Origin of the sequence: Janthinobacterium sp. PC23-8 (assembly GCF_002250505.1) — a bacterium.
Lineage (GTDB): Bacteria > Pseudomonadota > Gammaproteobacteria > Burkholderiales > Burkholderiaceae_D > Janthinobacterium.
Genome location: NZ_NJGY01000002.1, coordinates 56,844 through 114,514 on the forward strand (window position 1 = coordinate 56,844; position 57,671 = coordinate 114,514).

Sequence of the window (57,671 nt, forward strand, 5' to 3'; positions counted from 1 at the left end):
ATCATGTCGTCCAGATTCTTGGTTCTCAATAAGCTCACTGTCACTCCCGTGCGTTTTTTTATAGTGGTGTTGTCATCGTGACCGCCTCATGGGTGGCCAGGCGAAGGCAGATTCTAGCGCAGGCGAGGGAAGTTATTGAAGGAAATGCGGGAAATGACGTGTGGGTTGTTAATTTTTGCCGTGAGTGTGAAACTTCAAAAAACAGCGGGCCGGAGACGCGGGCCTGAGAAAATGCCGATGGCGGCGTTGCGGCTTCCTTGCCGTACATGCGTACTGTCTGCGTCGCCGCGCCTTGCCCTCGACATTTTTCAGGCCCGCTTGGCCCGGAGCACCTTGGCTGGCGCCTTGGGCCATGGACTATTTCGCTGGTTGGCTTGGAGGGAGGAAAAACTGAATCCATTCTGCCGCATGGCGGCTTTCGCCCCAAAGCCGACTCACGCCTTACGGCAAACTAATTGTTCGAAAACACGATCAAAGCTTTGCATCCTTGCCGTGAGGCTCCGGCTTTAAATTTTGAACGCTTTATGCTGAATAACGAGCTTTGATCGAAAACTTGCTCCGGGACGGCGCGATAGACAGCAGCATTTTGAGCCCGTCCACTCCCATCCAGGTCGTACCGAACTACTGTCCACCCCGTAGTGCCCGAACGAAGAGCACTTTTAGGCCACAAAGGCATTGCCAAGTCTATTATCGCTTCCGTACATTTAGCGGCCTCGTCAATGGTAGGCGGCAGCTCACGATTAATCTCGGCACTCTCTCCTACTTGTCCAGCATTTGCAGTCATGCAAACGAGATATAAAAAACATGAACATAACTTCTGGCGCATTTTCCACGCTCCTAAATTGACTTCACGTTGATAGTCCGCTTCTGGCCGATAGCAGCACCAGAGCATAGCGGATCGCCAAGCAAAAAATCCCACGCATTGTCACCATGCTGTATATAGCCGCTGTTGGCCGTCCACCGCCGTTTGTCCAACGCCTGTTTTCCAGGGGACGCGCCGAATTATCGCTTTTCCTTGTTAATCACTTGCACCAGCTTGAACGCTTCATGCTCGATCGCCGCTTCGGCCTCATTCAGTTCCTGGCTGGCCTTGACATAGGCGGCGCGCTTGCGTTCCTTCTTTTCTTCCGGCGCCACGGCCTTCGTTGCGCCCGGCATGATCAGCTGCGCACCGGAGTTATACTTTTTGTAGATGACCTGCTTGCCGTAAGGTGTGTTATAGAAGCGGCTCATCTCGATTGCGGTATCGGCGGAAATGACGCTTGTCAGCACCGGCGCCATGCGCTGATAAACCTCCGCAGGCGAAATTTTGTCGAGCTTGGCGAGCACGGCCTGTTTCTGTGCTTCATTCGGGTAGCGGCTACGGGCGGCGACGCCTTTCAGGATCTTTTCAATTTGCATCGCACCCAGCAGATCCTGTACCGCTTTAAGGTGCGCGGTGTTGCTTGCTGCAAGCGGCGCTGCCGGGGCCGGGACCGGGGCCGGGACCGGGACCGGGACCGTGGCGGCAGCAGATGCGGGGCCTGCAAAGACCAGTGACAGACTCAATACGAGCTGGACGGCAATTCTCATCATTTCCTTTTGAATAAATCAGGCCCGCTTCGACTTGCCGATCACGCTCGCCACCTTGGCGGTAATCATGTCGACCGCCGGGCCATTGGCGCCGTGCGGCAGGATCACGTCGGCGTTGCGCTTGGTCGGCTCGATGAATTGCTTGTGCATCGGGCGCACGGTGTCCAGATACTGCTCGATGACGCTTTCGACCGAGCGGCCGCGTTCGGTGATATCGCGCTGCATGCGGCGGATAAAGCGCACGTCCGAGGCGGTGTCGACAAAGATCTTCAGCGACATCATGTTGCGCAAGTCTTCGTCATACAGGGCAAACAGCCCTTCGACGACGATCACCGGCGCCGGCTTGACGCAAATGGTCTTGTCGGAGCGGTTGTGCAGCGTGAAGTTATATTCCGGCATTTCGATCGCTTCGCCGTTGCACAAGGCCTTGACGTGCCGCACCAGCAAGGGCCACTCGAAGGCCTGCGGATGGTCGTAATTTTGCTGGGGACGCACTTCGGGGGCGAGATGGGACTGGTCGCAGTAGTAATCGTCCTGCATCACGACCGAGACCATGTCGGCCCCAAAAGAAGCCAGCACTTGCTGGGATACGGTGGACTTGCCACTGCCGCTTCCGCCAGCGACACCAATAACAAACGGATGGAAAGGAATCTGGTTCATCCCCGCATGATACCGGAAGCGCGCGCGAACCGACAGGGCGGTTGCTGCAAGATAAGGGCTTTACCGCAGACTGGTCAGCTTTTTTCAAACGCCGCCAGTATGCGGCCTTCGCCGGTTTCAATTGCTTTCAAGGTATGGGACCGGCTGCTTGCGCAACGCTGCGGCGGCGCCTCCATTCGGTCACCACATCGCCCATGGTCTTCGCGCCGCCATCGCGTATCCAGGCCATCAGCGCTCTGTCAAAGCGAAATTGCGCGCCGCAGTGCGCAAGCAGGAAACGCCGGACATTTTGCGTGTTCTTGTAGCCTGCGTCGATTTCAGTCGAGTGCGATATGACGCCGCCGTGCCAGTCAAATGTCATCTTTTGCTCCATTGGTATCAAAATGCTTGCTGTTGACGATAAGTCCAGACCTGACGCATTTTCAACAATTTAAATGCGCCAGGCCTTCAGGCCTGGCGGACTAAATAAGATTTGGAAGGGGTTTGAAGCCCCTCCCAAATCGCTACGCTAAACCGGAGTCAGAATTAGATGAAAATCCTTTACACTTCCCACTGAAACTTGACGGTCAGCGCCTGATTGGTGACCTTCGGCATCCGCGTCCGGTCGCGTGAGTAGCCGACCGATATCGAACGGCCGTGGCGCCACAGATGGCGGTACAGCAGCGAACGGTGCGATTGCTTTTCGGCCCACGGTTGCAGCGCCGTGACGCCATCGTCGCGTCGTTCGCCGGCCGTGTTTTGCGCCAGCAGCCGTAGCGAATCGGCGGGCGTGAAGTGCAGCATGGCCAGCACGCGCCAGCCGGTGTCGGTAAACGCCGGCTGTCCCAGCGTGCCTTGCACCCAGGCCCGGTTCCAACGCTGGTCCAGTTCCATCGCCCAGCCATTGGGCAGGGCGCGGCGCCAGCCCAGGTCCAGCGTGACGTTGCCGCCACGGCCGACCCGGTCGGCGTCGACGTCGAGCTGGCGGCCCAGGGTCACTTCGGCATTGAGCTTCGGCAGCCAGGGCAGGGGCGACGATTCGACGCCGAAGTGCAGGGCGCGCGTGTCGTGCAGCTGGCCCAGGCGGTTGGCGCGCTGCTGGTCGAAGCCCAGGTTGGCCCAGAAATTGAGCTGGCGCGGGCCACGGAACCAGATGCCAGGCTGCAGCTTGCGCTCCACCACCTGGCCACCGGCCTGGCCGGACACGCTGTCACTGACGGTGCGGATCTCGTGCAGGCCCAGGTGGGCCTCGGTTTCGTACAAGTCGACCGCCAGGCCGTTCCAGGCCGGGCGCTGCGCCCCCATGCGGCGATTCAGGTTGATGTTCGCCTTGAGCACGCCCGTTTGCGGCACGAAGCCATTGTCGTTGATGAAGCCGCCGCTGCTCGCTTCGAACGCGGCGTCGTTCCACCAGACGTCGCTGATCTGCGTGAATTTGCCCCAGCCATAGGCGCCGCGGCGGGTGGCGACGCGCCGGGCAGGTGTGCTGTCGTCGGCGAGGGCGACATTGCTGTTCGACTGCATCAGCAGCCACGCCGCCTGCTGGCCGTCGCCGCGCCACTGGCCGTCAAAGCCGAACACCGTGTTGGCGCCCGCGCGGCCGTAGTCGCGCTGCGAGGCAAAAGCGCCCAGCAGCACGCCACCGCCCTCCCCATGCCAGCGCCCGCGCACCAGGCTGGCCAGGGTGGACGTGGTCTGATCGTATTGCGCCGTTTCATACGGGCCGCCGCGCAGCACCACGCCGCCGCTCTGGTCGCGCAAGCTCATGGCCGTCGCGTCCAGTTGCGCGGCGCGCCAGGTGGCGCGCAGGCCCCACTGCGGGTCGGCCACGGTGCGCGAATAAAAGGCCGCCAGCGGCAGGCCCAGCACGTCGGCGCTTTCCAGGAAAAAGCCGCGTTTTTCCGGCAGGCTCAAGGCAATGCGGCTGGCGCCGGAGGACGTGGGCTCGTCGATTTCCACCTGCGAGTAATCAGGGTTGAGCGTGCCATTGAACACCCAGTCGGCGCGCGGACGGGCGTTGACCTCCAGGCCCAGGCTGGCGCGGTTGGCGCGGCGCCGACCATCGGCGTCTTCGTCGCGGGTGGCGCGCATGGTCAGTTCGGGCTTGAGGTCCAGAAAAGCGCGGTCGCGCACGCCAGCCACCGTGGCGCCCATGCCGGCTATCTCCTGCAGTGCGGCGATATGGCTCAAGGCGTCGCCGGTCAAGGCAGTGCTGGTCAGCAGCAGGCCGCCCGCGTGCGGCACGCTGCGCTCGATCATGGCGCGCCAGGTCTTGCCGCCTTCGTAGGGAAAGCGCAGGTTGGACAGGGGCCAGCGTACTTCCATGCTGTAGCCGTCGTCCAGCAGCCTGACGGCGGCGTCGATCGGGAAATCCGGCCCCAGGTCCGACAAGTCCTCGTCGGCGCGGTACATGCCGTCGCTGAGCACGCCCGCCGTATTGATGCGCACGAACTGCGCCGCGCGACCGTGACCCGTGGGGTCGAGCCAGATGCCGATAAAGTCCTGGTCCATGCCCACCTTGTCGCGCCGCGCCAGCGCGCCCTGGCGCTGCTGCGGCGCGTCGTCCCAGGCGCGGATGCCGAACACCAGCGCGCCATCGACCACCAGCAATTGCACCGTGGTGCGCAACTGCGGCGGCGCGGGCCGGCCGTTTTCGGGCCGGTATTCGTGAAACGTGTCGTACACGGGCGCGTGGCGCCAGGCGTCGTCGTCGAGCGCGCCGTCGAGCCGCAGCGGCGCGTTGGCCGTGACCAGGGCGGGCAGGGCGCCTGGCACGCTGGCTTCGCCGGTGGCTGCGGCGCTCGCCAGCAGCAACGCGGACAAGAGCTTATTGTTGGGCTTGAAGATGGATGGCACCGGATCCCTTGCAGTCGAGGCAGGCATGCGCGCGGAGGTTGGCATGGCTGTGGGCCGCAAGTGTAAACGAGTTGATGTTATACAGGCAAGTGCGAGCGAGACCTGGATCAAGGCCTCCCGGCCGGCTATCGGCGTGGCGCGCGCCGGGGCGAATGAGGAACGCGGTCTCCTTCACCCGCTCTGGCCTGCATCGACCTGCGCCTGCACACCGCGAAAATACGTCAGCGGTCGGCCTATCGTCACGCCCATCAGGGCCGCGCCCTGGATAATGTCGTCGGTGTCGCGCCGGTACACGATCAGCGCATCCATCTCGTCGCTACCGTTACCGTCGATCTGGATCAGGTCATAGCCGCCTTCGTCCCGGGCGCGCTGCGCCAGTTCGCCGTCGAGCCACTCGTAATACGGCAATACGCCGCGCTCATGGCCCTTGAGCAGCTCGTAAGGGAAGTCGGGAAATTCGTCGAACATCTCCTGAAGCTGTTCGTGCAGCTCGTCGATCTTGTCGCTCGACGCCATATAGCCGCCCAGCTGGTAGATCATCTCCAGCGCGTAGGCTTGCGCATCGCTGTCCACCCACTCCTCGCGGGGGTTCGATGGCGCGTTGGTGATGGCCGTGACGGCTTCGTCGAGTTCCTCGCCTTCGAGGTCGCCGCAGGTCAGGCGGGAGAGCAGTTCGGACAAGAGCATGATGGCCTTTCAGTGGTGGATGCAGGGCCAGGAGGGCCGGCTGGTGATGCTCAAAATAGTATCATTGCCGGGCCGGCCACGCTGTCCTTCAGAACGGCCAGGGCTGGCGCGTCACGGCCACCGCCACGATATACGCAAACACCAGCACGGCGGCCACGAACGCCGTGGCGCGCACGGCCAGCGTCTTGCCGCGCTTGAGCGCGATGGTGCCCAGCACGATATACGCCACCAGTGCGCACAGCTTGGCCATCAGCCAGGGATGGCTGCCTGGCGACTGGCCGCTCCACACGGCCAGGGTGATGGCGCTGACCAGGAGCGCCGTGTCGATCAGGTGCGGCACGATTTTCACCCAGCGCTGCCCCAGCGCGGGCGAAGCGCGCAGCATCCAGGCGCCGCGCAGCAGAAACAGGGCGCCGCTGGCGGCGGCGCAGCCCATGTGGAAATGCTTGAGACTCAGATAATCCATGCCGTTGACCTTGTTTGTGTGGTGTGGCGCCAGCATAGCCGGGTTCACGGCGCGGCGCCATACTCTGTCAGCACTACATGCAAGGCGCGGTGCAATCAAGCATTGCGCCACTTGGCAGTTTACTCGAAGAGCTGCTCTGACTTGAGAATGTAGCCGGCCGGTTTGGTCTGTTTTTCGATGATGCCATCGTCAAGCAGGCGCTGCAGCCAAGCTTTGGCCTGGGCGTTGGAGACGTCGAGTGCGGTGGCAATCTCGGCGTCTTTCATGGGTGCCTTGAGCAGGCGTTGAATCGCTTCGCGCACGGCGAGAAACAGTACGTCGGCAGGAGGCAGATCGGGGATGTCGTCCTCACCGAATTCCGGTTTGGCTTGTCTCTGGCTGATTGCCATGGCAGGTTCAGGCTGCGGCGTGTCGGCCGTGCCTGTTGCAGCCGCGTCGAATACGACGTCAAATGAGGCGGTGTCTTGTGGCTCGGGCCAGGCAAGCGCGCCACGTTTGCTCAGCTCATCGAGACCATCAGACCTGATACCTGTGGTTCGCACGTGCACCGGCACAAACCTGAACTTTGCCAGCTGTTCAATGGCGCCACTCCAGGTCCCCCCCTTGCCGAGGTCGGAACTGACCACCAGCGCGGCATCGGCTAGTGCGTAAATCAATTTGTTGCGCTGCATGGCGTGGCCAACGTGAAAGCCTGCGCTGGGGTCATACGGTGAACTGAGGACCAACTGACCGTCGAGCAGCGCATTGCGATACTCCCGATGCATCGCCATTTTTTCCAGGCTGTCGGCCAGCACTGCGCAGACCCTGCCGCCAGACTCCAGCGCGCCGCGCATGGCCGCCTGATCAATGCCTTTTGCGCCGCCCGATACAATGCTTCGCCCGGCATGAGCGGCAAGCTCTCCGATAGCCATGGTGTAATCGATCAGCACCTCATCGACGTGACGGGAGCCGACCACCGCAAGGCCGCCCGTGTCCAGCAGGCCGATATCGCCGCAACCGTACAGCACCGCGGGGGCATCTTCTCGCAAACGCACCTTCAGGCGTCGAGGATAAGTGGCATCAGCCCGGCTCACCACCCAAATGGCACGCGCCTGCCAGCGTTCAATCACCTGGCTTAACAGGAATCCACGCCCCAACAGGCGCAGCAAGCGTTCTGCATCGATTACCGGCTGGCATGCCCGCACCAGCTCTGATGCATCAGACAGGACCAGATCGGCCGGTTGCCGTTGCAGTTCCCGCAAATGTCGGGCCAGCCGCTTGTACTCACCGGGCGACAGCGGGTCGGACGAGGGCTGGCCGCTCCCCGCAATCAAGGGTGCGGTCAACAGCAGGATCGCTTTTGTGTTGGGTGATAGTTCGGGCATCATTCTTCATGTCCTGTCTGTGAAAGCGCGATGGGCCAGACTTCGCCGCTGCCGCCTTTGCGTAATAACCATGCGGATACTGTCAATGTCCAGCCGGAATCGACCATATCATCGACCAGCAGTACAGGCCCCGTCGGTACGGCTAGAGCGTTCAATGCGAGCGAGCCATCGATGTTTCTAGCCTGCTGTGCACTGTTTTCCATGGTTTTTTGTTCTGGTCTGTCATCTGTTTTCGCAATCACCAGATGAAACGGCAGGCCCAGTGCGGCCGCGAGGCGTTGTGCAAAATCCGGTACCAGCACAGGATGCCGGAGCGAAGGCACACAGCTGACCCAGGCGGGGTAGGGCCGGGGATTCCATTCACCTACCATTTTCACGCAGGCGGCAACCAGATCGTCGGCGAACCTGCCATCGGCATATTTGCCTTGCCGCACCAATTCGCCCCAGCCAGCATCGCCCCATACGCACAGTGCTTTGCCTGCAAGAGCTCTGTGATCAAGTGTAATGTCACCCTGCACTCCATACTGTGGCATCCCGCCTGCGGGCCATCTCTTGCGTGGGATAATAGGCAAGCTGGTTCTGCGAAGAAAAGCGATGGCGGCCTGGAGCAACTCAGCGTCCACCGTGGCAGGCAGCGGTGCCAGCGCCGGTGGCGCGACGGCACTAGCGTCACCATCGAGCGCGCTGATCAAAAAACCCATGTGTTTACCGAACGGCAGGCTGACGTAGTCTCGCATTTGCTGGTGTTCGACTCGCCGCAATGCAGTGAGTCGTTCCGCACGCTCCCAAAAACCTTCACTGAGGACCGCAGCCGTCAGTTGCCATTTGCTGCCTTGTTTGGCGATCGGTGCTGGCGATTCGAGCGACAGCAGGGCGATGGCTTTTTCGATCCGTCCTTTGCTCAGATTAACTTTGGTCAGCAGTTGTGGAACGGACAGTCCATCGTGGTCCTGTTCAAGTGCGCCAATAATCTCGGCGACTTCCTGCCGGGTTGGAAAGGCACTGCGGATGAACCAGTCCGCAATGTTCAACTCTTCCAGGCCACTGAGCAGTACGCCGTAGGCGCTATCCAATGCGCGTCCCGCCCGCCCGACCTGTTGATAATAAGCGACGACCGACCCGGGCATCTGGTAATGAATGACAAACGCCAGGTCAGGCTTGTCATAGCCCATGCCCAACGCGGTTGTCGCCACCAGCGCCTTGACCTGATTGTCGAGCAGAGCCTGTTCCAGTTGTTCCCGGCGTTCACCGGTTTCGCCTGTATAGGCCTCGACATTGAAGCCTCGCGACTGCAGCCATTGCGCGACCTGGTTCGCGTCGCGCACCGTCAGGGTATAGATGATGCCGTGACCTTGCAGCGAGGCCAGTTGCTCCGCCAGCCATGCGAGACGCTGGGCCTGGCTGGGCAGTCTGATCGTCTGTAATGACAGCGAGCTTCGATTGAGGTCGCCGCGCGACACCTCGAGCATCGGCCCTAGCACTGCCGCAAGGTCATCCATGACGCGATTATTGGCTGTCGCCGTGGTCGCCAGCAGTCTCAGATTTGCGGGCAGCGTTTTGACGATACGCTCCAACAGCCGGTAATGGGGGCGGAAGTCGTGACCCCAGTCCGAAATGCAATGCGCTTCATCGATCACCAGCATGGCAATTTGTGCCGCGATACCAGCGAGCACCTCTGTGCGGAAGTACTCGTTGGCCAGGCGTTCTGGCGAAATCAGCAGAATGTCGGTTTCGCCGTTGGCAAGGCCCGCCTCGACCGTCGCCCAATGGTCCTTGTTATCGGAATTGATGGTGGCGGCACGAACTCCCATGCGCTCTGCGGCAGCAACCTGATTGCGCATCAGGGCCAGCAGCGGTGAAATCAAGAGTGCTGGTCCGTTGCCGGCTTCTCGCAGCAACTTGGTAGCAATAAAATAGACGAAGCTTTTACCCCAGCCTGTTTTCTGTATGACCAGCAAGCGGCCGTTACCTTCGACGATATGGCGGATAGCATCTTCCTGCCCGTCGCGAAAAGTCGCATCGGCGCGGCCCGAGCCGATACGCAGCAGTTCGAGCGCGCGTGCGGGATCGTAGATCATATATTTCTGCCTCTCGGATATCGAACTCACCATATTTTATACGCTGCGTCGCACTTGCGTCATCCGGCTCGGCATTCCGCGCAGGGCGATTCCGGACTGCCTAGTCACTTCTGCCGACCCGTCTATCCAGATTGCCTTCCCAAAACCGCCCTGTGGCCGATAGTGCTGCGGGCGGGCGCCACGTAAGCTGGTCGGGACGGCTGGCCAGACGGCCAGTGCATTCATGGAGAAGCATCGTGGCTACCTTAGATGGCACCAACAATAACAGCAGTATCAACACCCCCGGCGCGCCAGGCGCGCCAGCAATCCGGCGCAAGCAGCTGTCCGTGCTGGTCAGCAGCACCTTCGCCTTCACCATCTGCTTTGCGGTCTGGATGATGTTTGCCGTGCTGGGCATCCCGATCAAGGCCAGCCTGGGCCTCACCGAAACCCAATTCGGCCTGCTGGCCGCCATGCCGGTGCTGACCGGCTCCCTGGTGCGCGTGCCGCTGGGGATCTGGACCGACAAATACGGCGGACGGCGCGTGTTCTTCCTGCTGATGCTCGCCAGCGTGGCGCCGATCTGGCTCATTTCCTACGCCACCGTCTACTGGCATTTTCTTGTTTTGGGCATGTTCGTCGGCCTGGCCGGCGGCTCGTTCTCGGTCGGCACGCCGTATGTGGCGCGCTGGTATGAAAAAGAGCGGCGCGGCCTGGCGATGGGCATCTTCGGCGCGGGGAACTCGGGTTCGGCGCTGACCAAGTTCGTCGCCCCCGGCATCGTTGCCGCCTTCGGCTGGCAGATGCTGCCCAAGGTGTATGCGGTGGCCATGCTGGCCACGGCCGTCATCTTCTGGCTGTTTTCCTTTACCGACAAATCGCACCTGGCGCCAGCCGGCGAAAGCTTTGCCGCGCAAATGAAGGTGCTGAAAGACCCGCGCGTCTGGCGCTACTGCCAGTACTACTCGGTGGTGTTCGGCGGTTATGTGGCGCTGGCGCTGTGGATGACCAAATACTACGTGGCCGAATACGGCTTTGATTTGAAACACGCGGCGCTGCTGGCGGCCTGCTTCTCGCTGCCCGGCGGCGTGCTGCGCGCTTTTGGCGGCTGGATCTCGGACAAATACGGTGCGGCCAGGGTGACCTGGGCCGTGATGTGGGTGTGCTGGGTGTGCTTCTTCCTGCTGTCGTATCCGCAAACGCAGATGGTGATCGAGACCGTCACCGGCCCGCTGGCCTTTCATATTGGCCTGCCGCCGGTGCTGTTTACCGTGCTGCTGTTCGTGGTCGGCATCGCCATGGCGGTGGGCAAGGCCTCCGTCTTCAAATTCATCGGCGACGACTTTTCCGACAATATCGGCGCCGTCTCGGGCGTGGTGGGACTGGCCGGCGGCTTGGGCGGCTTCGTGCTGCCGGTGATGTTCGGCGCCCTGGTGGACCTCACCGGCGTGCGCTCGAGCGCCTTCATGCTCCTGTACGGCACCGTCTGCGTGTCGCTCGTCTGGATGCATTTTTCCTTCAAGCCGCAACGCGCGGCCCCTGTCAATCATCAACTCGCTGGAGCATAAGCCATGAGCAAATACATGATCAATACCTGGGAGCCTGAAACGCCCAGCTTCTGGCAACAGACCGGCAAGGCCACGGCCGGTCGCAATCTGTGGATCTCGATTCCCGCACTGCTGCTGGCCTTCGCCGTGTGGATGGTGTGGAGCGTGGTGGTGGTCAACCTGCCCAATATCGGTTTTACCTACAGTAACAACCAGCTGTTCTGGCTGACTGCCTTGCCGGGCTTGTCGGGCGCCACCTTGCGCATCTTTTACTCGTTCATGGTGCCGATCTTCGGTGGCCGCCGCTGGACGGCGATTTCCACCGGCTCGCTCCTGATCCCGGCCATCGGCATCGGTTTTGCCGTGCAGGACGTGAACACGGGCTATCCGACCATGCTGGTGCTGGCGCTGCTGTGCGGCTTCGGCGGCGGCAATTTTGCCTCCTCGATGGCCAATATCAGCTTCTTTTATCCGAAAGCGAGCAAGGGTTTCGCGCTGGGCATGAACGCGGGCCTGGGCAACCTGGGCGTGTCGGTGGTGCAGTTCGTGGTGCCGCTGGTGATCACCATGGCGGTCTTCGGCGCCTGGGGCGGCGAGTCCCTGACCTGGGCCAAGGCCGGCGCCACCAAGCAGATGTGGCTGCAGAACGCCGGTTTTATCTGGGTGCCATTTATCGCCCTCAGTACCTTGCTGGCCTGGTTCGGCATGAATGACCTGGCTTCGGCCAAGGCGTCGTTTGCCGAGCAGGCGGTGATCTTCAAGCGCAAGCACAACTGGCTGATGTGCTGGCTGTACACGGGCACCTTTGGCTCCTTTATCGGTTACTCGGCCGCGTTTCCGCTGTTGATCAAGATCCAGTTCCCGGACGTGAACCCGCTCGACTATGCCTTCCTCGGCCCGCTGGTCGGCGCCTTGTCGCGCGTGGCCGGTGGCGTGATTTCCGACAAACTGGGCGGCGCGCGCGTCACCCTGTGGTCGTTCTTCCTGATGATCGCCGCCGTGCTGGGCGTGCTGTACTTTATGCCGCATGCTGGCGCCGGCGGCAGTTTTTCCGGCTTCTTCTGGATGTTCATGGTGCTGTTTGGCGGCACCGGCATCGGCAATGCCTCGACCTTCCGCATGATCCCCGTGATCTTTTTGACCGAGCACCAGCGCGCTTGCGCCGGCAAGCCGAAGGCGGTGCAGGAGCAGGCTATCGTCGACGCCAACAAGGAAGGCGCGGCCGTGCTGGGCTTTACTTCCGCCGTGGCCGCCTATGGCGCGTTCTTTATCCCGAAAAGCTATGGCACCTCGATTGCCCTGACGGGCAGCCCGGACGCGGCGCTGTGGGGCTTTATCGGCTTTTATGTCAGCTGCATCGCGATCACCTGGTGGTGCTATGCGCGCAAGAATGCGGCCATGCCCTGCTGATTGTCGAGAAAACCATGGAAGAACTGGAAAAATTCGTCAATGGCTTCAGCCTGTTCCAGCAGCAGTATTTCAGCGAGCCGCAGACCCTGTACGACAGCCTGCGCGACGGCCAGCGCCCGTCGACCTTGCTGATCGGCTGCTGCGATTCGCGGGTCGACCCGATGCTGCTGACGGGCAGCGACCCGGGCGACATGTTCGTGATTCGCAATATCGCCAACCTGGTGCCGCCGTGTACGCCCGAGGCGCCGCCAGGAGTGAGCTCGGGCATCGAGTTCGCCGTCTGCAGGCTCGAAGTGGCGCGGGTGATTGTATTGGGCCATGCGCGCTGCGGCGGCATCGGCGCGCTGCTCGACCCGCAGCCGCGCGCGCAAGGCCAGGAAACCGACTTCGTGGGGCAGTGGATGCGCATTGCCGAACCGGTGGCGCAGCGCGTGCGGCGCGAACTGGGCCACCGCTCGGCGCAGGAACAGCGCCATGCCTGCGAGCTGGCCAGCATCCTGCAGTCGCTCGACAATCTGCTGACCTATCCCTGGCTCAAACGCCGGGTGGAGCAGGGGCTGCTGAAGCTGCACGGCTGGTATTTCGATATCGACAGCGGCGCGCTGATGGCGTATTCGGCGCGCCAGCAGCAGTTTTTGCCGCTGGTGTGTCCCATAGAACGGGCGCGCCATCTGCACGAGCGCCCGTGGCCTGATTCAACGGAACCGCAATAACTCCCCGCTGCGGTCAAACGCCAGCAGGCTGTCAATGCGGCCTTCCTCGATCGCCTTGACCATCGCCCGCAGCGGCGCTTCGCACTGCTGTGACGCTGGCGGCTGGCCGCCGCTGCCAGCCAGCCCCGCCACAAAGACCACGTCCCAGTGCGTGGGCATCTGTTTCGATTCCTCCAGCAAGGCTGCAAAACTGGCCAGTTCTTCGGGCAGCTTGTCGGCGCACAGCACCGGCGTGAGCGACTTGCCCTGGCCACCCGGTTCGGCTTCGGCGCGCGTAAAGGTGAACAGCAATCGCTGTGGCTGTTCCTGCTGGCGGGCGCTGGCGACGAGGCTGGCGTAATCGGTAATGCTCATGGTGCAAACTCCTGTGTGAACGGTGAAGGCTGACAGATATACCGCAGCGGGGAGCTGCGGCCCATAGGCATTAGTGCCTATGCCCCTATGCATTCCTGGCGCCGAAAACCGACTTCCTGCCAATACCGCCGCTGGCGTCCGCTCGCTAGACTCATTGCATCGACGCTTGAGCCAACCAGCTTGCAGCGTTTTAATGACCCGGCGCCGCCCTGCGGCGCATGTGTGGAGGTAGCATGAGTCACTTTCTGGACCGTCTTAAATTTTTCAACAAGAACGCCGAGCCGTTTTCGAACGGCCACGGCACCGTGGTCGACGAAGACCGCACCTGGGAAAACGCGTATCGCCAGCGCTGGCAGCATGACAAGATCGTGCGCTCGACGCATGGCGTCAACTGCACCGGTTCGTGCAGCTGGAAGGTGTATGTCAAGAATGGCCTGATCACCTGGGAAACCCAGCAGACCGATTATCCGCGCACCCGTCCGGACCTGCCCAACCACGAGCCGCGCGGCTGCCCGCGCGGCGCCAGCTATTCCTGGTATGTGTATTCGGCGCAGCGCGTGAAGTATCCGATGATCCGCGGCCGTTTGATGGAAATGTGGCGCGAAGCGCGCAAGACCATGGACCCCGTCACCGCCTGGGACTACATCAGCCAGGACCCGGTGCGCTCGCAGCAATACAAAGCTATCCGTGGCCTGGGCGGTTTCGTGCGCGCCACCTGGGACGAATCGAATGAAATGATCGCCGCCGCCAATGCGCTGACGATCAAGAAATACGGCCCGGACCGCATCGTGGGCTTTTCGCCGATTCCCGCCATGTCGATGGTCAGCTATGCGGCCGGCACGCGCTACCTGTCGCTGATCGGCGGCGTGGCGCTGAGCTTTTACGACTGGTACTGCGACTTGCCGCCGGCCAGCCCGCAAGTGTGGGGCGAACAGACCGACGTGCCCGAGTCGGCCGACTGGTACAACTCGACCTTCCTGATGGTGTGGGGCTCGAACGTGCCGATGACGCGCACGCCCGACGCCCACTTTTATACGGAAGTGCGCTACAAGGGCACGAAAACCGTGGCCGTGTCGTCCGACTTCGGCGAAATGGCCAAGTTCGGCGATATCTGGCTGGCGCCCAAGCAGGGCACCGACGCGGCGCTGGCGATGGCCATGGGCCATGTGATCCTCAACGAATACCATAAAGACCATCAATCGGCCTACTTCAAGGGTTACGCCAAGCAGTACACCGATTTTCCGATGCTGGTGCGTTTGACGGAGCAGAACGGCATCCTGGCGCCCGAATACTTTTTGCGCGCCTCGCACCTGGCCAATAACCTCGATGAGACCAACAACCCGGACTGGAAAACCCTGGTCATCGACGAAGCCTCTGGCCGTATCGTGGCGCCGGCCGGCTCCATCGGTTTTCGCTGGGGCGAAGCGGGCAAGTGGAACCTGGAGATGAAAGAGGGCGGCAATAACGCGCCGGTCGATCCGCAGCTGTCCTTGCTGGGCAAGAGCGACGAAGTGGTCGCCGTCGGCTTCCCGTATTTTGGCGGGAAAGATGGTGGCAACAGCGGCTCCGACATGCTGATGCGCCATGTGCCGGCCAGGCGATTGACCCTGGCCGACGGCACGAGCGTGCTGGTGGCCACCGTGTTCGACCTGACCCTGGCCAACTACGGTATCGACCGTGGCCTGGGCGGCGGCAATGTCGCCACCAGCTATGACGACGATATGCCCTATACCCCCGCCTGGCAGGTCAAGCATACGGGCGTCAAAGCGGCGGACGTCATTACCGTGGCGCGCCAGTTTGCCGAAAACGCCGACCAGACGCGCGGCAAGAGCATGGTCATCGTCGGCGCGGCCCTGAATCACTGGTACCACATGGACATGACCTATCGCGGCATCATCAATATGCTGATGATGTGCGGCTGCGTGGGCCAGTCCGGTGGCGGCTGGGCCCATTACGTGGGCCAGGAAAAACTGCGTCCGCAAACCGGCTGGACGCCGCTGGCGTTTGCCCAGGACTGGAACCGCCCGATGCGCCAGATGAACGGCACCTCGTTCTTCTATGCGCATACCAGCCAGTGGCGCCATGAAAAGCTGCATACCGAGGAAATCGCCTCGCCATTGGCCGGCCCCGACGTGGCGCCGATGACCCTCCTGGACTATAACGCCAAGGCCGAGCGCATGGGCTGGCTGCCGTCCGCGCCGCAACTGCAGACCAATCCGCTGGAAGTGACGCGCGCCGCCAAAGCCGCCGGCGTCAATCCGGTCGATTATGCCGTCAGCCAGATCAAGAACAAGCAGCTCGAGTTCTCGTGCGACGACCCGGACAATCCGGCCAACTTCCCGCGCAATATGTTTGTCTGGCGCTCGAATATCCTGGGCAGCTCGGGCAAGGGCCACGAGTACTTCCTGAAGTATTTGCTGGGCACGCAGAACGCCTTGATGAGCGACGAGAACAACTGCATCAAGCCGCGCGACGTGAAAGTGCGCCCGGCCGCCGAAGGCAAGCTCGATCTGCTGGTGGTGCTGGACTTCCGCATGTCGACCACGTGTTTATACGGCGACATCGTGCTGCCGACAGCCACCTGGTATGAAAAGGACGACCTGAACACGTCCGACATGCACCCGTTTATCCACCCGCTGTCGGAAGCCGTGCAGCCGCTGTGGCAATCGAAGTCGGACTGGGATATCTACAAGGGCATCGCCAAGAAGTTCGAGGAAATCGGCGGAGCATACCTGGGCACGCAGCACGATATCGTGTTGACGCCGCTGATGCACGACACCCCCGGCGAACTGGGCCAGCCGTTCGACCCGAAAGACTGGCGCGCCGGCGAGTGCGAGCCGATCCCCGGCAAGACCATGCCCAACTTTACCGTCATCGAACGCGATTACACGAAGATCTGGCAGAAGTTCACCTCGATCGGCCCGCTGCTGGAAAACATCGGCAACGGCGGCAAGGGCATCAGCTGGAAGACCGGCCATGAAGTCGAGGTCCTGCGCGGCATCAACCGCACGGTACTGGCTGAAGGCGTGGCGCACGGCCAGCCAAGATTGGACACGGCCATCGATGCGGCCGAGATGATCTTGTCGCTGGCGCCGGAAACCAACGGCCACGTGGCTGTCAAGGCCTGGGCCGCGCTGTCGAAAATTACGGGGCGCGACCATACCCACCTGGCGCTGCCGCGCGAGCACGACACCATCCGTTTCCGCGATGTGCAGGCGCAGCCGCGCAAGATCATCTCCTCGCCCACCTGGTCGGGCCTGGAGTCGGAAGAAGTCAGCTACAACGCCTGCTATACCAATGTGCATGAACTGATCCCCTGGCGCACGTTGACGGGCCGCCAGCAGTTTTACCAGGATCACCGCTGGATGCGCGATTTTGGCGAGGGCCTGTGCGTCTACAAGCCGGCCATCAACACCAAGACCACCACGCAGATGCTGGGCGCGAGCCCGAACGGCAACAAGGAACTGGCGCTGAACTTCATTACGCCGCACCAGAAATGGGGCATCCATTCGACGTATTCGGACAACCTGCGCATGCTGACCCTGTCGCGTGGCGGCCCGCACGTGTGGCTGTCCGAGATCGATGCGAAGAACGCCGGCATTGTGGACAACGACTGGATCGAAGTGTTCAACGTCAACGGCACCCTGACGGCCCGCGCCGTCGTCAGCCAGCGCGTACCGGAAGGCATGACGATGATGTACCACGCACAGGAAAAGATCATCAATGTGCCGGGTTCGGAACAGTCGGGCAAGCGCGGCGGGATTCACAACTCGGTGACGCGCGCCGTGACCAAGCCGACCCACATGATCGGCGGCTACGCGCAGCTGTCGTGGGGCTTCAACTACTACGGCACGGTGGGCTCGAACCGCGATGAATTCGTGTTGGTGCGCAAGATGAACAAGATCGACTGGCTCGAAGGCCCGTTGGTGGAAGAACAAGGGAGCATGGTATGAAAATCAGAGCGCAAATCGGCATGGTGCTGAACCTGGACAAGTGCATCGGCTGCCACACCTGTTCCGTCACCTGCAAGAACGTGTGGACCAGCCGCGATGGCGTGGAATACGCGTGGTTCAACAATGTGGAAACCAAGCCCGGCATCGGCTACCCGAAGCAGTGGGAAAACCAGGACAAGTGGAACGGCGGCTGGCGCCGCACGCAGGCGGGAAAAATCGAGCCGCGCCAGGGCAGCCGGTTGAAAATCCTCGCCAATATCTTCGCCAACCCGAACCTGCCGCAGATCGACGAGTACTACGAGCCGTTCACCTTCGACTACGAGCGCCTGCAGAACGCGCCGTTGTCGGAAACGCCACCGACGGCGCGGCCTATTTCGGTCCTGACCGGCAAGAAGATGGACAAGATCGAGTGGGGCCCGAACTGGGAAGATGACCTGGGCGGCGAATTTGCCCAGCGCAGCCAGGACGCGTTGTTCGACAACATGCAAAAAGAGATGTACGGCACGTTCGAGAACACCTTCATGATGTATCTGCCGCGTCTTTGCGAGCATTGCCTCAATCCCACCTGCGTCGCATCGTGCCCATCGGGTTCGGTCTACAAGCGCGAGGACGACGGCATCGTGCTGATCGACCAGGACAAGTGCCGCGGCTGGCGCATGTGCATCTCCGGTTGCCCGTACAAGAAGATTTACTACAACTGGTCGTCCGGCAAGGCTGAAAAATGCACGTTCTGCTTCCCCCGCATCGAAGCGGGCCAGCCTACCGTGTGCTCGGAAACCTGCGTCGGCCGCATCCGCTATCTTGGCGTGCTGCTGTACGACGCCGACAAGATCGAGGCGGCCGCTTCGGTGGCCGACCCGCGCGACCTGTACCCGTCGCAACTGGGCCTGTTCCTCGACCCGCACGACCCGGCCGTGATCGAAGAGGCGCGCCGCCAGGGCATCCCGGATTCCTGGCTGGACTCGGCCAGGCGTTCGCCCGTCTACAAGATGGCCGTCGAGTGGAAGGTGGCGTTCCCGCTGCACCCGGAATACCGTACCTTGCCGATGGTGTGGTATATCCCGCCGCTGTCGCCGATACAGGCCGCTGCAGAATCGGGAAAACTGGGCAAGAACGGCATCCTGCCGGATACGGCCAGCCTGCGCATTCCGGTGCAATACCTGGCCAATCTGCTGACGGCCGGCGACCAGCCGCCGGTGATCAAGGCGCTCGACCGCATGCTGGCCATGCGTGCCTATATGCGCAGCAAGCATGTGGCGCCGGAACCTGATCTGGCGGTGCTCGAGCAGGTGGGCCTGGATGTGGCCACGGTGGAAGACATGTACCACATCATGGCGATCGCCAATTACGAAGACCGTTTCGTGATACCGAGCAGCCACAAGGAAATGGCCGAGGACAGCTTCAACGACAAGGGCAGTTGTGGTTTTACTTTCGGCAATGGCTGCTCGGACGGCACCAGCGACGCCAGCCTGTTTGGCAAGCGCAAGCATGGCTCGGAGATTTTCATGGCCATGCCGAAGTCCCGCAAAAAAAAGGAGAGCCTCGATGTCTGATCAACTGAACACCATGCAGGGCTATCAGGTGTTGTCGGCCTTGCTGCTCTACCCGGAGCCGGAACTGCTGCAGGAACTGCCGGCGCTCGATGGCCTGCTGAGCGAGGCCCTGCCGGCCTGGCATGCGACCCTGCAGCCGCTGCTGGCGCACTTGCAGGCCACGTCGCTGATCGACCTGCAGCAGCAGTATGTGATGACGTTCGACCGTAACCCGTCGCAGTCGCTGCACCTGTTCGAGCATATCCACGGCGAATCGCGCGACCGGGGCCAGGCCATGGTCGACCTGCTGGCCGAGTACAGCCGCCACGGCCTGCAAATGGTGGGCGACGACTTGCCCGACTACGTGCCGCTGTTTCTGGAATTCCTGTCGCAGCAGGAGCCCGCCGAGGCCGAGCGGCTGCTGGGCGACGCCATCCATGTGCTGGCGTATATCGGCCGCAAGCTGCGCGCCAATGGCAGCAGCTACGCCTGCGTGTTCGACCTGCTGCAGACCTTGACGCCGGTCCAGGCCGAGGAGCTGAGCGAGCCGCCGATCCGCGACATGGACGAAGCACTGGAAACCTTCGGGCCCGGCGCGGACGGCATCGAGCCGCTGCTCAAACCCGGCGGCCTGGCGGGCGCGGGTCTGGCTGGAACGCATCCCGTCAATTTCTATCCCAAGGCGGCAGCACCGCATCACTGAAGGAGAAGGTCATGAACTACCTGCATCAATTTGTGTTCGGGATTTATCCCTATATCGCGCTGGCGATCTTCCTGCTCGGCAGCCTGGTGCGTTACGACCGCGAGCAGTACACCTGGAAGTCGGAATCGAGCCAGGTTCTCAACACGGGCATGCTGCGCCTGGGCAGCCCGCTGTTCCACCTCGGCATACTGGGCCTGTTCTTCGGCCATGCAGCCGGCCTGCTGACCCCCGTATGGGTGTGGGATGCGCTGGGCGTGACCCACGGCGTCAAGCAAACCGTGGCCATGGTGGCCGGCGGCGTGATGGGCACTTTGTGCCTGGTCGGCATTCTGATGCTGCTGGCGCGCCGCTTCGGCAATGCGCGCGTGGCCGCCCGCACCACCGTCAAGGACAAGCTGGTGTTGCTGTGGATTTTGCTCACCTTGCTGCTGGGACTGTCGTCGATCTTTGTCTCGGCCTCGCACATGGACGGCCACATGATGGTGCTGTTGATGACCTGGGCGCAGCACGTGCTGACCTTGCGTGGCGACGCCGCCAGCTTTATCGTCGACGCGCCGCTGATCTTCAAGCTGCACCTGTTCATGGGCATGTCGCTGTTCGTCATCTTCCCGTTCACCCGCCTGGTGCACGTGTGGAGCGGCTTTGGCGCCGTGGGCTATCTTGGCCGCGCCTGGCAGCTGGTACGCCGCCGTTAATTTTGAAAGGAGAACATCATGGGTATCTCGGTCAATGGCGTCGATATCGACGACACACAAGTGGAACAGGAGCTGGCGCATCACCAGGGCGCCGGCAATCCCCTGAAACAGGCGGTGCACGAACTGGTGCTGCGCCGGCTGCTGCTCGATGAGGCGCATCGGCTGGGCCTGGCGGCCGCCAGTGACGACGAACTGGTCGAAGCGCTGTTTGCACAGGAAATCAAGGTGCCGCTCGCCGACGACGAAGCCTGCCGCACCTTTTATGCGCAGCGCCCGCAGCTGTTTCGCAGCGGCGCCCTGGTCGAAGCGCGCCATATCCTGTTCCAGGTGACCCAGGAGGCACCTCTGGACCTGCTGCGCACGACGGCGCAGGCGGTGCTCGATGCCTTGAAAGCGGCGCCCGAGCGCTTTGCCGAACTGGCGGGACAGTATTCGAACTGCCCCTCGGGGGCGCTGGGCGGCAGCCTGGGCCAGATCTCGCCAGGCCAGAGCGTGCCGGAATTCGACGCGCTGGTATTCCGCCTGGAGCAGGGCGAGCTGGCCGGGCGCCTGCTGGAAACGCGTTTTGGCTACCACATCGTGCAGGTGCTGCGCCGCATCGAAGGCCAGCCGATTGCCTACGAGGCGGTGCAGGCGCAGATCGCCGACCGCCTGTCGCGCGCGGCGTGGCAGCGCGCCGTGCACCAGTATCTGCATCTGCTGGTCGGGCGCGCGACAATCGCCGGCGTGGAGCTCGAAGGCACGGATAGTCCTCTGGTGCAATAGGCCAGAGTGACTAGGCCGCCGGAGCGTCTGGTGTACAGCCAGGCGCGGCCCCAGGCTTTACAATCAGATGGTGAAACAGGAGTAAGGTGATGTCCAGTTCCATATTGCAGGACCGCTTTGGCAGGTCGATCGACTATGTACGCTTGTCTGTGACCGACCGTTGCGACTTGCGTTGCAGCTATTGCATGCCCAAGGGCTTTCGCGGCTACCAAGAGCCGAAGGACTGGCTGAACTTCGACGAAATCGAGCGCCTGCTGGGCATTTTTGTGCGTCTCGGCACGCGCCGGGTGCGCCTGACGGGCGGCGAGCCGCTGTTGCGGCGCAACTTGCCGGAACTGGCGGGGCGCCTGTCCAGGCTGCCCGGCCTGCGTGACCTGTCGCTGTCGACCAACGCCACGCAACTGGGCCGCCATGCGGTGGCGCTGCGCGCCGCTGGCGTGGCCCGCATCAACGTCAGCCTCGATACGCTCGACCGCGCCTGCATGGAGACCATCACCGGGCGCGACAGCCTGCAGCCGATACTCGACGGCCTGATGGCCGGCAAGGCGGCCGGTTTTGATCCGATCAAGATCAATATGGTGGCCATGCGCGGCGTCAATGACGACCAGATCGAGGCGATGGCGGCCTTTTGCATCGAGCAGCATTTCATGCTGCGCCTGATCGAGGCGATGCCGATGGGCAGCACCGGCCGCAATGCGCAGTACATGCCGCTGGGCGACGTGCGCGAGCGCCTGATTGAAACATTCGGCCTGGTGCCGCAAGCGGCAGAGCTGGGCGGCGGACCGGCGCGCTATATGTCCACGCCGGACGGGCAGGCCAGCATCGGCTTCATCACGCCGATGTCGCAGCACTTTTGCGCCACCTGCAACCGCGTGCGCCTGTCCGTCGACGGTACCTTGTATCTGTGCCTGGGCCAGGAAGAAAAATTCGCCTTCGGCCCCATGCTGCGCGGTGGGGCCAGCGACACGGAACTGGAAGCGGCCATCCGCGAGGCCATCGAACGCAAGCCGCAGCAGCATGATTTTACTACGCAGCCGGACAGGATCATCCGGTTCATGGCCCAGACCGGAGGCTGAACCGGGCCGCACTTGACAGGAACAGCATGAGCTTCAATCAGATGATTTCTTCTTGGCAAAAACTATCGACCAAGATCGTCGGCGCCTTGCTGGGCATGCTGGCACTGGCGTTGACGGCCATCGCCTGCACTTTATTTCTGTCCTGGCAGCTCGAAGGCAGTTCGGCCGCCATCAATGAAACGGGCCGGCTGCGCATGCAGACCTATCGATTGACCCTGCTGGTCGGTAGCGAAAACCGCTCCGGCGTGCAGCCGCAAGTGCTGCTGGTCGACGACATGCTGGCCAAGATCGGCCGCGGAGATCCGCAGCGCCCCTTGTTCCTGCCGCCGTCCGCCGCCATCAAGACCGGATTCGAACGCATCGTGCAGGCATGGCAGCGCGAGCTGCGCCCGGCCGCGCTGGCGGTCAGCTCGCCGGCGCAGGCGCGCAACTTCGAGCAGGATGCCCAGGGCTTTGCCGGCCAGGTCGACCAGCTGGTGCGCCTGATCGAGCGCGACAGCGAGCAGCGCACCTTCTGGCTGCGCGGCTCGCAGCTGATTTTGGTGGGCATGGCCATTATCGGCACCGTCAGCATGATCTACCTGATGTTCATGCTGATCATCGAACCGGTCACACGGCTGCGCCTGGGCATGCAGCGCATGAAGGAGCGCGATTTCAGCGTGCGCCTGGCGGTCGACAGCAACGACGAATTCGGCCAGCTGGCCAGCGGCTTCAACCAGATGGCCGACCGGCTGCAGGCCTTGTACGGCAACCTGGAGGAGGGCGTGCGCAGCAAGACGGCCACCCTCGAATACCGCAACCGCGAACTGGCCTTGCTATACGAAAGCGCTGCTTTTTTGCAGCGCCCGCAGCCGCTGGAGGACCTCTGCGGCGGCTTCATGGAGCGCATCGTCGCGTATTTCGAAGCGGACGGCTCCACCGTGCGGGTGCTCGACGCCGAACGCGGCAACCTGCATATGGTGGTGCATACGGGCTTGTCGGAGGAACTGGTGGCGTCCGAGCACTGCCTGAAAGTGGGCGACTGCCTGTGCGGCACGGCGGTGCGCGAAAACGTCGCCAGGGTGCATGACATGCGCCGCATCGACCGCGCGCACGAATTGAAATGCCATCGCGAAGGCTTTGCCACCGTGTCCGTATTCCAGATCCACGCGCATGAACAGCAGATGGGCTTTTTCAACCTGCACTTCCGCCATGCGCGCGTGTTTTCCGAACGCGAGCTGGCGCTGCTGGAAACCCTGGGCCAGCTGCTGGGCATCGCGCTGGAAAACCTGCGCCTGGCCGCGCGCGAGCGCGAGATGGCGGTGTCGGAGGAGCGCAACCTGGTGGCGCAAGGCCTGCACGACAGCATCGCGCAAAGCCTGAACTTTTTGAACCTGCAGGTGCAGATGCTGGACGACTCGGTGCGCAAGGCGCGCTACGACCAGGTGGAAGACATCGTGCCGGCCCTGCAGGCCGGCATCAAGGAAAGCTACGACGACGTGCGCGAGCTGCTGCTGAACTTTCGCAGCCGGCTGATGGAGGATGACCTGATCGGCTCCCTGCGCGCTGCGCTCGACAAATTCCGCCGCCAGACCGGCATCAATGCCGAACTGCTGGCTGACGTTGACGGTGCGCCGTTCCCGCGCGAGCAGCAATTGCAGTTACTATTCATCGTGCAGGAAGCGCTGTCGAACATCCGCAAGCACGCCCAGGCCAGCCATGTCGAAGTGCGGCTGGCCGACGACCAGGATTTCACGCTGACCGTCAGCGACAACGGCGTCGGTTTTGACGCTGCCGCCGTGCTGGAAAAAGGCGAAAGCCATGTCGGCCTGCACATCATGCGCGAACGCGCGCAGCGCATCGACGCCAGCTTTGACGTGCATGCCGCGCCCGGACACGGCACTACCATCGAATTGCACCTGGCGCGCGAACAGCGCCGGGCAGCCTGAACAGCGAAAGAAGGACACCATGACTAGCGCCGACAAACCAATTACCGTGATGCTGGTCGACGACCACGCCCTGTTTCGCAGCGGCATACGCTCGCTGCTGCAGCGCCACGACGAATTTTCCGTGGTGGGCGAGGCGGCCGACGGGGTCGAAGGCATCAAGCGCGCCATCCAGCTGCAGCCCGACGTGGTGCTGCTGGACCTGAACATGGCCGGCATGTCGGGCGTGGAAGCGCTGCAGCTGATGCAGCACGATTGCCCCGGCACCGCCATCGTCATGCTGACGGTATCGGAAGACGCCGACGACCTGGCCACCGCCCTGCGCGCGGGCGCCTGCGGCTACCTGATCAAGAATATCGACGCCGACTACCTGGTGCGCGCCATTCGCCGCGCCGCCGCCGGCGAAGTGGTGATTGCCGAAGCGATGACGGGCAAGCTGGTGGCCCAGCTGCAGGCCGGCACGCGGCGCGAGGAACCGGCGTCGGAACTGGACAAGCTGACCCCGCGCGAAAAGGAAATCATCGACTGCCTGTCTCGCGGCGAAAGCAACAAGGGCATCGCCCGCACCCTGGACCTGGCCGAAAGCACCGTCAAGATCCATGTGCAGAACGTGCTGAAAAAACTCAATCTCACCAGCCGGGTGCAGGCGGCCGTGTATGCGGTGGAGCATCGACAGGCGAAGTGATCTCCTGCTACAGTCTCCCTTATCTGAAATAAACGGAGCGCGGATGAAGACTTGTCACGGCAGCTGCCATTGCGGCCAGGTGCGCTTTGCGGCGGACATTGATCTCCATGCCGCCACCATCCGCTGCAATTGCTCGATTTGCGCCAAGCTGCGCCTATGGTCGGCCATCGTCAAGCCCGAGGCGTTCCGGCTGCTGGCCGGCGAAGCTGAACTGAGCCAGTACCGATTCCTGAGCAAGTCCGAGCAGCATCTGTTTTGCAAGCATTGCGGCGTCCGCCCCTTTGGCATCGGCCAGTCACCGCGCTGGGGCAAATTCTACGCCATCAATCTCGCTTGCCTCGATGATGTGACGCCGGAAGAACTGTCGAATGCGCCCATCATGTATCTGGACGGAAAAAACGACAACTGGGACACGCCGCCACGGCAAGTGCGTCATTTATAAATATTGATAGCCGAGACAGTACGGGCTGAAGGGATCAATCATGAGCGTTTCAACAGCATTTTCCTGCTTCATGCAAGAAGCGCCGGCGCAGGCGGCGGCGTGGCTGCAAGTGGCCAAATCACTCGATGCCGCCAGTGCCCTCGATAAAAAGACCGAGGAACTGGCCTATATCGCCGTGCTGGCCGCCACCGGCAATACCTCGGGCATACCCTTTCATGTGCTGTCGGCCAAATCGCATGGCGCATCGCGGCAGGAAGTGCTGAGCGCCGTATTGCTTGGTTTGCCTGCCGCCGGGGCGGTGGTGATTGGCGCCGTGCCTGTCGCTGTCGAGGTGTATGATGGGCAAGCGCAATAAATCGTCGCGCGAACAGCATCGCATGCCGAAGAATCCGACACTCCGGCAGCGCATCAGTCTTGCCGAGTCATTCAGGTCTTCCTGCCTTGTGCGGCGCCCGATACCTGGTGAAACACAGAAGCATGTCGTGCAATTGCAATAGTATTAGCAAGAAATTTATGTTATTGTTTTAAGAATTTCTGCATGCAATGTGCCTGTTCTCAAACCGGCGAAACCCTTGGCAAGGAAGACAAGATGAGTGCTCCTGAACGTGGACGCAGTGCAGCTCCGATGAAGGCTTCACAAACGACACCGCGCCAGTTTGAGCGGCATATGGGTGATCTGCATCGGCGTCAGGATGGCGGCGAGCCCCTCATGGAGCAGGATCGTAATCAATTAGCGGCTTTTCGTTCCAATGCTAATTTCCTGCGACAAAAAGTTTCCGGCGCTATCTTGCAATCGGAACAAGAGCGTGGACGTTTGCCCTTCGGGCGTCAGGCTATACGGGTCAATCACGCGCTGATGCCGGTCAAGTCCTTGATGCGGCCCGAAAACAACGGCACAATTTTTACGCGCGATATCGATAAGGGGGAGTTGACGGGACTCACCCACAGCAAGCGACCGATGTCGGTCATCGAACGTCAACTCGATCGTATCGGCCGTGTTCGGAAAATGGCCGACTTCAATCGAGGGGGCGGCGCCGGAACTTATACCCGTGCCATTTCCGGCAAGCGGGTAGATGCGGAACGGCAAGCGAAAGGTAATCCACCTGGCTACGATCCACGTCGTGATCCGGACCTTGCACCTCTTGGGGTGGGGTCGATCGGCAATGCCGGCATTACGCTGGCTTTCGATGCTGCGCGCGTGGTGCAGGACATGCGGCACCCGCTGGAGCTTTTCCATAACAACCAGGATTCCGCCGGACGAATTTTCGGACGAGAGTTGCCTACCGGACGCAAGGTAGGACGTGGCTCGGAGCGTCTCCTTGGAGGCATGAACCCTGATTATTATCGCCGTACGCCATCCAGTCCTGCTCCACGTGCCTTTAGTGTTGAGCGCGCAACGCAGGAGGCAGTAAGAGGGCACAGGAAGTTGCAGGACCTTGTCGAACATCCTTCCGGCAATACCGATCACAACGAACAAGTGTGGATAAAGGCACCGGATCTGCGCCACGTCAAAACCATTTTTATTCAAAAGCAGCTGGATCGGCCACCGCGACTCGAGCGGAAAACGCCAGAGGAACTTGAGAAGGAACATCTGCGTCGGCAGCGCGGTCTGGCAGCGGTGACTGCGAAAAATCAGGAGGTACTGGGCCAGTATCGCAGGGGAGATATTACGCATCCCGAGATGGTTCGTGAGCGGGCGCGCTCGATGTCGAAAGAACGCATGCTGAGGGCACCTGTCATGCGGGACAAGGTAGTGGATCAATCTGCGCGTCTGCCACGCGAACTTCGTTTGCCTTCCTATTGGAGCGGCGGCAAGCCACCGCAAGGCTACGAGGGGTTGGAGCAGATTCGCGGCGCTGGCGGCAAGTCTTTTTCCGAATTGGTCCTGCATGTTCCGCCGGATTTTAAACGAGCAATGTTGCCGCAAGCTGCAGAAGCAAATCTGGCCCGCGCAATGAGTGTAGGAAGCCGGCCCGATCACCCGCCGCAGTTATATCCGCCACCACGCAAGCACAAGGCACCGATCGTATGAGCACCCTGCAACTTTGAGAGATGTCGTCAGAGATTGCTAACCAGGCGCTTGTGCATGAAAACACTGAGCGGATCGTTGCGATAGCCGCCAAACGGCCCGCAGCGCTCGAACCCCTGGCGCTGGTACAAGGCGATCGCTTCGGGCTGTGACGGCCCCGTTTCCAGCGTCATCAACGGGCAGGCAGCGTCACGCGCCGCCTGTTCCAGCAGCGCCATCAGTTTCTTTGCCGCGCCCAGGCCGCGTGCTGCCGGTGTTACATACATGCGCTTGACTTCGCCATAGTCGCGGTTCAGCACCACGGCGGCGCAGCCGACGATGCTGTTGTCGGCCGCACGCGCCACGGCAAATTTTACTTGCGGCTGCAGCAGCGACTGCAAATCGAGCGCATACACGGATTCGGGCGGATACAAGGTCAGCTGGTAGGCGTCGAGGTCGGCGATCAGGGCGATGATTGCGGGCTGGTCGGGGGATTCGAAGGCGATCTGCAGCATGGCGAGAGCAATATTGACTGGGAATGCAGATTATAGCCCTAGTCATATTTACCGATGGCGGCGCGTGCCGGCATAAAGTAGTATATGTAATATATCTTTCAGCGCGAGTCCATCATGGCCATCACAACCATCAGCGAACCCTCCCGTCCCACGCCTGCCAGTAGCGTCTTGCCCTGGCAGCCGTGCCACCCGGTCTGGCAACTGGGTTTTCGCCCGTTTTATTTGCTGGCCGCGCTGTTCGCGGCCGTCAGCATTCCGCTGTGGCTGGCCAGTTACCTGGGCGTCGCGACAGCCTCGCTGCAGGTCAGCATGGGCTGGCATATGCATGAGATGGTGTTCGGCTTCGCGGTAGCGGTGGTGGTGGGCTTTTTGTTTACGGCCGGGCGCAACTGGACCGGCTTGCCGACGCCGCAAGGCGCGCATCTGATGGTGCTGGCGGCCATCTGGCTGGCGGGCAGGGTGGCGATGCTGGCGGCGCCGGCGCCGGTGGCGGCCGCCATCGACCTGCTGTTCCTGCCTTTGTGCGCATGGCCCCTGTTCCAGGTGCTGTGGCGATCTGGCAACCATCGCAATCTGTTCCTGGTCGGCCTGCTGGCGCTGCTCACCATCGCCAACGGGCTGTATCACGCTTCAGTGATGGGCTTGACGCCGCTATCGTATTTTGTGCCCGTGCAGGCGGCGATTTTCGTTATCGTGCTGATCGAGTCGGTGCTGGGGGCGCGCGTGATTCCCATGTTTACCCGCAATGGCGCACCCGGCAGCTCGCCGCTGGCCAGCCCGAAACGCGCGCTGGTGGCCGCCGGGCTGATGGCGGCGGCCGGTGTCGCCTGGCTCTTTGACGCGCCCGGCGTCGTCACTGCGCCGCTGGCGCTGGCGGCCGGCGCCATGTCGCTGGTCAACCTGCTGGCCTGGCAGCCGCAGCGCACCTTGCGCGTGCCGCTGCTGTGGATACTGCATCTGTCCTACGCCTGGATCGGCATCGGCTTCATGCTGCTGGCTTGCGCCAGCCTGCATTGGCTGCCGGCCAGCGCCGCGTTTCATGCGCTGACGGTGGGCTCGATGGCGGGCCTGATTATCGGCATGATGACGCGCACCACCCTGGGCCATACGGGCCGGCCGCTCAAGGCAGGCAGAAAGGAAGCGGCCATGTACTGGCTGGTGCAGCTGGGCGCCGTGGCCCGCTTGCTGTCGGCCGTTGCGCCCGCAGCGCTGGCCATGCCGGCGCTGCTGCTGGCGGGCGCTTGCTGGTCAGTGGCATTTGTCCTGTATGCCGCTACCTATGCACAGTATCTGTGGCGCCCGCGCGTGGATGGGCGCGAGGGCTAGGAAGGTCAAGCGTGTCGCTGCATTCGAGACGGCGTCGAGCGCCTGGTGCAATGCGGCGTGCAGGCGGCGTTGTTCGGCGAAGTCGTTGGCAAACCCGGCGTTGACGGCCTCGCGCGCCAGCGCCCGCATTTCGGTCAGACCCATGGCGGTGCTGTGGTCGAGCAGTTGCTGCGCCAGCAAGCGCGCCGGCGCAGCATGGCCGCGGACCAGCGCGTCGGCAAGCTCTGCCAGGCACTGGCGGCTGTCTGCGACGAACAGGGCGAGGATTTCGCCCTGCAGTAGCGGATCATTGCCGAACATCTGGTCCAGATGGGTTTGCTCGGCGGACGAAAGCGGAAAAAGCGGCGCAACACACATGATGACTCCTGTTCTGGATGAATCGACCTGGGCGGCGGTGAGCTGCTTAAAACTGTTCCCATTCGTCAACGTCGCCGGTGCCCGCCAGCACCGTGGCAGGCTTGCTCGAAGGCTTGACGGAAGGCTTGAGCGAAGGCTTGAGCGAAGGCTTGACGGGTGCCTTCGACAGTGGCTTGGCCACGGCCTTGCTTGCCGTGGCAGGCGCAGCCTGCTGGCCTTGCGCCAGCTTGAACACCCCGACCACCTCCGCCAGCCTGCCCGCCTGCTCCTGCAGCGCTTGCGACGCGGCCGCCGCTTCCTCGACCAGTGCCGCATTTTGCTGGGTGACCTCGTCCATCTGGGTGATGGCGCGGTTGATTTCGTCGATGCCCGTGCTTTGTTCAGCGCTGGCGGCCGAGATTTCACTGACGATGTCGCTCACGCCGCGCACGGTGTCGACCACTTCCGTCATGGCGGAGCCGGCCTGTTGCACCAGCTTGCCGCCTTGTTCCACCTGCTTGACCGAGTCGCCGATCAAGGTCTTGATTTCGCGCGCCGCCGCAGCCGAGCGCTGCGCCAGGTTGCGCACTTCCGTGGCGACGACCGCAAAGCCGCGCCCCTGTTCACCGGCGCGCGCCGCCTCCACTGCTGCGTTCAGGGCCAGGATATTGGTCTGGAAGGCGATGCCGTCGATCACGCCGATGATATCGACGATCTTGTTCGACGAGCTGTCGATGGCGTCCATGGTGCTGATCATGTCCCGCATCACCTCGCCGCCACGCACGGCCTTGTCCGAGGCGCTGCCAGCCATCTGCCTGGCCTGGCGCGCATTGTCCGCATTCTGGCGCACCGTTGCCGTCAGTTCCTCCATCGCGGAGGCGGTTTCTTCCAGCGAGCCTGCCTGTTGTTCCGTGCGCGCCGACAGGTCCAGATTGCCTGCCGCGATTTCGCTGGTGGCCGTGCCGATGGCCTGCGAACCGGAGCGCACCTCGCCGACGATGCGCAGCAAGCCGGCGTTCATGTCGCCCAGCGCTGTCATCAGCAGGCCGATCTCGTCCTTGCTGGTGGCTTTTACCTCGACGCTCAGGTCGCCCCCGGCGATGGTGCGGGCCACGCCGACGGCCGTGTCGAGCGACGCGACGATGCGCTGCGCCAGCACCAGCCCCATGCCGGCCACCAGCGTGGTCATGGCCAGCGACAGCGCTATCGAGATCCAGCGCGCGCTCGCGGCGGCGGCGGCGGCATCTTTGGCGCCCTTGTCGCCCAGATCCGCATTGTATTTGTGGTGGATGTCGAGTGCCTTGATCAGTTCCTTGATGATGCCCTCGCTTTTCATCAGCAGTTCGCGCGCGGCCTCGCGCCCGCCGGCCTTCGACAGCAGCAATACCTGCTCACGCAGTTTGTCGTACTTGACCATCGCGGCGCGATCGGCCGCCAGCATGACGCGATCCTGCTCATCGGTAATATCTTCTTTTTCATACTTGTTGAATGCCACATCGATCGCGGCGCGGTCGCGGCCGATCAACGCTTCGATTTCGCCGCGCCTGGCGGCATCATCGGCCGCCATGTGTTGCCATACCAGCGTGCGCATTTGCGCGAAATGCACGAAAGCCTCGTCGAGCGTCAGCAAGCTGGGCACGGTGTTGACGCTGGCGTAGCTGGCCGCCGTATACACCCGTTGCGTTTGGTAGGCGCCGAAGCCGGTGAGCACCGCCAGCCCGGCGATCACGGAAAATATCAGTGCGTAAAGCCGTTTGGCGATAGTCATGCTAGTTACTCCTGTTTACATTTCGGGCAATTGCTTACGGGCAATTTATGCATTTCATTTTAAGATAAAAAAATGATTTAAGCGAGTAATTTATTGTTTTCGTTTAAATTGAATTTTATCGTTATATTTGTGTATTTTCTGACGTCAGCGGAGGCGCGCCGCCTTGCCTGGTGCGGTGTGGCGTGTGCCCTGTTTTGGCAATTGATGGAAAAATGGCCTGCCTCACCGCTCACCTTGCGCGCACGCGCGGCGCATTTCTTTCAGAAAGTACATCATGACTGCCCCCAAACGGCCCGAACCCCTGCTGCTGCTCACCGGTACCATCTTTATATTGCTGGGCCTCGCGCTGGCCGGCGGCGGCGTCTGGCTGCTGTCCCTGCAGGGCTCCTGGTATTACGTGCTGGCCGGTGTCGGCATGATCGTCGCCGGCGCGCTGGTGTTCAGGGGCCGCCGTGCTGCCCGGTCTTGCCTGGCCCTGTTGCTGGCCGCCACACTGGTCTGGTCGATTGTCGAAGTGCGCTTCGACTGGTGGCAGCTGCTGCCGCGCCTCGATATCTGGTTTGCCGCCGCCGTCTGGCTGCTGCTGCCGTTTGTCGGGCGCCGCCTGGAGCGGGCCGACAGCAGCGTTGCCAGCACGGACACCGGCAAGCGCGCCTTGCTGGCCGCCGTGGTGGCGACCCTGGCGGTGGGTATCTTCGCGCTGTTCCAGGACTACCACAACCTGCATGGCGAAGTGGCGAACGAGAGCATGGCGGCCACGCCGCAGGGCGACTTCGCGCCTGGCGTCGCGCCCAACGACTGGTCGGCCTATGGCCGCTCGGGCTATGGCGACCGCTATGCGCCGGCCGCGCAGATCACGCCGGCCAATGCCTCGCAGCTGAAGCAGGCGTGGGTATTCCATACAGGTGACTTCAAGGGGCCGACCGACCCGGTGGAAATCGCCAACGAAGTCACGCCGCTGAAGGTCAACGGCATGCTGTACCTGTGCACGCCGCACAATATCGTCATCGCGCTCGACCCGGACACGGGCAAGGAAATCTGGCGCCACGATCCGAAGATCAACCGCGATGCGGCCAGCTACCAGCACATGATCTGCCGCGGCGTGTCGTACTGGGATGTGAACGCGGGCCGCGCCAAGGACGATCCGGTGCCGGAAGCTGCCGGCATGGAATGTCCGCGCCGTATCTTCGCGCCCACCATGGACGCCACCCTGATCGCGGTGAACGCCGATACGGGCGCCGCGTGCAAGAGCTTTGGCGACAATGGCGTGATCGGCCTGTACCACGGCATGGCGATGAAAAAGCGCGGTTTCCTGATGCCTACCTCGCCGCCGGCGCTGTCGCAAAAGATGATCGTGATGGCCGCCAGCGTGACCGACAACGATTCGACCGAAGAGCCTTCCGGCGTAATCCGTGGCTATGACCCCGTGAGTGGGAAATTGATGTGGAACTGGGACGCCTCGAAACCGGACGCCACCGAACCCATCGTGGCCGGCCAGACCTATACCAACAACTCGCCCAATTCCTGGGGCGTGTCCAGCGTCGATGAAAAACTGGGCATGGTGTATATCCCGATGGGCAATGAAACGCCCGATACCTGGGGCGGCAACCGCAATGTCAACGGCGAAAAATACAATAGCGCCATCGTCGCGCTCGATCTGGCTACCGGCAAGGTGCGCTGGGTCTACCAGAGCGTGCACCACGATATATGGGACATGGATATCGGCGGCCAGCCGACCCTGGTCGATATCGATACACCGAAGGGCAAGGTGCCGTCGGTGGTGGCCACCACCAAGCGCGGCGATATCTATGTGATCGACCGGCGCGACGGCAGCCTGGTGGTGCCCGCGCCCGAGAAGCCGGTACCGACCGGTAACGTGGCCGCTGGCGACCGCGTCTCGCCCACGCAACCGTTTTCGGCCCTGACCTTCCTGCCCGAGAAAAACATCAGTGAAACCGACATGTGGGGCACCACGCCGTTCGACCAGCTGGCCTGCCGCATCATCTTCCGCCAGCATCGCTATGAAGGGCCGTTCACGCCGCAGACGGTCGCGTCAGGCAAGATCAAGGGCGCCATCATCTCGCCCGGCCCGCTGGGCATCTTTGAATGGGGCGGCGCGGCCGTCGATCCGGGCCGCCAGCTGCTGCTGCTGAACCCCGACTACATGGGTTTCCTGGAACGCCTGGTGCCGCGCGCGCAAGCCACCGCCAAGGGCGGCAGCGGCACGGAAATGGGCTTGCAGCCGCAGACCGGCACGCCGTTTGCCGTCGAAATCAAGCCGTTTTTGTCGCCGCTGGGCTTCCCCTGCCAGGCGCCGCCGTGGGGCTATGTGGCCGCAGTCGACCTGCGCACCATGAAAAAGGTGTGGATGCACAAGAACGGCACCACCATGGACAGCGCCCCCGTGCCGATTCCGCTGCCCTTGGGCGTACCGAGCCTGGGTGGCATGAGTACCACCGGCGGCGGCGTGGCATTCCTCAGCAGCACGCTCGACTACTATATCCGTGGCTACGATGTGCGCAACGGCAAAGTGGTGTGGAAGGCGCGCCTGCCGTTCGGCGGCCAGGCCACGCCGATGAGCTATGTGTCCGACAAGACCGGCCGGCAGTATGTGGTGGTGATGGCCGGCGGCCATGGCTCGCTGGGGACCAAAATGGGCGATACCTTGATTGCGTATGCGTTGCCGGAAGGGGTGGCAGGGTCTGAAAAGGCCAGGTAGGACTGGGTTTTGCGGCGCTGCTTGATGCAGTGCCGCCGGCGTGGTTTTAACTTCAACGATAAAGAACAGCGGGCTGGAGTCGCGGGGGAATAATTACTTTTCCATTTCAATGACATTTCTTGCGAATGATTCTCGTTACGTCTATCATGTCGGTTACCGCCAGTTTTGGTTCATTGTCTTGTTGAAAGTTTCACCATCCATGTCCGCTGTATTGAATCCCCGTTTGCTCCCGCTCGCCGCCGCTCTGTCGCTGGCATTCGCTTCTCCCGTCCATGCCCAGACCCAAGCCACTGATGAGCAGGTGCTGCAGGCGGTCCAGGTCACAGGCAGCCGCGCCCAGGGTCTGGTGCCCCTGACCACCGAAGCGGGCAGTTTTCGCGGCGCCAATATCATGGACGTGCCCTCGACCGTCAACGTGATCACGCGCGAATTGCTGGACCTGCAGGGCGCCGCCGGCCTGTATGACGCCGTGCGCAATACGGCGGGCGTCACGCGCCAGCAAAATGGCGGCGAGACCTGGGATCAGCTGGTGATACGTGGCATCGCGGTGGAAAACCGCACCAACTATCGCCTGAACGGCTCGATGCCGATCATGAATTTCTCGCAGGTAGCCATGGAGAACAAGGAGCGGGTGGAAGTGCTCAAAGGCGCGTCGGCCCTGTATTACGGCTTTACCTCGCCGGCTGGCGTGGTCAATTTCGTGACCAAGCGCGCCGCAAGCACGCCCGTCACCAGCCTGGGCCTGAGCCTGGACGACCGTGGCAGCGCCGTGGCCAATATCGACCTGGGCCGCCGCTTCGGCGAGCAGCAGCAGTTCGGCATGCGCCTCAACGCGGCCGGCGGCACCTTGGGCTCGTACCTGGACCATGTCGGCAACGGCAACCGCAGTTTCGTTTCGGCCGCGCTGGACTGGCGCGTGACGAACAAGCTGCTGCTCAAGGCCGACCTGGAATACGACCGCCGCCAAGTCACCGAACAGGCCGGCGTGAACCTGCCCACCGCCGTCAATGGCGTGATTACCTTGCCGCGCGCGGTCGACCCATCAAAGCTGATCGGCCCGGACTGGGCCAGATTCGAAGCGCAGACCAAAAATGCGCAGTTGCGCGCCGACTATGCGCTGGCAGGCAATTGGGCGCTGACGGTGGAGGCTGGCCGCTCTGAAACGGCGCGCGACCGCAGCCTGCCCATCTTCCGCCTCAATAACGCGGCCGCGCTGGCCACGGGCGCGGGCCGCATCACCGGCAATATCCAGCATGGCGTCAATACCTCGGACTTGCTGCGCGCGGAGCTGGCCGGCCAGTTCAACACGGGTTTTATTGCGCACGAGCTGACACTGGGCGCCTCGCGCACCGACAAGTCGCAAGACGCTATCTACCAGCGCAATTACACGATCGCCTCGCAAAACCTGTATAACCCGGTGCCGGTGACGAATGTGGTGTTTGGCGCCGCGCCCACGTCGCCGACCACGGCGGCGCTCGACACGCGCGACACGGGCCTGTACGCACTCGACCGCCTGACGTTCGGCCCGCAATGGCAAAGCGTGGTCGGCGTGCGCCGCAGCAGCTATCGCAGCGACCAGGGCGCCAGCCACTATGACGTCAGCAAGACCACGCCGATGGCCTCGTTGATCTACAAACTCACCCCTGACGTTTCGTTCTACGCCTCGCTGGCGCGCGGCCTGGAAGAGGGCGAGACGGCACCGACCGGCACCGCCAACCAGGGCGTCAAGATGGCGCCTGGCGTGAGCCGCCAGCAGGAACTGGGCGCGCGCTGGATGACACCAAACGGCACCTTGCTGTCGGCAGCGCTGTTCGATATCAAGCGCCCCGGCTATTACACCAACACCAGCAATCTGTTTACCTCCGACGGCGAGCAGCGCTACCGCGGCCTGGAACTGTCCACGCAAGGCAAGCTGACGCGCCAGCTGTCGTGGCAAACCTCGGCGCAGTTCCTCGACCCGCGCTTTGAAAACATCAATGCGCAGTACAACGGCAAGGCGCCCGAGAATGCCTCGAAACGCACGGCCAGCGCCTTTGTATCCTATGCCTTCGACGGCGCGCCCGGCCTGTCGGTCAATGGCGGCGCGTATTACTACAGCGCGCGTCCGGTCAACGACCTGAACCAGGCTTTTCTCGGCGGCGTGAGCCTGTTCAGCGCCGGCGCCCGTTATGCCGGCACGGTGATGAACAAGGCGGTGGTGTGGCAGCTCAATGTCGACAACGCCTTCGACAAGCGTTACTGGGCCGGCGCCGGTACACGGCTGGCGTCGGGCGCGCCACGCGCTGTCAAGCTCAGCATGAAGGTGGATCTGTAGCCAGTCGCCCTGGCTTGACCCTGGCGATGGTAAAACCGCCAGGGCCGCCGTTATAATGTCGCCATGTTGACCAGCAAAGCCAGGGCAAGGTTTGTTTTGTGGATCGCGTGTTGCGCCGTCCTGCTGGCCGCGCTCGCGCCGACCATGTCGCGCGCACTGACGGTCGCGCAAGGGCGCGCCGTGCCCAGCCTGGAAATCTGCTCGGTGGCAGGTGGCATGAACATGGTGCCGCTCAAGCTATCCATCGAGCTGTCCATCGATGATTCCAAACCCGCCAGCAACGCCATGCAGATGGGCGACTGCCCGTGCTGCGGCATGCATGCGGCGGTGCTGGCGCTGCCGCCGGTGGCACTGGCGCCCGCCACCGGCGCCGTGATCGCGGGCTTGCTGCCGGTGCTGTTCTACCAATCGGCCATGCCGCTGTTTGCCTGGACCACGCTCCTGCCGCGCGGCCCGCCCGCCGCTTTCTGATTCTTCGCTCCCTTTGAACCGTTACCTGCCGCGCCCAAGGCGCGCTGGCGGCCGTTCGTCTTGACCATCGAACCGAAAGCAGCATCATGAACCACACTCCGTTATTGATTTCCCTTGCGCTGGCGCTGCCGGCATTTGCCCACGCAGCCGAGGGCGACATCGTCCTGCCCGAACAGAAAGTCGTCGTTACCGCGCTGGCCAACAGCTATCTGGCATCGAGCGATACGGCGCAGATGCTTGGCAATATCCCTGGTTACGGCGTGGCCGCCGGCGGCGGCGTATCGGGCCTGCCGGTGGTCAACGGCTTTGCCGATGACCGCCTGAAAATCCGCATCGACGGCATGGAAATCACCTTGGCCTGCGCCAACCACATGAACGCGCCGCTGTCGTACATCGCGCCGTCCCAGGTGCAGCGTATCAGGCTGATTGCCGGTGTCACGCCTGTCAGCGCGGGCGGCGACAGCATAGGCGGTACCATCGAGGTGCACTCGAACGCACCGGTGTTTGCCGCGCCGGGCGCGGGGCTGCTGACGCAAGGCAGCTTTGGCCTGCTTGGTCGCAGCGTCAACAACAGCGTGGCCACCAATGTGAACGCCAGCGCGGCCAGCGAGACGCTATCGGTCGGCTACAGCGGCGCCTATGCGCGCAGCCACAGTTACGAAGACGGCCACGGCGACAAGGTGCTGGGCAGCATGGTCGAGAGCATCAACCAGTCCATCGTTCTGGCGGCCAGGGCAGATGGCCAGCAGCTGACCCTGCGCGCCGGCGTCCAGCATATTCCTTACCAGGGTTTTCCGAACCAGTACATGGACATGACGGACAACCACGGCCAGTTCGCCAACCTCGCTTACCAGGGCCGCTTCGGCTGGGGCGTGCTCGATGCGCGCCTGTACTGGCAGCAGACCGACCATGAAATGGGCTTTTTCAGCAGCGAGCGCCCCGGCACCATGCCGATGGTCACGCACGGCAAGAACACCGGCTACGCGCTTGGCGCCAGCGTGCCGAGCGCCTTGGGCGAACTGCGCCTGGGCCATGAATTCCACGCTTTCCGTCTCGACGACTACTGGCCCGCTGTCCCCGGCTCGATGATGATGGGGCCGCGCACCTACCGCAATATCAACGACGGCAAACGCGACCGCGCCGTGCTGTTCGGCGAACTGGAAACGGCCATCGATGCGCGCTGGACCAGCGTGCTGGGGCTGCGCGGCGAATCGGTGCGCATGGATACGGGCGAGGTGCAGTCCTACGGCAGCGGCATGATGAATATGCGCGACAACATGGCAGCCATGGCCTTCAACGCCCGCTCACGCCGCCAGCGCGACACCAATATCGACGCCAGCGCACTTGCCCGTTTTACTCCTGACGCCGCCAGCAGCTATGAATTCGCGCTGGCGCGCAAGGTGCGCTCGCCCAATCTGTACGAACGCTATTCCTGGGGCCGCGGCACGATGGCCATGACCATGACCAACTGGTTCGGCGACGGCAACGGCTATGTCGGCAATATCGACCTGAAACCGGAAACGGCGTACACGGCGGCCATGACTGCCGACTGGCATGGCGCTGGTGACGACGGCTGGTACGTGCGCGTGAACCCGTACTACAGCCGCGTCAACGACTATATCGACGCCGATGTGCTGTCGTCGTTCAACCCCTATATGAAGATGGGGGCGCGCGGTAATTTGCTGCGCTTTGCCAATCACGACGCCAGCTTGTATGGCCTGAACCTGTCCTGGCAGGCGCCGCTGGCCGCCAGTGCGCGCTGGGGCAAGCTGACGGCCACCGGCAATGCGGCGTACACGCGCGGCAAGCGCAGTGACAGTGACGGCGGCGACCTGTATCGCATGATGCCGTTCAATGCCTTGCTCGGTATCGAGCAGGTGGTCGGCGCCTGGAGCAACCGCGTCGAGGCCAGGCTTGTGGCCCGCAAGGACAAGACCGATGCGCGCCGGCTGGAGTTGGAAACCGGTGGCTACGCCATCGTCAACCTGCGCAGCCAGGTGGCGTTGAACCGGCTGGCCAGCCTGCAGTTTGGTGTGTCGAACGCCTTCAACCGCGCGTATGCCGATCCGCTCGGTGGCGTGTATCTGTCCGGCTTGCAGGCAAATGGAGGAGCTCTGCAGTCCTTGCCGGCCGAAGGGCGTTCGATTGATATGGGCTTGCAGCTGAAGTTCTGACCCATTGCACTGGCCTGCAGGCAATGAAATACAGGATGCTGCGACGCAAAGACGAGGCTTGTTTCACCGGGTGCATTGCTTGCCCTGGCATGATCGCCTATGCTGAGTAGCATCCACGCTGCTGGTTCAGGGCGCAAATATTGCGACAGATATCGCCATGAGCTTCGCTCTTTCTCAGTATCAGCAAAACCTTGTAAACGGACTGACCCGTGTCGCGCGTCTGCGTTTGTTGTGGCCAGTATTGCTGGCAATGTTCCTGTTCTATGCGAATCTTCCATTGTTGAATGAACAGAGCGCCATCGAGAAGGCGCAGTCGTCGACAGCATATGAGGTGGCAGTCGAAGCGATGAAAAAAAGGTTGAAAGACGCGGGGCCGCCTGCAAAGGAACAGCGTATCTTACTATATGATATTACGCCCTTCGTGCAAGTTGCCATATCTTATGCAGCACGGTGGGATACGGATGTGTCGCCGCCAGTACTTCTGAATGGGATAGATGCGCCGCCAAGCGTTTCCCTGCGCACCGATCAGGTCGCGCTTGGTTGCGCCATGATCATCATGCTGGGGTTGGCATTTTCCACCTTGCATCCACGCAGCGAAGTGGCCGCCACGGTGTTGCAGGAACAGCGATCCGCCACGCTGTCGCAGGAACACACGACGGCTCGACAGGTCTTTGCGCAGGAAGTGAAGCTGGCGGAGTACCGGGCTGAAACGCTGTTCAAACGCTCGACTTTTTTATTGACTGGCGGCGTATTGATGGCATTTGTCGGGGTGGCGATCTTCTATGCTACGCTACCGGAGCCACCCCAGGGACAGGGCCAGATCCATACCACTTACTGGGTCAGCGGGATCCGCGCGGCGGGCATGCTGGTTTTTCTGGAAGCGATAGCGTGGTTCCTGCTCAGGCAGTACCGCAATCTGATCGAGGACTTCAAGGTATTCCACCGCATCTATATGAAGCGGGCCAACTACCTCGCCGCGATTACTGTGCTGGACAAGGAAACCGTGCGAGCGGAAGACCTTCTGCTGGTCACCGCGCTGTTGGGCGAGGATTTTTCCGGCAAGTTGTATTCGGGGGAAACCACCGAAGCGATCGAGAGCATGAAGAGCGAGGGTGCCAACCCGGTATTCAATCTTGTCCATGATGCGCTTGCGAAAGCATTTGCGCGTACCTCGACAGAAAAAGGGGATAAGGACGGCGCGGATCAATAAGAGAACGGCCCATGTGTGACGGCGTGTCAGGCATCGCATGCACAAGCATCTTTTGCCAGCCGCCGCCGGATGCGGTTTAATCATGGACTGCCAACACAAGGAGGTCTCCATGCTGCCTGTTCCATCCATCGCCGACTTGCGCGCCCGCTATCCACTGATCGACAGGCTGGCCGCGCTGCAGCCGCTGAGCTGGTTCAACCCCGCCATCGCCCCAGCGGCGGTAGCGCTGGCCGATGTCGGATTGGATGCCGCCGACGTGGCCGCCGCCAGTGCGTGCCTGGCCCGCTTTGCGCCGTTCCTGGCGCGTGCGTTTCCCGAGACGCAAGCTGCCGGTGGCGTCATCGAGTCGCCGTTGGTGCCGATATCTGCCATGCAGGCGGCGCTGGCGGCGCGCCTGGGACGCGTCATTCCCGGCAAGCTGTGGCTCAAGCAGGACAGCCATCTGCCGATTTCCGGCTCGATCAAGGCGCGCGGCGGCATTTACGAGGTGCTCAAGCACGCGGAAACGCTGGCGCTGGACGCCGGCCTGGTCAACCAGCATGACGACTACAGCCTGCTGGCCAGCGACGCCGTGCGCGCGTTTTTTGGCCAGTATGCGATTGCGGTGGGCTCGACGGGTAATCTGGGCCTGTCGATCGGCATCATCGGCGCGCGCCTCGGTTTCCGCACCACCGTCCATATGTCGATGGACGCGCGCCAGTGGAAAAAAGACAAGCTGCGCGAACACGGCGTGACCGTGATCGAATATGCGTCCGACTACAGCGTGGCGGTAGAGCAGGGCCGCCGGCAAGCCGACGCTGACCCCAGCTGCCACTTTGTCGACGATGAAAACTCGCGCGACCTGTTCCTCGGCTATGCGGTGGCGGGCGAGCGCTTGAAGCAGCAGTTCGATGCGCAAGGCGTGGTGGTCGATGCTGGCCATCCGCTGTTCGTCTACCTGCCTTGCGGCGTGGGCGGCGGCCCCGGTGGGGTGGCCTTTGGCTTGAAGCTGGCCTTTGGCGACCATGTGCACTGCGTGTTCGCCGAACCGACGCATGCACCGTGCATGCTGCTGGGCGTGCATACGGGCTTGCATGAGCTGATCAGCGTGCACGATATCGGCCTCGACAATGTGACGGCCGCCGACGGCCTGGCGGTGGGCCGGCCTTCCGGCTTTGTCGGGCGCGCCATGCAGCGGCTGATCGACGGCTATGTCACCGTCAGCGACGAAGAACTGTACCGCTTGCTGGCGCTGCTGGAGCAAACGCAAGGCTGGCGGCTGGAGCCGTCGGCCGTGGCGGGGTTGGCGGGGATTTTGCCGGTGCTGGAGCACACCGGCTACGCGTCGACGCTGGCCAACGCCACGCATCTGGTGTGGGGCACCGGTGGCAGTATGGTGCCGCAGGATGAGATGGATGGCTATGTGGTCAGGGGGCGCAGTTTGCTGGACCAGGAAGTTTGATACACTGCGCCCCTTGTTAAAAACGCGCGCCAAGGCCCCCATGCACTCATTGCCTACACTTGATTACGTCCCGCAGGAACTGCGTGCGCATGCGCTGTCCTGCCTGCTCGAACCCGACCCCTCGGTCAAGGTGGCAATGGTCGCCGCCATGGCCCAGGCAGGCCCTGCGCCCGATCCCGCCGCAGTCCTGCAGGCACAGGGCGCCATTCCAGGGCGCCCTGTGCGCCCGGAGCTGGTGCCGCCGCGCCTGGTTGGCCGCCGCTCGATGATCACGCAGGAAGGGCGCGCCATGCTGGTCCATGCGCTCGCGCATATCGAATTCAATGCCATGAACCTGGCGCTCGACGCCTTGTGGCGCTTTCCCGATATGCCGTTTGAATACTACATGGACTGGCTGCGCGTGGCGGCAGAAGAAGCCACGCATTACACGCTGCTGGCGGCGCACCTTGCCGTGCTGGGCCACGCCTACGGCGATTTTCCGGCCCACGACAGCCTGTGGGAAATGGTCGACAAGACGCGCGGCGACGTGCTGGCGCGCATGGCGCTGGTGCCGCGCACGCTGGAAGCGCGCGGACTGGACGCCATCCCGCCGCTGCGCGCCAAGCTGGCGCAGACCGGCGACATGGCCGCTGCCGCCATCCTCGACATTATCCTGCGCGACGAAGTGGGGCATGTGGAGATCGGCAACCGCTGGTACGGCTACCTGTGCGAGCAGCGTGGCCTGGAGCTGCGCGCGACCTACGCCGCACTGGCGACGCGCTACGAGGCGCCGACCTTGCGCGGGCCGTTCAACCTGGAAGCGCGGCGGCGTGCCGGGTTCAGCGAGCTGGAATTGAGCGACCTGCCGGCCTGAAGTTGCCGCCCATGCGGCCTGCAAGCCGGACTGCAAGCCGGACTGCAACCCTTATTAGTGCCTACGGTCGAGCTTGTCAGCATAGTCCTACCTCAGCTGCGGCAGCTGTCCGATTGTATGCATTGTGGAAACACGCGATGATGATTCCACTCTGCAACCAATCAACGGAATCCGCCATGAACAAGCCAGCGATGCACAACACCTCGGGGATGAACAAGCCTTTCGTGCTGATCTGCCTGTTCACCTTGTCGACGCTGGCTGCCACGATCTGGAATGGCGATGTCAACGCGGAGACCACGGTCCCGGTGGCCAAGATTGCCGCGCCGACCCGGATGGCCAACGACCAGGGCCACGCGCTGCCGGTGTGCGGCGTGCGCGCACCGGGCCTGTCGGCGCAATGCCAGCCTGGCGGCGACGCCTGACGCCAAGGTTTGACTGCGGGTATTGCCGCTTTCATGCACGCTACTCCCGATATCGCAGCAGGCGATTCATGATATGGTGCGCGTTCAGGAAGCCGCGCTTGGCGTAGAGGAGCAGCAGATGTTTGGCAAAGCAAAAAATCTCAGGCAAGACTGGGCAAGGCAGGCAAAAGCATACGAGAAGACCTATACGGACGACAGTTTCCGGGACAAGGTGATCAGGTTCGCCAAAACTGCCGGGCGGGAAGTCATCGAAAAGGCGCTGTGGCTGTATTACGCCGCGCAGCAACCGAATACGCCCGTATGGGCCAGGACGGCCATTTACGGCGCGCTCGGCTACTTCATTTCACCGATCGATGCGATTCCCGATATCACGCCGGTGATCGGCTATGTCGATGACCTGGCCGTGCTGGCCGCCGCCGTGGCGACGGTGGCGACCTATATCACGGCCGACGTCAAGCTGCGCGCCGCCGAAAAACTGCAGGGCTGGTTTGGCGCCTGAGCTCAGGGGGGCGGCTGTCCCTTGACGGCGTTGCGGTATTTTTGCCTGGCGATCGCCTTTTTTAGCTCCTCGCTGGCGATATTCCAGGCCTTGATGCGTGCTTTTTCGCTTTTGCTGCGTTGCTGGGCGATATCTTTGTTGCCGATACGGTTGGTCATGCCGGTCTCCTCGATGGTTTTGTATGACCGTTCCAGCATACGTCCCTGGCAGTTCGCCACCGTGCGGGCGCCCACATTGTGGCGCCACGCAAGCCTACTTTTTGACTGTCTCGTTGGCGCGCGCCAGCAGGCGCTGCACGACTTCCTTCTGGAAGCTGCGGAACTCGCGGTCGGCGCTGATGTTGGAAAACGCCAGCACCGCCGTCTTGCTGGCCGTATCGACGCAGACGATGGATGCGGCACCCGGGTCGCCGCCGGTTTGGGTGGCCAGTTGCATGCCGTCGAGGTCGCGCAGCACCCACGCCAGCGCCTGGCGCGCCTGCGGATCGGCGGCGGCCATGCTGACCGGCTGCGGTTCCAGGAAGGCCTTGACGGTTTCCTCTTTCAGGTAGCGGTGGCCCTTGACCATGCCGCCATTGCTGAATATGGCCAGGAAGCGGGCAAAATCATGGGCCGAGCTGCGCAAGAGGCCGGCCGGCCAGTCAGGATAGCCGACCGGCGGCAGCACTTGCAGTCCCGGGTCCTTGTCCTTGTAGGGCTGGGCCACCACCGTGCCGCGCGGCAGGCCGGCCAGTTTCCAGGCCGTGTCATCCATATCCAGCGGCGCGAACAGGTGCTCTTGCGAATACGCATCGAGTCCTTCGGGGTTCAGGCGTCCTACCAGGTAGCCAAGCAGCGCGATGCCGACATTGCTGTTGCGCCATTGCGTGCCGGGACGGCCGGCAAACGACAGGTCGGCGTCATACCAGCCGCCGCCGCGCGACAGATAGCCCTTCAAGAAGTCGCGCAAGGGCAGGCGCGGATCGCCTTCGACGGAAAACGCAGGGGTTTTTTCGTAGACAGCATCGGAAATGCCCGAGGTATGCGTCAGCAGATGGCGAAACGTGATCGGCACATCGGGATATTTAGGATGGATCAGCGGAAAGTCCAGATGGGGCGCCACCTTGTCGTCGAGCTGGAACAGGCCTTGCTCGTGCAGCATCATGATGGCGGTGGCCGTGACGACCTTGCTGACCGAGGCGATATGAAAAGCGGTGTTGGCGTCGGCTGCCTGCTCTTCCTCGATATTGGCCATGCCATAGCCCCGCGCAAAGATGGTCTTGTCGCCGCGCACGATGGCTACGCTCATGGCCGGCGTTTCGGTGCGTGCCAAACCGTCGCGCATGAAGGCGTCAAAGGCGGTTTCCCAGGCTGTGTCGGCCGGATTGGTGGCGCAACCGGTTTGCAGCAGGGCCAGTGCGATACCCAACCCCAGTACGCTTCGTCGTTTCATGTCTATTATCTTTCTGAGCTCAAATCACGCCCGGCGCAGGCGTTTTAACGTTTTAGTTATCTTATCTTAACAATATTTTCTCAAAAAGCAGTGCCGATTGACAAAACATTGCTGTGTAGCAATCAGGTCTGGCCTTTATTCGCGCCAATAGCGCTTCAGCAAGGGCGTGACGCTGATGCCGTGGGCCACAATCGACACCATCACCACCACCATGGTGATATGGCTCAGTTCGCGTGCCAGGCCGGGCGGCAGGCCGTGATTGATGGCGTAGCACAGGTAATACACGGAGCCGATGCCGCGCACGCCGAACCAGGCGACCATGCCGCGCAGGCGCAGGCCGGTGTTTGAACCCAGCATGCCCAGCAGAACGCTCACGGGGCGCGCTACCAGGAGCAGAAACAGCGCCATGCCCAGCGAGCGCATGGTCCAGGCCGACTCGCTGACGGCGCCGCCGAGCAGCAGCACCAGCGTCAGTTCGGACAAATGTTCCAGGTGTTCCTTGAATACCAGCGACTCGGCGCTGACGGTGAGCGGTGTTTGCGACGCCTGCGGCTTGACGGCCGACCCGGCATGCACTTCTTCGGCCTGCAGCAGGCCCTGCTGGTCTTGCGGCGCGCCGGCCAGGCGCAGTTCCGTCTGGCGCAGCGCCACGCCGGCAAAGAACACGGCCAGGAAGCCCCAGGCCTGCAGCCAGGTGCTCACGCCATAGACGACGGCGATCAGGCCCAGCCCGACCAGGTCGTCCAGCACTTCGTGCTTCGGGTCTTTGCCGCGCAACTGCCAGCCCAGCGTCGCCAGCAGCGCGCCGCCGGCCACGCCCAGCGCGATCGCCGCAGCGCTGGCCCACAATAAATCGCGCCACAGCCAGGTCCATCCCGTGTTGCCGACCTCTTGATAGCCGAGCAGGCCCAGTCCCAGCATCACAAAGGGAAAGGCGCTGCCGTCGTTCATGCCCGCTTCGCAGGTGAGCGTAAAGCGCAACTGGTCGCTGTCGCCGGGGCGGCGCACTTGCACATCGGTGGCCAGCACCGGGTCGGTCGGCGCGAGGATGGCGCCGATCAACATGCCGGCGCCCAGCGGCAAGTCGAGCACCAGGCAGGCAAAGGCGGCAACCATGCCGACCGAAATGGCCATCGACAGCCAGGCCAGGCGCAGCGAGGGCAGCCAGCGCGCCAGGCTGAACGGCACCGGCATCTTGACGCCGGCCGAAAACAGGGAAATGAGCACGGCGATTTCGGTCAGGGTTTCGAGCAGCGGCGCCTGTTCCACCACGTCCAGCGCGAACAGGTCCAGCAGCATGGGGCCGACGATCAGCCCCACGCCCAGGTAGGCAATCGACGAGGTGAAGGGCAGGCGGGCGATGCTGGTGGCGGCCAGGCCGCGCGCCAGCATCAGGCAGCCGATCAGGATGAACCAGGCGGTGGTGCTCATGTGGGCTTTCCTTCAGGCTGGGCGTGGTCGCAGTGCCGCTTGCGCCTGTGCAGCTTACACCCTGGCGCCCGGCGCGCCGTCGATTACCGTATCGAGCGCGTCGGGCCGGTTGATGACCTTCGCCGCAGTGGTGGCGTTGAGGTCCACCGGATCGATCGAGGAGCGCAGGCGCGGCAAGCCTTCCGGATAGTGCCTGGCCACATAGGCCAGGATCTCTTCGCGGATAATGCAGCGCAATTCGAACGCATCGCCCGAATTGTTGGCGCTGATCAGGAAACGCAGCTGCATGGCGCGGTCGGTGGCGTCCGTTACCTGCACCTTGCACACGCGCTGGTCCCACAGGGGCGATGCCTGGCAGATGCGGTCCAGTTCGGCGCGCAGCGGCTCGACCGGCACGCTGAAGTCCAGCCACAGGAACACGGTGCCGAGGATGGTCGACGAACTGTGGGTCCAGTTTTCGAACGGGTTTTCGATAAACCAGGTCAGCGGCACGATCATGCGGCGCTCGTCCCAGATGCGCACCACCACATAGGTGCCCTTGATTTCCTCGACCCGGCCCCATTCGCCATTGACGATCAGCACGTCGTCGATGCGGATCGGCTGCGAGAAGGCAATCTGCAGGCCGGCGATGAAGTTGCCCAGCACGGGCCGGGCGGCAATACCGGCCACCAGGCCGGCCACGCCGGCCGAAGCGAGCAAGCTGGCGCCGATCTGGCGCGCGCCGGGCAAGGTCAGCAGAATAAAGGACAGGCCGAGGATGACGACGATGGCGTGCGCGCTGCGCGTGAGCACGCGCGCCTGCGTGATCAGGCGGCGCGCGCGCAGGTTGTCGGCCACGTCGACCGGATTGATTTGCGCGATCGTCAGGCTCAGCGCATCGATGCATTTCATGGCCAGCCAGGTCAGCGCGACGATCAGCGCCACGCTGGCCAGGTGCGACAGCCCGAGCAGGCCCGGCGTATCGGCGGGCGCGCCGGCCAGCACGATGCGCAGGCCGAACACGATCAGGCACATCTGGCTGGCCCGGAACGCCACGCGGGTGGCGTTGGTGGTGAACGGGCGGCCATTGGCCAGGCGCTTGAGCACGCTGATGCCGGCGTGGTGCAGGGCCATGGCGATCACGGAGGCGATGATGGCGCTGAACAACACGGTGACTGCGGATGCGAGCCGTCCTCCCATCAAGGAATGGTAGGTGGTGAGATCCATGGGCTAAAACTCCTTGTAACTAAGAAAATAAATTGCAGCAAATGTTTATTTTATAGCCTTTGCCACGGCCGGGGCGTGCGTAGCCTAACGGACAAGCCGTTTCCCATGGGAGATACTGCCTCACCTCGCAATGCGCGCTGTTCATGGAATTGATGTTTCATTAAAGAAACCAACAGAACGGCGCCATTTGAAAAATATTGGCATACTTGCCATGCTTTTAGCTTCTGCAAAGGAAAATGATGATTTTAAGATCGCTCAGAATGTCCTTGCGTTTCATTCTGCCTCTCGCACTGGTGCTGGGACTGTTCGCGTATATCGTGGTCCCCTTGCTCGATAACATTACCTTGCGCTGGTATGTGCGCGACCTCGACAGCCGCGCCGAATTGCTCGCTGGAACCTTGCGCCCATCGCTGACGCAATATCTGCCCGCCCAGGACACCGCCCGCATCGATGAACTGTTCCAGGGCGCCACGCGCGACGAACGCCTCGTCGCGCTGGGCTTTTGCGACAATGCAGGCAAACTCGTCTACAAAACGGCCCAGTATCCGGCCTCGATCGGCTGCTGGACCACGCCGACCTCGGGCGGCCTGTACAAGTCCTTGGCGCAATTGCCGCAAGGCCAGGTGCACCTGAGCGAAACGCCCGTCATGAGCGACGCCCAGCAATTGGGCCGCCTGGTGCTGGTGCAGGACATGAGCTTTGTCGAGCGCCGCAACACCGATACCAAGCGCTTTATCTTCGCCTTCCTGGCCGTGCTGGCGGTGGTGATTTCCCTGATGACCGTGTTCGTGGCGCACCTGAGCTGGCGCGGCTGGCTGGCCGCCGTCAAGGACGTGCTGCGCGGCGAGTTGCTGCCCAAGAAGAACGTTGCCGCACCGACCGACGCCACGCCGGCCGCCCTGATCGCCCCCGCGCCAGCGGAAATGCAGCCACTGATCGGCGACCTGCGCGAATTGCTGCAGGAATACCACCTGGAACGCCAGGGTGAAAACAATGGCTGGACTTCGGAATGGACGCCGGAAAAACTGCGCGGCCTGCTCGAAGCGGACCTCGCTGGCGACCAGGTGCTGGTGGTGTCGAACCGCGAGCCGTATATCCACACCAAAACCGACGACGGCAGCATCAAGGTGCAGCGCCCGGCCAGTGGCCTGGTGACCGCCGTCGAAGCGGTGATGCGCGCCTGTTCGGGCACCTGGATCGCCCACGGCGCCGGCTCGGCCGACCGCGAGACGGTGGACAAGCTCGACCATGTAGCCGTACCGCCGGACAACCCCAGCTATACCTTGCGCCGCGTCTGGCTGACGGAAGAGGAAGAGCAGGGCTACTACTATGGCTTCGCCAACGAAGGCATGTGGCCGCTGTGCCATATTGCCCACGTGCGCCCCGTGTTCCGCTCGTCGGACTGGGATCAGTATGTGAAGGTGAATCGCCGCTTTGCCGAGGCCGTCATCGCCGAAGCGAAGACCGACAACCCGGTGGTGCTGGTGCAGGATTATCACTTTGCCCTGCTGCCGCGCATGGTGCGCGAAGCGTTGCCGAAAGCGACCATTATTACGTTCTGGCATATCCCCTGGCCGAACTCGGAGTCCTTCGGCATTTGCCCATGGCGCGAGGAAATTCTCGACGGCTTGCTGGGCAGCACCATCCTGGGCTTTCATACGCCGTTCCACCGCAAGAATTTCCTGGAAACCGTGGACCGCTACCTGGAAACGCGCATCGAGCCGGAAGCGTCGACCATTTCCTATGGCGGCGAGATGACGCAAGTCGAGGATTACCCGATTTCCATCGCCTGGCCCGAGGAAGACCCGAACCTGCCGGACGTGGCCTCTTGCCGCGCCGACATCCGCGCCGCCATCGGCGTGCCGGCCGACCATTTGCTGGGCATCGGCGTCGACCGCCTCGATTACACCAAGGGTATCGTCGAGCGCTTTCAGGCCGTCGAACGCATGCTCGAGCAGCAGCCGGGCATGGTGGGGCACTTCACGTTTATCCAGATCGCCGCACCGAGCCGCGCCTCGCTTGACGAGTACCAGAGTTTCGACACCCGCGTGCGCAAGATGGTCGAGCGCATCAACCGCCGCTTCGGCAGCGGCGATTACGTACCGATCCTGCTCAAGGCAGAGCATCACGGACAGGACGCGCTGCAGCGTTTCTTCCGCGCCGCCGAAGTGTGCATGGTGACCAGTCTGCACGACGGCATGAACCTGGTGGCCAAGGAATTCATTGCCTCGCGCGATGACGAAATGGGCGTGCTGGTGCTGTCGCAGTTCACGGGCGCCGCGCGTGAATTGCACGAAGCGCTGATCATCAACCCTTACCATATCGAGCAGGGCGCCGAAGCCCTGTACCGTGGCCTGGTGATGCCGCCGGTGGAACAGCGCGAACGCATGAAGAGCATGCGCGCGCGCGTGAAGCACTTCAATGTGTACCGCTGGGCCGGCCGCATGCTGCTGGACGCTTCGCGCCTGCGCCAGCGCGACAAGGTGATGACCAAGATCGACGCTCACCGCCGCCTGAGCCGGCGCAAGGGGGTTTGATGGCGGTCACGACAGACACCCTGAGCGACGACAGCGCGCTGCTGGCGGGCTTGCTCGATACCGCCGGCTGCGCGATTTTCCTGGACTTTGACGGCACCCTGGTCGACCTGGCGCCCACGCCCGACGGCGTGCGCCTGGAAGCGGGCGTGGCCGAGGCGCTGGCGCTGCTGTCCCGGCGCCACAATGGCGCGCTGGCGATTATTTCCGGCCGGCCCGTGGCGCAGATCGACGCCATGCTCTCGCCGCTGGTGTTGCCGGTAGCCGGCGTGCATGGCGTGGAGCGGCGCGGCGTCGATGGCCAGTTGCGCCTGGCGGCCACGCCGGACGTCTCGCCCGTGCTGGCGCGCGCCCAGGCGCTGGCCGCGCTGTACCCCGGTTTGCTGGTGGAACAGAAGCGCGGCGCCGTGGCCCTGCATTACCGGCTGGCGCCGCAATGGCAGGAGTTGTGCGTGCGGGAAATGACGGACGCGGTGCAAGCGTGCCCCGGTATTTTGCTGTTGCATGGCAAAATGGTGCTTGAAGCCAAGCCGGCTGCCACCGACAAGGGCGGCGCGATTGCCGCCTTCATGCAGGAAGCACCGTTTGCAGGCAGGCGTGCCGTGTTCGCCGGCGATGACACCACCGACGAAGCCGGCTTTGCCTTCGTGGAACAGGCAGGCGGGCAGGGCGTCAAGGTGGGTGGCGGCGCCAGCGCCGCCTCGCTGCGCCTGTCCAGTCCGGCCGCCCTGCGCGTGGTGCTGTTGCACGCCGCCGTGCTGGCCGCATCCCCCAATCTCAAGGAGTAGCCGATGACGACAGCCTATGAAACACCGAGCGGCGCCGCTGCGCCCGCGCCCAGCATGCCGCCGGCCCAGGCCAGCCTCAATTGTGGCGTGGTGGGCAATTGCGCCTTCAGCGCCCTGATCGACCAGGCCGGCCAGGTCGTTTGGTCTTGCCTGCCCCGTTTCGACGGCGATCCGGTCTTCAACACCTTGCTCGACGACACAGAAAACGGCAGCGTGTGGGGCATCGATATTGAAAACCATGCGCGCACCGAGCAGTTCTATGAACCGAACACGGCAGTGCTGCGCACGCGTTTGTACGATACCGACGGGCGCGGCGTGGAAATCACCGATTTCGCTCCGCGTTTCCTCAGTCGCGACCGCATGTTCCGCCCGCTGATGCTGATCCGCCGCGTGCGCCCGCTCGACCGCGCCGTGCGCATCCGCGTGCGCCTGCGTCCCCGTTTCGACTGGGGCAAACTGGCGCCGCAGATCACCCAGGGCAGCCACCATATCCGCTATGTGGGCCCGGAGCAGACCTTGCGCCTGAACACCGATGTGTCATTGAACTATGTGCTGAGCGAATCGTATTTTGTGCTCGACAAGACCGCCAACTTCCTGCTGGGGCCGGACGAGACCCTGGCCGGCGGCATCGACGAGACGGCGCGCATCTTTGAAAAGGACACCATCAACTACTGGCGCACCTATACGCGCCGCCTGGCCGTGCCGCTGGAATGGCAGGACGTGGTGATCCGTGCCGCGATTACATTGAAACTCTCCTTGTACGAAGACACCGGCGCCATCATCGCCGCCATGACCACCAGCATTCCCGAAGCGCCCGGCAGCAGCCGCAACTGGGATTACCGCTACTGCTGGCTGCGCGACGCCTTCTTTGTCGTGCGCGCACTGAACAGCCTGTCGGAAGTGGGCACCATGGAGGAATACCTGCGCTGGCTGACCAATATTGTCGCCAGGTCCAAGGGTGGCCATATCCAGCCCTTGTACGGTATCGGCCTGGAAGAATCGTTGCCGGAATCCCTGGTCGAGCACCTGCCCGGCTATCGCGGCAATGGCCCCGTGCGCGTGGGCAACCAGGCGCAGGAACATTTCCAGCATGATGTCTACGGCAATATCGTGCTGGGCGCCGCGCAAGCTTTTCTGGACCACCGCCTGTTCCACCGCGCCGGCAAGGCCGAATTCACGGCGCTCGAAGCGGTCGGCGAGCAGGCCTTCAAGCTGCACGCGGAACCGGACGCCGGCATGTGGGAGCTGCGCACGCGCGCCCGCGTCCATACCTCGTCGATGCTGATGAGCTGGGCGGCCTGCGACAGGTTGGCTAAGGTCGCGCACAAGCTGGAGCTGCCCGAGCGGGCCGAACACTGGCAAAGCCGCGCCTTTCTCATCCGCGAGCGCCTGCTGAAGGAAGCCTGGAGCGAAGAGCGCCAGGCCTTCGCCGAAAGCCTGGGCGGGCGCGACCTCGATGCGTCGGTCTTGCTGATGGCCGAAGTCAATTTTATCGACCCGATGGACCCGCGCTTTATCGCCACCGTCGATGCGCTGGAAGCGTCCTTGTGCGACGGCCCCTACATGCGCCGCTACGAAGCGCCGGACGACTTCGGCAAGCCGGAAACGGCCTTCAATATCTGCACCTTCTGGCGCATCGACGCGCTGGCCCGCATCGGCAGGAAGGACGAGGCGCGCCAGATCTTCGAAACCATGCTGATGGCGCGCAACCACCTGGGCCTGCTGTCGGAAGATACGCATCCGGTAACGGGCGAAATGTGGGGCAACTTCCCGCAGACCTATTCGATGGTGGGGCTGATCAATTGCGCCGTGAGGTTATCGGCGCCTTGGGATAGTGCAATCTGACGGGCTGTGCGGTCGCTGCCGGCCGGCAGCTTGAACACGCTGACCAGTTTCATCAGTTGCACCGTCTGCTGCTCCAGCGATCCCGCCGCCGCTGCCGCTTCCTCGACCAGCGCGGCATTTTGCTGTGTCACGCCATCCATATCGGACATGGCTGCGTTGATCTGGCTGATGCCAGCGTCCTGCTCGCCCGCCGCGACGCTGATTTTGCCCATCAGTTCGGTCATGCGGGCGATGCTGGTGACGACTTCGGCGATCGTGGCGCCGGCCTGGCCGACGATCTTGCCGCCGGCTTCGACCTGCGCCACCGACGCGCCGATCAGCACTTTGATCTCTTTGGCTGCGCTTGTTGACAAAGAAGAAGATGCCAGCCTCGCCGCCCACCTTGAACGAGATCGTCCGCCTGATCGCCCAAGTCGGCGGCTTCCTCTGCCGGAAAAGCGATGGAGAACCCGGCGTCCAAACCATCTGGTGCGGATTGAGTCAAGTTCACGCCGCAGCCGAAACATTACGCGCACTGCGCGATGGGCTTGGCTGACTTATGTATAACGCGATATGAGTTAAACCTACAAGAAGGTGAGCCGCTGGCACTTACATCGCGGGGTAAAGTCAACGTTTAGTGGTGTTTTTAGTACACGCCGAGCGTCAACACTATCCGTGCCGCTTGGGCCGCTCACGGGTAAAAAGGATTGCTGGAATATTTTTTGGAATAATTTGTGCTCATTTTTGGTGTTGGGTGATAATATGACGTCATTGATCACTTGCGAAGGTACGAATCATGCCCATTCTGGACCAAACTGCAGCCGACCGTGCGATAGAGCCATTCAAGCAAGACTTTATCCACATTTTTCAGACGGCTTGGAAGGATTGGAGAGAATCTGCGATCGCGCCTCAGATGCAGGACAAAAGAGTCCGGGCGAATAATGTCTGGAACCAGTTGTTGTCACATGCGAAGCGTCGCTTTGATGGAATGGAAGGCATTCGAGTCGAGACTAAGAAACCTTGGACTGGTGTACTAATAGATGGAAGCATTTTCGTACGTATGAAGCTGGCGAATCAAAAGCTGTTATCACGGAACTATCCAACTAAAAGTGCTCTTGCTTTTGTCGATCAGAATCAAGAGCTATTCGGTGAGGGTATTTCGCGTGCTGAACTGGTCTACTTGCTCGATGAATCTGAAACGGAAATCGAGCGAATTGTACTTTTGCAGCGTCACAAAAATAGTGTCGTGTGGATGATCGATATTCTTGGCGAGGCACCGATGAGTCAAAATGTTTTCCCGTTTGCAGAACCACCCATGCCGCATACTGGCGGCGATATAGCAAAACGCATTATTAAACCTAAACACAAGATTGAAGATGAAAAGCACGAAGTTTCAAATGGTGCGCAATAGCAATTTTTTCAGAAATGAATTGATTGGTTTACGACGTAGGATGTTGTCGTTGAGCCAGGCTGAGCTTTCAGCGCGTTCAGGTATTACTCAAGGAACGCTTTCGAAGGTAGAGCAAGGAATTAAGGAGGTAAATGACGACCTAGTTACGCGCCTTGCCGTGGCTTTGGAGTGTCCCGAAACGTTTTTCTATCAAGCAGAACGTGAGTATGGACCACCAATGAGCGCACACGCCATGTTCAGAAAGAAGGCGACGATTGGTCAGAAAGTACTAGATAGGGTTATCGCTGAATTGAATGTAAGGATAGGTCATCTTCGTAAATTTTTGAGCGCGGTGGAGTTTAGTCCAGAATTGCCTTTTCCGACCTATGATGTTGAAGACTTTCATGGCGATATTGGGGCTATTGCCGACAGCGTCAGGCGCGCTTGGCTAGTTCCTCGCGGTCCCTTGCGTTCGCTTACTGAGTATGCTGAGCGTGCCGGTGTTCTAGTTATTCACTGTGACATGGAGGCGGCGAAGATTGACGGTGTAAGCTATCGAATTCCTGGATTGCCGCCAATTGTTTTCCTCAACCGAAATCAGCCAGCTGACCGGTTACGCTTTAGTCTTGCTCACGAAATAGGTCACTTAGTAATGCATTCCTATCCAAATCCTAACATGGAGCAGGAAGCAAATCAGTTTGCATCGTCGCTGTTGATGCCGGCCTCTGACATCGGACCGGAGTTGCAAGGGCTGACCATCGAGAAGGCTGCATACATGAAACCATTGTGGAAGGTGTCAATGGCCGCTATGATTTATCGTGCTGCCGAGCTCAATAAGATTGACCGTTACAAAGCCGAGTATCTATGGCGCCAGATGGCCACTCGCGGCTTTCGTATGCGTGAGCCACAAGCCGTAGATTTCCCGCCAGAGCAGACAAGTTTGATAGAAGCTCTTGTTGATAATTTAATGAAAGAGTTAGGGTACACACCACGGGAATTGTCAGAATTGCTTCATTTGCATTACGATGAACTGGCTCTTATGTACCGGATACAGGTCGCCCCAGTCGGCTTACGCGTCGTTAAATAATCGAGAGTAATCGAGATTTTTGACTGCCTAAGGTATGACTGACACAACACTATTGGTAAGGTTTTATTAAGTTTGGAAGAATTATAAATCGAAAATTGCCTGTGGAGCTTAATAAGAAACGAATGCTCAATAAAAACGAAATTCTTAAGAGTATTGAGCGTCATCGCGCTCAACCTGCAATATCGTTGCAGCAATATTATTATTCACTTCAAAAAGAATTAGTTGCTGGAATTATAGGTAAGCGGCGATTATATTTGGATACAAAATACTGGGTAATTTTACGCGACGCGGCGATGGGTCGGCCAAAAAGTCCGATCCACACGGAAATTCTAGATGTGTTACGCGACTTGGTGCGTACGGGTGCCGCCATATGCCCCTTGAGCGATACCGCTTATATCGAAACAATGCAACAAAATGACCCAACAACACGACGAGCAACTGCTGCTTTAATGGATGAACTGAGTAGTGGCGTTGCCATCGCAACTGAACAAACTCGAGCGCGCGGAGAGCTACTTAATTTTGTTGCTAGCCCTGAGTTAGATGTAAGCCATTTCAGCGAAAAAATTTGGGTGAAAACTAGTTTCGTGTTGGGCGAAAATTTCCCAGAAATTAAAGGCTTGGATATGAAGGCTAGCTTGTTAGCTCAGAAGTCTTTCGTTGATCTCATGTGGCATCAGACTGTGGTTGACTTCGCGGAACAGGAGGTTGACCGGAATTCATTGCCATTTCAATCCACTGCTGCCAAAATCAATGAAAATATGGTTGCATTTGCTCATGAAATTAGAAGTTTCAAACAGGCAGCGGAAGCCGAGTTTGGAGGCTGTGTGAAAATTTTTGATCGGACCATGACAAAAACCGCGTTGACTGAAAAAGGATTTGCGAGCGCTAAGGAGGAAGAAATTGACAAGTTTCAGGAGTGCATACAGCGAGGTTTGTACAACGTCATGCGACTTCGTCCTAATGTCATGCTGAAGCGAGTACCTACCTTATTTATTTATGCAATGTGTCACGCTGCCACTCGATGGGATAAGGCGAGAAAAGTGAATAGTCATTGGTTATTAGATATTCACCATGCTTGTGCCGGTCTTGCGTATCATGACGTGATGTTCACGGAGCATCCACTGCGTGTACTTCTTCAAAGTGGAAATATGCAAATGGACAAAAAATTTTCCACTCCAGTTCTTTCAGAAGAAAAAGATATTCTTCACTATTTACGATCGATTAGATAATGTTGGTCGAAATTTTTTTAAAATTTGTTTTATGAATGAGAAAAATTGACTTGAGAGAGCTAATGATGTCAGGCAAATTTTTGATATCCGCTTTATAGTAACGTAATTAAGTATAGTTGCAATCTTCGCCACGGCCATACAACCTGCACTCGGCTGCCAGCGCCAGCAAATTCGCGTCGCGCTCGCGGCTGCTCAGCATCAGCAATGTGATTTGCTGGTGCGAGCCGTAGCGTTCGTCCAGCGAAATCAATTCGATGCGCGAGCTGAAGGCGCGCACCCTTCCCGGCAGCAGGCTGTAGCCGATGCCGCCGCTGACCAAATTAATCAGTGAAAAGATGTCGCCGACCCGCATCGCCGTGTCCGGCACGAAGCCGGCCAGCTCGAACGCATGGTTGAAGCTTTGCGAGGTGACAAAACCCTCGCTGAGGGTGACGAATTTTTCGTCGCGCAGCGCCTGCAGGTCGACTGACGTTTGTCCCGCATAGGGTGAATTCAATGGCGCGGCAAGATACACATCATCCTGGAACAGCGGCACCGATACCAGCCCCGCAGGGTGTTCCTGTTCCTGCACGCCGATAATGATGGCATCTAACCTTCCGTCGGCCAGGCTTTGCAGCAGTTCGCGGTTCGAGCCCAGCGTCAGGTCGATATCGAGGCCTGGCCGGCGCAGCTTTAACGCAATCACCAGTTGCGGGATGCAGTGCAGGGTCAATGAATACAGCGAGCCGATCTTTAGCCGCACCGGATTGATGCCCGACATTTCGCGCACCTTGCGCACGCCTTCCTCGCATTCGGCCAAGGCGCGGCGCGCCGATTCGGCAAAGGCATAGGCCGCATGCAGCGGGATCAGGTTGCGTCCCTCGCGCTTGAACAGCGGGCAGCGCAAACCGTCTTCCAGTGTATGCAGGGCGCGGTGCACGCTGACGGTGCTCTGACCCAGGGCATCGGCTACCCGTGCCAGATTATTAAGCTCCATAAAGCTCAGGAACACTTCCAGTTTTTTCAGCGTGATTTCTTCATTGATGGCCATGGAGTACCGTGAATATCGTTAGTTCATTAACCTGAGGGTAATGAACATGGTAGCAGCTTGATTGTAGCGGCACCGCCTTTTCACTATCTTGGAGACTCGATAGCTAAGAGGGGAGGCAATATGTCAACCGCCACACAGGCGCCACCGCAGCGAAAGCGGTGGGATACCCGCCGCACAGAGAAGCGCCGGCGCCTCGATGCCGTGCGCCATTTTGCGAACGGACC

Annotated in this window: 51 protein-coding genes and 1 pseudogene (2 of these 52 cut by a window edge); 32 read left to right on the forward strand and 20 right to left on the reverse strand. The window is 61.6% G+C overall.

Annotation, left to right across the window (positions count from 1 at the left end):
- The 10 genes from CD932_RS15410 to CD932_RS15455 all read right to left on the reverse strand — a co-directional run.
- Positions 1-38 carry the beginning of an amino acid permease gene (locus CD932_RS15410; RefSeq protein WP_094443708.1) on the reverse strand. The gene continues 1,360 nt to the left of window position 1, outside the view, so the window shows 38 of its 1,398 coding nt (coding positions 1-38); it begins with the start codon at positions 36-38; the stop codon falls past the left edge of the window.
- Between the two features lie 413 nt (positions 39-451).
- A complete protein-coding gene (locus CD932_RS29780; protein ID WP_094443709.1) occupies positions 452-892 on the reverse strand; it encodes an energy transducer TonB in 441 nt (146 codons plus the stop codon).
- A 110-nt stretch (positions 893-1,002) separates the two neighbouring features.
- Complete coding sequence (locus CD932_RS15420) at positions 1,003-1,572, reverse strand: hypothetical protein (RefSeq protein WP_141213263.1); 570 nt, start codon at positions 1,570-1,572, stop codon at positions 1,003-1,005.
- Positions 1,573-1,590: 18 nt separating this feature from the next.
- Positions 1,591-2,232: a uridine kinase gene (gene udk, locus CD932_RS15425; RefSeq protein WP_094443711.1), complete on the reverse strand. Its 642-nt coding sequence runs from the start codon at positions 2,230-2,232 to the stop codon at positions 1,591-1,593.
- A 127-nt stretch (positions 2,233-2,359) separates the two neighbouring features.
- On the reverse strand, positions 2,360-2,605 hold the full coding sequence (locus tag CD932_RS15430) for a DUF6434 domain-containing protein (protein WP_254926620.1): 246 nt from the start codon (positions 2,603-2,605) through the stop codon (positions 2,360-2,362).
- A gap of 167 nt (positions 2,606-2,772) precedes the next feature.
- Positions 2,773-5,034, reverse strand: a complete 2,262-nt coding sequence (locus CD932_RS15435) for a hypothetical protein (RefSeq protein ID WP_176461001.1) — start codon at positions 5,032-5,034, stop codon at positions 2,773-2,775.
- A gap of 204 nt (positions 5,035-5,238) precedes the next feature.
- On the reverse strand, positions 5,239-5,754 hold the full coding sequence (locus CD932_RS15440; protein ID WP_094443712.1) for a hypothetical protein: 516 nt from the start codon (positions 5,752-5,754) through the stop codon (positions 5,239-5,241).
- Between the two features lie 88 nt (positions 5,755-5,842).
- Positions 5,843-6,220 (reverse strand): SirB2 family protein, encoded by a 378-nt coding sequence (locus CD932_RS15445; protein ID WP_094444416.1) that lies wholly within the window; start codon positions 6,218-6,220, stop codon positions 5,843-5,845.
- Positions 6,221-6,339: 119 nt separating this feature from the next.
- Complete coding sequence (locus CD932_RS15450) at positions 6,340-7,587, reverse strand: DNA-processing protein DprA (RefSeq protein WP_094443713.1); 1,248 nt, start codon at positions 7,585-7,587, stop codon at positions 6,340-6,342.
- On the reverse strand, positions 7,584-9,662 hold the full coding sequence (locus tag CD932_RS15455) for a RecQ family ATP-dependent DNA helicase (RefSeq protein ID WP_094443714.1): 2,079 nt from the start codon (positions 9,660-9,662) through the stop codon (positions 7,584-7,586). The genes CD932_RS15450 and CD932_RS15455 overlap by 4 nt, the downstream gene beginning before the upstream one ends.
- Positions 9,663-9,967: 305 nt before the next feature.
- Between CD932_RS15455 and CD932_RS15460 the strand changes: the two genes are divergently transcribed.
- From CD932_RS15460 to CD932_RS15470, 3 genes are read left to right on the forward strand one after another with little or no spacing between them, the layout of a single operon-like run.
- Positions 9,968-11,209: a nitrate/nitrite transporter gene (locus tag CD932_RS15460; protein ID WP_254926678.1), complete on the forward strand. Its 1,242-nt coding sequence runs from the start codon at positions 9,968-9,970 to the stop codon at positions 11,207-11,209.
- 3 nt (positions 11,210-11,212) lie between these two features.
- Complete coding sequence (locus CD932_RS15465; protein WP_094443715.1) at positions 11,213-12,598, forward strand: NarK family nitrate/nitrite MFS transporter; 1,386 nt, start codon at positions 11,213-11,215, stop codon at positions 12,596-12,598.
- Positions 12,599-12,612: 14 nt separating this feature from the next.
- The gene (locus CD932_RS15470) at positions 12,613-13,311 is read left to right on the forward strand and encodes a carbonic anhydrase (RefSeq protein ID WP_094444418.1); all 699 of its coding nucleotides are present in this window, start codon (positions 12,613-12,615) and stop codon (positions 13,309-13,311) included.
- On the opposite strand, the gene CD932_RS15475 is transcribed toward CD932_RS15470, so the two are convergent.
- Positions 13,294-13,665: a ribonucleotide reductase subunit alpha gene (locus CD932_RS15475; protein ID WP_094443716.1), complete on the reverse strand. Its 372-nt coding sequence runs from the start codon at positions 13,663-13,665 to the stop codon at positions 13,294-13,296. The genes CD932_RS15470 and CD932_RS15475 overlap by 18 nt on opposite strands.
- 233 nt (positions 13,666-13,898) lie before the next feature.
- Here CD932_RS15475 and CD932_RS15480 point away from each other — a divergent pair, with 233 nt between their 5' ends.
- The 11 genes from CD932_RS15480 to CD932_RS28275 all read left to right on the forward strand — a co-directional run bounded on the left by CD932_RS15480 (position 13,899) and on the right by CD932_RS28275 (position 27,473).
- A complete protein-coding gene (locus tag CD932_RS15480; RefSeq protein WP_094443717.1) occupies positions 13,899-17,618 on the forward strand; it encodes a nitrate reductase subunit alpha in 3,720 nt (1,239 codons plus the stop codon).
- Complete coding sequence (gene narH, locus CD932_RS15485) at positions 17,615-19,171, forward strand: nitrate reductase subunit beta (protein WP_094443718.1); 1,557 nt, start codon at positions 17,615-17,617, stop codon at positions 19,169-19,171. Before CD932_RS15480 ends, narH begins: the two co-directional genes overlap by 4 nt.
- Positions 19,164-19,853, forward strand: coding sequence for a nitrate reductase molybdenum cofactor assembly chaperone (gene narJ / locus CD932_RS15490; RefSeq protein ID WP_094443719.1), 690 nt, complete (start codon positions 19,164-19,166; stop codon positions 19,851-19,853). The genes narH and narJ overlap by 8 nt, the downstream gene beginning before the upstream one ends.
- Before the next feature lie 11 nt (positions 19,854-19,864).
- Positions 19,865-20,548 (forward strand): respiratory nitrate reductase subunit gamma, encoded by a 684-nt coding sequence (narI, locus tag CD932_RS15495; RefSeq protein WP_094443720.1) that lies wholly within the window; start codon positions 19,865-19,867, stop codon positions 20,546-20,548.
- An 18-nt stretch (positions 20,549-20,566) separates the two neighbouring features.
- Positions 20,567-21,313: a peptidylprolyl isomerase gene (locus tag CD932_RS15500; protein ID WP_094443721.1), complete on the forward strand. Its 747-nt coding sequence runs from the start codon at positions 20,567-20,569 to the stop codon at positions 21,311-21,313.
- A gap of 89 nt (positions 21,314-21,402) precedes the next feature.
- Complete coding sequence (moaA, locus tag CD932_RS15505; protein ID WP_094443722.1) at positions 21,403-22,389, forward strand: GTP 3',8-cyclase MoaA; 987 nt, start codon at positions 21,403-21,405, stop codon at positions 22,387-22,389.
- A 26-nt stretch (positions 22,390-22,415) separates the two neighbouring features.
- Positions 22,416-24,317, forward strand: coding sequence for a type IV pili methyl-accepting chemotaxis transducer N-terminal domain-containing protein (locus CD932_RS15510; RefSeq protein ID WP_094443723.1), 1,902 nt, complete (start codon positions 22,416-22,418; stop codon positions 24,315-24,317).
- A 19-nt stretch (positions 24,318-24,336) separates the two neighbouring features.
- The gene (locus tag CD932_RS15515; protein ID WP_094443724.1) at positions 24,337-24,999 is read left to right on the forward strand and encodes a response regulator; all 663 of its coding nucleotides are present in this window, start codon (positions 24,337-24,339) and stop codon (positions 24,997-24,999) included.
- 43 nt (positions 25,000-25,042) lie between these two features.
- Positions 25,043-25,441 (forward strand): GFA family protein, encoded by a 399-nt coding sequence (locus CD932_RS15520; protein WP_094443725.1) that lies wholly within the window; start codon positions 25,043-25,045, stop codon positions 25,439-25,441.
- Between the two features lie 40 nt (positions 25,442-25,481).
- Positions 25,482-25,796, forward strand: a complete 315-nt coding sequence (locus CD932_RS15525) for a carboxymuconolactone decarboxylase family protein (RefSeq protein ID WP_094443726.1) — start codon at positions 25,482-25,484, stop codon at positions 25,794-25,796.
- Between the two features lie 234 nt (positions 25,797-26,030).
- On the forward strand, positions 26,031-27,473 hold the full coding sequence (locus CD932_RS28275) for a hypothetical protein (protein WP_141213264.1): 1,443 nt from the start codon (positions 26,031-26,033) through the stop codon (positions 27,471-27,473).
- 26 nt (positions 27,474-27,499) lie between these two features.
- On the opposite strand, the gene CD932_RS15535 is transcribed toward CD932_RS28275, so the two are convergent.
- Positions 27,500-27,964, reverse strand: coding sequence for a GNAT family N-acetyltransferase (locus CD932_RS15535; protein ID WP_094443728.1), 465 nt, complete (start codon positions 27,962-27,964; stop codon positions 27,500-27,502).
- 114 nt (positions 27,965-28,078) lie between these two features.
- On the opposite strand from CD932_RS15535, the gene CD932_RS15540 reads away from it, so the two are divergent.
- Positions 28,079-29,290: an NnrS family protein gene (locus tag CD932_RS15540; protein ID WP_094443729.1), complete on the forward strand. Its 1,212-nt coding sequence runs from the start codon at positions 28,079-28,081 to the stop codon at positions 29,288-29,290.
- Here the strand turns inward: CD932_RS15540 and CD932_RS28280 are convergent.
- Positions 29,213-29,647, reverse strand: coding sequence for a hypothetical protein (locus CD932_RS28280; RefSeq protein WP_141213265.1), 435 nt, complete (start codon positions 29,645-29,647; stop codon positions 29,213-29,215). The genes CD932_RS15540 and CD932_RS28280 overlap by 78 nt on opposite strands.
- A gap of 46 nt (positions 29,648-29,693) precedes the next feature.
- Complete coding sequence (locus CD932_RS15550) at positions 29,694-31,394, reverse strand: methyl-accepting chemotaxis protein (protein ID WP_094443731.1); 1,701 nt, start codon at positions 31,392-31,394, stop codon at positions 29,694-29,696.
- A gap of 274 nt (positions 31,395-31,668) precedes the next feature.
- On the opposite strand from CD932_RS15550, the gene CD932_RS15555 reads away from it, so the two are divergent.
- The 9 genes from CD932_RS15555 (at position 31,669) to CD932_RS15595 (ending at position 43,497) form a co-directional block, all read left to right on the forward strand.
- A complete protein-coding gene (locus CD932_RS15555) occupies positions 31,669-34,113 on the forward strand; it encodes a membrane-bound PQQ-dependent dehydrogenase, glucose/quinate/shikimate family (RefSeq protein WP_094443732.1) in 2,445 nt (814 codons plus the stop codon).
- A gap of 199 nt (positions 34,114-34,312) precedes the next feature.
- A complete protein-coding gene (locus CD932_RS15560; RefSeq protein WP_094443733.1) occupies positions 34,313-36,427 on the forward strand; it encodes a TonB-dependent siderophore receptor in 2,115 nt (704 codons plus the stop codon).
- A 63-nt stretch (positions 36,428-36,490) separates the two neighbouring features.
- Positions 36,491-36,898 (forward strand): DUF2946 domain-containing protein, encoded by a 408-nt coding sequence (locus CD932_RS15565; RefSeq protein WP_094443734.1) that lies wholly within the window; start codon positions 36,491-36,493, stop codon positions 36,896-36,898.
- An 86-nt stretch (positions 36,899-36,984) separates the two neighbouring features.
- Positions 36,985-39,072, forward strand: a complete 2,088-nt coding sequence (locus CD932_RS15570; protein ID WP_094443735.1) for a TonB-dependent receptor — start codon at positions 36,985-36,987, stop codon at positions 39,070-39,072.
- Between the two features lie 157 nt (positions 39,073-39,229).
- Positions 39,230-40,282 (forward strand): hypothetical protein, encoded by a 1,053-nt coding sequence (locus CD932_RS15575; protein ID WP_094443736.1) that lies wholly within the window; start codon positions 39,230-39,232, stop codon positions 40,280-40,282.
- 109 nt (positions 40,283-40,391) lie between these two features.
- Positions 40,392-41,723, forward strand: a complete 1,332-nt coding sequence (dsdA, locus tag CD932_RS15580; protein ID WP_094443737.1) for a D-serine ammonia-lyase — start codon at positions 40,392-40,394, stop codon at positions 41,721-41,723.
- Positions 41,724-41,763: 40 nt separating this feature from the next.
- Positions 41,764-42,576: a ferritin-like domain-containing protein gene (locus CD932_RS15585; RefSeq protein WP_094444419.1), complete on the forward strand. Its 813-nt coding sequence runs from the start codon at positions 41,764-41,766 to the stop codon at positions 42,574-42,576.
- A 176-nt stretch (positions 42,577-42,752) separates the two neighbouring features.
- A complete protein-coding gene (locus CD932_RS15590) occupies positions 42,753-42,998 on the forward strand; it encodes a hypothetical protein (protein ID WP_141213266.1) in 246 nt (81 codons plus the stop codon).
- Positions 42,999-43,116: 118 nt separating this feature from the next.
- Positions 43,117-43,497 (forward strand): YkvA family protein, encoded by a 381-nt coding sequence (locus CD932_RS15595; RefSeq protein WP_094444420.1) that lies wholly within the window; start codon positions 43,117-43,119, stop codon positions 43,495-43,497.
- 2 nt (positions 43,498-43,499) lie between these two features.
- On the opposite strand, the gene CD932_RS28875 is transcribed toward CD932_RS15595, so the two are convergent.
- The 4 genes from CD932_RS28875 to CD932_RS15615 form a co-directional block, all read right to left on the reverse strand.
- Positions 43,500-43,655 carry a hypothetical protein gene (locus CD932_RS28875; protein WP_176461002.1) on the reverse strand — a complete coding sequence of 52 codons (156 nt, stop codon included), beginning with the start codon at positions 43,653-43,655 and terminating at the stop codon, positions 43,500-43,502.
- A 94-nt stretch (positions 43,656-43,749) separates the two neighbouring features.
- Positions 43,750-44,928 (reverse strand): serine hydrolase, encoded by a 1,179-nt coding sequence (locus CD932_RS15605; protein WP_094443740.1) that lies wholly within the window; start codon positions 44,926-44,928, stop codon positions 43,750-43,752.
- A 135-nt stretch (positions 44,929-45,063) separates the two neighbouring features.
- Positions 45,064-46,359: a sodium:proton antiporter gene (locus CD932_RS15610; protein ID WP_094443741.1), complete on the reverse strand. Its 1,296-nt coding sequence runs from the start codon at positions 46,357-46,359 to the stop codon at positions 45,064-45,066.
- A gap of 54 nt (positions 46,360-46,413) precedes the next feature.
- The gene (locus CD932_RS15615; RefSeq protein WP_094443742.1) at positions 46,414-47,565 is read right to left on the reverse strand and encodes a mechanosensitive ion channel family protein; all 1,152 of its coding nucleotides are present in this window, start codon (positions 47,563-47,565) and stop codon (positions 46,414-46,416) included.
- Between the two features lie 260 nt (positions 47,566-47,825).
- On the opposite strand from CD932_RS15615, the gene CD932_RS15620 reads away from it, so the two are divergent.
- The 3 genes from CD932_RS15620 to CD932_RS15630 are packed head-to-tail and all read left to right on the forward strand — an operon-like array spanning position 47,826 to position 52,732.
- Entirely contained in the window at positions 47,826-50,102 is a 2,277-nt protein-coding gene (locus tag CD932_RS15620) for a trehalose-6-phosphate synthase (RefSeq protein ID WP_094443743.1), read from the forward strand.
- Positions 50,102-50,887, forward strand: a complete 786-nt coding sequence (gene otsB / locus CD932_RS15625) for a trehalose-phosphatase (RefSeq protein ID WP_094443744.1) — start codon at positions 50,102-50,104, stop codon at positions 50,885-50,887. The genes CD932_RS15620 and otsB overlap by 1 nt, the downstream gene beginning before the upstream one ends.
- A gap of 3 nt (positions 50,888-50,890) precedes the next feature.
- Complete coding sequence (locus tag CD932_RS15630) at positions 50,891-52,732, forward strand: glycoside hydrolase family 15 protein (RefSeq protein ID WP_254926621.1); 1,842 nt, start codon at positions 50,891-50,893, stop codon at positions 52,730-52,732.
- Here the strand turns inward: CD932_RS15630 and CD932_RS15635 are convergent.
- On the reverse strand, positions 52,666-53,055 hold the full coding sequence (locus CD932_RS15635) for a methyl-accepting chemotaxis protein (protein WP_369679840.1): 390 nt from the start codon (positions 53,053-53,055) through the stop codon (positions 52,666-52,668). The two genes, CD932_RS15630 and CD932_RS15635, sit on opposite strands and share 67 nt — an antisense overlap.
- Positions 53,056-53,075: 20 nt before the next feature.
- Between CD932_RS15635 and CD932_RS15640 the strand changes: the two are divergent.
- The 4 genes and pseudogenes from CD932_RS15640 to CD932_RS28285 form a co-directional block, all read left to right on the forward strand.
- Positions 53,076-53,267: pseudogene (locus CD932_RS15640) on the forward strand (IS4 family transposase); the annotation flags it as partial.
- 240 nt (positions 53,268-53,507) lie between these two features.
- Positions 53,508-54,122, forward strand: a complete 615-nt coding sequence (locus CD932_RS15645; RefSeq protein ID WP_094443745.1) for a hypothetical protein — start codon at positions 53,508-53,510, stop codon at positions 54,120-54,122.
- Positions 54,088-55,188 carry an ImmA/IrrE family metallo-endopeptidase gene (locus tag CD932_RS15650; RefSeq protein ID WP_217907298.1) on the forward strand — a complete coding sequence of 367 codons (1,101 nt, stop codon included), beginning with the start codon at positions 54,088-54,090 and terminating at the stop codon, positions 55,186-55,188. The genes CD932_RS15645 and CD932_RS15650 overlap by 35 nt, the downstream gene beginning before the upstream one ends.
- A gap of 122 nt (positions 55,189-55,310) precedes the next feature.
- Positions 55,311-56,417 carry a hypothetical protein gene (locus CD932_RS28285; RefSeq protein WP_141213267.1) on the forward strand — a complete coding sequence of 369 codons (1,107 nt, stop codon included), beginning with the start codon at positions 55,311-55,313 and terminating at the stop codon, positions 56,415-56,417.
- Positions 56,418-56,523: 106 nt separating this feature from the next.
- On the opposite strand, the gene CD932_RS15655 is transcribed toward CD932_RS28285, so the two are convergent.
- Positions 56,524-57,447: a LysR family transcriptional regulator gene (locus tag CD932_RS15655; RefSeq protein ID WP_094443747.1), complete on the reverse strand. Its 924-nt coding sequence runs from the start codon at positions 57,445-57,447 to the stop codon at positions 56,524-56,526.
- A gap of 120 nt (positions 57,448-57,567) precedes the next feature.
- Between CD932_RS15655 and mdcA the strand changes: the two genes are divergently transcribed.
- Positions 57,568-57,671, forward strand: the 5' portion of a protein-coding gene (mdcA, locus tag CD932_RS15660) for a malonate decarboxylase subunit alpha (RefSeq protein WP_094443748.1). The gene runs 1,567 nt beyond the window's last position; only the first 104 of its 1,671 coding nucleotides appear in the window; it begins with the start codon at positions 57,568-57,570; its stop codon lies off the right edge, out of view.

Coding starts and splice junctions, on each gene's coding strand:
- CD932_RS15605 (WP_094443740.1), bottom strand. CDS start 44,928: ATGAAACGACGAAGCGTACTGGGGTTGGGTATCGCACTGGCCCTGCTG.
- CD932_RS15455 (WP_094443714.1), bottom strand. CDS start 9,662: ATGATCTACGATCCCGCACGCGCGCTCGAACTGCTGCGTATCGGCTCG.
- CD932_RS15575 (WP_094443736.1), top strand. CDS start 39,230: ATGAGCTTCGCTCTTTCTCAGTATCAGCAAAACCTTGTAAACGGACTG.
- CD932_RS15585 (WP_094444419.1), top strand. CDS start 41,764: ATGCACTCATTGCCTACACTTGATTACGTCCCGCAGGAACTGCGTGCG.
- CD932_RS15440 (WP_094443712.1), bottom strand. CDS start 5,754: ATGCTCTTGTCCGAACTGCTCTCCCGCCTGACCTGCGGCGACCTCGAA.
- CD932_RS15480 (WP_094443717.1), top strand. CDS start 13,899: ATGAGTCACTTTCTGGACCGTCTTAAATTTTTCAACAAGAACGCCGAG.
- CD932_RS15550 (WP_094443731.1), bottom strand. CDS start 31,394: ATGACTATCGCCAAACGGCTTTACGCACTGATATTTTCCGTGATCGCC.
- CD932_RS15590 (WP_141213266.1), top strand. CDS start 42,753: ATGAACAAGCCAGCGATGCACAACACCTCGGGGATGAACAAGCCTTTC.
- CD932_RS15565 (WP_094443734.1), top strand. CDS start 36,491: ATGTTGACCAGCAAAGCCAGGGCAAGGTTTGTTTTGTGGATCGCGTGT.
- CD932_RS15630 (WP_254926621.1), top strand. CDS start 50,891: ATGACGACAGCCTATGAAACACCGAGCGGCGCCGCTGCGCCCGCGCCC.
- moaA (WP_094443722.1), top strand. CDS start 21,403: ATGTCCAGTTCCATATTGCAGGACCGCTTTGGCAGGTCGATCGACTAT.
- CD932_RS15540 (WP_094443729.1), top strand. CDS start 28,079: ATGGCCATCACAACCATCAGCGAACCCTCCCGTCCCACGCCTGCCAGT.
- CD932_RS15555 (WP_094443732.1), top strand. CDS start 31,669: ATGACTGCCCCCAAACGGCCCGAACCCCTGCTGCTGCTCACCGGTACC.
- CD932_RS15620 (WP_094443743.1), top strand. CDS start 47,826: ATGTCCTTGCGTTTCATTCTGCCTCTCGCACTGGTGCTGGGACTGTTC.
- dsdA (WP_094443737.1), top strand. CDS start 40,392: ATGCTGCCTGTTCCATCCATCGCCGACTTGCGCGCCCGCTATCCACTG.
- CD932_RS28285 (WP_141213267.1), top strand. CDS start 55,311: ATGCTCAATAAAAACGAAATTCTTAAGAGTATTGAGCGTCATCGCGCT.
- CD932_RS15510 (WP_094443723.1), top strand. CDS start 22,416: ATGAGCTTCAATCAGATGATTTCTTCTTGGCAAAAACTATCGACCAAG.
- narH (WP_094443718.1), top strand. CDS start 17,615: ATGAAAATCAGAGCGCAAATCGGCATGGTGCTGAACCTGGACAAGTGC.
- CD932_RS15500 (WP_094443721.1), top strand. CDS start 20,567: ATGGGTATCTCGGTCAATGGCGTCGATATCGACGACACACAAGTGGAA.
- CD932_RS28875 (WP_176461002.1), bottom strand. CDS start 43,655: ATGACCAACCGTATCGGCAACAAAGATATCGCCCAGCAACGCAGCAAA.
- CD932_RS28280 (WP_141213265.1), bottom strand. CDS start 29,647: ATGTGTGTTGCGCCGCTTTTTCCGCTTTCGTCCGCCGAGCAAACCCAT.
- udk (WP_094443711.1), bottom strand. CDS start 2,232: ATGAACCAGATTCCTTTCCATCCGTTTGTTATTGGTGTCGCTGGCGGA.
- CD932_RS15470 (WP_094444418.1), top strand. CDS start 12,613: ATGGAAGAACTGGAAAAATTCGTCAATGGCTTCAGCCTGTTCCAGCAG.
- otsB (WP_094443744.1), top strand. CDS start 50,102: ATGGCGGTCACGACAGACACCCTGAGCGACGACAGCGCGCTGCTGGCG.
- CD932_RS15655 (WP_094443747.1), bottom strand. CDS start 57,447: ATGGCCATCAATGAAGAAATCACGCTGAAAAAACTGGAAGTGTTCCTG.
- CD932_RS15420 (WP_141213263.1), bottom strand. CDS start 1,572: ATGAGAATTGCCGTCCAGCTCGTATTGAGTCTGTCACTGGTCTTTGCA.
- CD932_RS15570 (WP_094443735.1), top strand. CDS start 36,985: ATGAACCACACTCCGTTATTGATTTCCCTTGCGCTGGCGCTGCCGGCA.
- CD932_RS28275 (WP_141213264.1), top strand. CDS start 26,031: ATGAGTGCTCCTGAACGTGGACGCAGTGCAGCTCCGATGAAGGCTTCA.
- CD932_RS15515 (WP_094443724.1), top strand. CDS start 24,337: ATGACTAGCGCCGACAAACCAATTACCGTGATGCTGGTCGACGACCAC.
- narJ (WP_094443719.1), top strand. CDS start 19,164: ATGTCTGATCAACTGAACACCATGCAGGGCTATCAGGTGTTGTCGGCC.
- CD932_RS15430 (WP_254926620.1), bottom strand. CDS start 2,605: ATGGAGCAAAAGATGACATTTGACTGGCACGGCGGCGTCATATCGCAC.
- CD932_RS15450 (WP_094443713.1), bottom strand. CDS start 7,587: ATGATGCCCGAACTATCACCCAACACAAAAGCGATCCTGCTGTTGACC.
- CD932_RS15595 (WP_094444420.1), top strand. CDS start 43,117: ATGTTTGGCAAAGCAAAAAATCTCAGGCAAGACTGGGCAAGGCAGGCA.
- CD932_RS15475 (WP_094443716.1), bottom strand. CDS start 13,665: ATGAGCATTACCGATTACGCCAGCCTCGTCGCCAGCGCCCGCCAGCAG.
- CD932_RS15520 (WP_094443725.1), top strand. CDS start 25,043: ATGAAGACTTGTCACGGCAGCTGCCATTGCGGCCAGGTGCGCTTTGCG.
- CD932_RS15615 (WP_094443742.1), bottom strand. CDS start 47,565: ATGGATCTCACCACCTACCATTCCTTGATGGGAGGACGGCTCGCATCC.
- CD932_RS15610 (WP_094443741.1), bottom strand. CDS start 46,359: ATGAGCACCACCGCCTGGTTCATCCTGATCGGCTGCCTGATGCTGGCG.
- CD932_RS15645 (WP_094443745.1), top strand. CDS start 53,508: ATGCCCATTCTGGACCAAACTGCAGCCGACCGTGCGATAGAGCCATTC.
- CD932_RS15535 (WP_094443728.1), bottom strand. CDS start 27,964: ATGCTGCAGATCGCCTTCGAATCCCCCGACCAGCCCGCAATCATCGCC.
- CD932_RS15525 (WP_094443726.1), top strand. CDS start 25,482: ATGAGCGTTTCAACAGCATTTTCCTGCTTCATGCAAGAAGCGCCGGCG.
- CD932_RS29780 (WP_094443709.1), bottom strand. CDS start 892: ATGCTCTGGTGCTGCTATCGGCCAGAAGCGGACTATCAACGTGAAGTC.
- CD932_RS15650 (WP_217907298.1), top strand. CDS start 54,088: ATGAAAAGCACGAAGTTTCAAATGGTGCGCAATAGCAATTTTTTCAGA.
- CD932_RS15560 (WP_094443733.1), top strand. CDS start 34,313: ATGTCCGCTGTATTGAATCCCCGTTTGCTCCCGCTCGCCGCCGCTCTG.
- CD932_RS15465 (WP_094443715.1), top strand. CDS start 11,213: ATGAGCAAATACATGATCAATACCTGGGAGCCTGAAACGCCCAGCTTC.
- CD932_RS15445 (WP_094444416.1), bottom strand. CDS start 6,220: ATGGATTATCTGAGTCTCAAGCATTTCCACATGGGCTGCGCCGCCGCC.
- narI (WP_094443720.1), top strand. CDS start 19,865: ATGAACTACCTGCATCAATTTGTGTTCGGGATTTATCCCTATATCGCG.